General features: G+C 55.9%; 54 protein-coding genes and 4 pseudogenes (1 of these 58 running past the window's edge). 37 read left to right on the forward strand and 21 right to left on the reverse strand.

Annotated elements, in window-relative coordinates:
* Positions 1-693 precede the first annotated feature (693 nt).
* The 11 genes from QNM96_RS19255 to QNM96_RS19305 all read left to right on the forward strand — a co-directional run bounded on the left by QNM96_RS19255 (position 694) and on the right by QNM96_RS19305 (position 12,138).
* On the forward strand, positions 694-1,287 hold the full coding sequence (locus tag QNM96_RS19255; RefSeq protein WP_283838411.1) for an acyltransferase: 594 nt from the start codon (positions 694-696) through the stop codon (positions 1,285-1,287).
* Complete coding sequence (locus QNM96_RS19260; RefSeq protein ID WP_283838413.1) at positions 1,287-2,360, forward strand: DegT/DnrJ/EryC1/StrS family aminotransferase; 1,074 nt, start codon at positions 1,287-1,289, stop codon at positions 2,358-2,360. The genes QNM96_RS19255 and QNM96_RS19260 overlap by 1 nt, the downstream gene beginning before the upstream one ends.
* Complete coding sequence (locus tag QNM96_RS19265) at positions 2,350-3,336, forward strand: Gfo/Idh/MocA family oxidoreductase (RefSeq protein ID WP_283838414.1); 987 nt, start codon at positions 2,350-2,352, stop codon at positions 3,334-3,336. Before QNM96_RS19260 ends, QNM96_RS19265 begins: the two co-directional genes overlap by 11 nt.
* Positions 3,329-4,717, forward strand: coding sequence for a nucleotide sugar dehydrogenase (locus QNM96_RS19270; protein ID WP_283838415.1), 1,389 nt, complete (start codon positions 3,329-3,331; stop codon positions 4,715-4,717). The genes QNM96_RS19265 and QNM96_RS19270 overlap by 8 nt, the downstream gene beginning before the upstream one ends.
* 9 nt (positions 4,718-4,726) lie before the next feature.
* Complete coding sequence (locus QNM96_RS19275) at positions 4,727-5,779, forward strand: glycosyltransferase family 2 protein (protein ID WP_283838416.1); 1,053 nt, start codon at positions 4,727-4,729, stop codon at positions 5,777-5,779.
* A complete protein-coding gene (locus QNM96_RS19280) occupies positions 5,772-6,545 on the forward strand; it encodes a hypothetical protein (protein WP_283838418.1) in 774 nt (257 codons plus the stop codon). Before QNM96_RS19275 ends, QNM96_RS19280 begins: the two co-directional genes overlap by 8 nt.
* A 1-nt stretch (position 6,546) precedes the next feature.
* On the forward strand, positions 6,547-8,112 hold the full coding sequence (locus QNM96_RS19285) for an alkaline phosphatase family protein (RefSeq protein WP_283838420.1): 1,566 nt from the start codon (positions 6,547-6,549) through the stop codon (positions 8,110-8,112).
* On the forward strand, positions 8,112-9,149 hold the full coding sequence (locus QNM96_RS19290) for a DUF354 domain-containing protein (RefSeq protein ID WP_283838422.1): 1,038 nt from the start codon (positions 8,112-8,114) through the stop codon (positions 9,147-9,149). Before QNM96_RS19285 ends, QNM96_RS19290 begins: the two co-directional genes overlap by 1 nt.
* Entirely contained in the window at positions 9,146-10,243 is a 1,098-nt protein-coding gene (wecB, locus tag QNM96_RS19295) for a UDP-N-acetylglucosamine 2-epimerase (non-hydrolyzing) (RefSeq protein ID WP_283838423.1), read from the forward strand. Before QNM96_RS19290 ends, wecB begins: the two co-directional genes overlap by 4 nt.
* Positions 10,236-11,102 (forward strand): polysaccharide deacetylase family protein, encoded by an 867-nt coding sequence (locus tag QNM96_RS19300; RefSeq protein WP_283838424.1) that lies wholly within the window; start codon positions 10,236-10,238, stop codon positions 11,100-11,102. Before wecB ends, QNM96_RS19300 begins: the two co-directional genes overlap by 8 nt.
* A 121-nt stretch (positions 11,103-11,223) precedes the next feature.
* Positions 11,224-12,138 carry a glycosyltransferase family 4 protein gene (locus QNM96_RS19305; protein ID WP_283838425.1) on the forward strand — a complete coding sequence of 305 codons (915 nt, stop codon included), beginning with the start codon at positions 11,224-11,226 and terminating at the stop codon, positions 12,136-12,138.
* A gap of 534 nt (positions 12,139-12,672) precedes the next feature.
* Here QNM96_RS19305 and QNM96_RS19310 read toward each other — a convergent pair.
* Entirely contained in the window at positions 12,673-12,894 is a 222-nt protein-coding gene (locus QNM96_RS19310) for a hypothetical protein (RefSeq protein ID WP_283838426.1), read from the reverse strand.
* A 287-nt stretch (positions 12,895-13,181) separates the two neighbouring features.
* Here QNM96_RS19310 and QNM96_RS19315 point away from each other — a divergent pair, with 287 nt between their 5' ends.
* From QNM96_RS19315 to QNM96_RS19325, 3 genes are all read left to right on the forward strand, one after another.
* Positions 13,182-13,397, forward strand: coding sequence for a hypothetical protein (locus QNM96_RS19315; RefSeq protein ID WP_283838427.1), 216 nt, complete (start codon positions 13,182-13,184; stop codon positions 13,395-13,397).
* A gap of 442 nt (positions 13,398-13,839) precedes the next feature.
* Positions 13,840-14,163: a glycosyltransferase gene (locus QNM96_RS19320; RefSeq protein ID WP_283838429.1), complete on the forward strand. Its 324-nt coding sequence runs from the start codon at positions 13,840-13,842 to the stop codon at positions 14,161-14,163.
* Positions 14,164-14,604: 441 nt separating this feature from the next.
* Complete coding sequence (locus tag QNM96_RS19325; protein ID WP_283838430.1) at positions 14,605-16,185, forward strand: hypothetical protein; 1,581 nt, start codon at positions 14,605-14,607, stop codon at positions 16,183-16,185.
* Positions 16,186-16,188: 3 nt separating this feature from the next.
* Here QNM96_RS19325 and QNM96_RS19330 read toward each other — a convergent pair whose 3' ends face one another.
* Positions 16,189-17,763, reverse strand: a complete 1,575-nt coding sequence (locus QNM96_RS19330; RefSeq protein WP_283838431.1) for an alkaline phosphatase family protein — start codon at positions 17,761-17,763, stop codon at positions 16,189-16,191.
* 77 nt (positions 17,764-17,840) lie between these two features.
* A complete protein-coding gene (locus tag QNM96_RS19335) occupies positions 17,841-19,064 on the reverse strand; it encodes a glycosyltransferase family 4 protein (protein ID WP_283838434.1) in 1,224 nt (407 codons plus the stop codon).
* A gap of 588 nt (positions 19,065-19,652) precedes the next feature.
* Between QNM96_RS19335 and QNM96_RS19340 the strand changes: the two genes are divergently transcribed.
* Complete coding sequence (locus QNM96_RS19340; protein WP_283838435.1) at positions 19,653-20,480, forward strand: transposase; 828 nt, start codon at positions 19,653-19,655, stop codon at positions 20,478-20,480.
* A 43-nt stretch (positions 20,481-20,523) separates the two neighbouring features.
* On the opposite strand, the pseudogene QNM96_RS19345 reads toward QNM96_RS19340, so the two are convergent.
* A pseudogene (locus QNM96_RS19345) lies at positions 20,524-20,817 on the reverse strand (IS66 family transposase); the annotation flags it as partial.
* 482 nt (positions 20,818-21,299) lie between these two features.
* Here QNM96_RS19345 and QNM96_RS19350 point away from each other — a divergent pair.
* Together QNM96_RS19350 and QNM96_RS19355 are read left to right on the forward strand one after the other, a co-directional pair.
* Entirely contained in the window at positions 21,300-21,428 is a 129-nt protein-coding gene (locus QNM96_RS19350; RefSeq protein WP_283838436.1) for a hypothetical protein, read from the forward strand.
* Between the two features lie 34 nt (positions 21,429-21,462).
* Positions 21,463-21,927, forward strand: coding sequence for an IS630 family transposase (locus QNM96_RS19355; protein ID WP_283838437.1), 465 nt, complete (start codon positions 21,463-21,465; stop codon positions 21,925-21,927).
* Positions 21,928-21,936: 9 nt separating this feature from the next.
* On the opposite strand, the pseudogene QNM96_RS19360 reads toward QNM96_RS19355, so the two are convergent.
* Positions 21,937-22,176, reverse strand: a pseudogene (locus tag QNM96_RS19360) (IS66 family transposase); the annotation flags it as partial.
* Positions 22,177-22,377: 201 nt separating this feature from the next.
* On the opposite strand from QNM96_RS19360, the gene QNM96_RS19365 reads away from it, so the two are divergent.
* From QNM96_RS19365 to QNM96_RS19375, 3 genes are read left to right on the forward strand one after another with little or no spacing between them, the layout of a single operon-like run.
* On the forward strand, positions 22,378-23,553 hold the full coding sequence (locus QNM96_RS19365; protein WP_283838438.1) for a polysaccharide pyruvyl transferase family protein: 1,176 nt from the start codon (positions 22,378-22,380) through the stop codon (positions 23,551-23,553).
* Positions 23,537-24,406, forward strand: a complete 870-nt coding sequence (locus tag QNM96_RS19370; RefSeq protein ID WP_283838439.1) for an FAD-binding protein — start codon at positions 23,537-23,539, stop codon at positions 24,404-24,406. Before QNM96_RS19365 ends, QNM96_RS19370 begins: the two co-directional genes overlap by 17 nt.
* Positions 24,407-25,918: a polysaccharide biosynthesis C-terminal domain-containing protein gene (locus QNM96_RS19375; protein ID WP_283838440.1), complete on the forward strand. Its 1,512-nt coding sequence runs from the start codon at positions 24,407-24,409 to the stop codon at positions 25,916-25,918.
* Positions 25,919-28,474: 2,556 nt separating this feature from the next.
* Here the strand turns inward: QNM96_RS19375 and QNM96_RS19380 are convergent.
* Positions 28,475-28,765, reverse strand: a complete 291-nt coding sequence (locus QNM96_RS19380) for a transcriptional regulator (RefSeq protein WP_283838441.1) — start codon at positions 28,763-28,765, stop codon at positions 28,475-28,477.
* Positions 28,766-29,011: 246 nt separating this feature from the next.
* Here QNM96_RS19380 and QNM96_RS19385 point away from each other — a divergent pair, with 246 nt between their 5' ends.
* From QNM96_RS19385 to QNM96_RS19415, 7 genes are all read left to right on the forward strand, one after another.
* A complete protein-coding gene (locus QNM96_RS19385; protein WP_283838442.1) occupies positions 29,012-29,449 on the forward strand; it encodes a hypothetical protein in 438 nt (145 codons plus the stop codon).
* The gene (locus tag QNM96_RS19390; RefSeq protein ID WP_283838443.1) at positions 29,446-29,904 is read left to right on the forward strand and encodes a hypothetical protein; all 459 of its coding nucleotides are present in this window, start codon (positions 29,446-29,448) and stop codon (positions 29,902-29,904) included. The genes QNM96_RS19385 and QNM96_RS19390 overlap by 4 nt, the downstream gene beginning before the upstream one ends.
* A 3-nt stretch (positions 29,905-29,907) precedes the next feature.
* On the forward strand, positions 29,908-30,120 hold the full coding sequence (locus tag QNM96_RS19395) for a hypothetical protein (RefSeq protein ID WP_283838444.1): 213 nt from the start codon (positions 29,908-29,910) through the stop codon (positions 30,118-30,120).
* Positions 30,113-31,165, forward strand: a complete 1,053-nt coding sequence (locus QNM96_RS19400) for a hypothetical protein (protein ID WP_283838445.1) — start codon at positions 30,113-30,115, stop codon at positions 31,163-31,165. The genes QNM96_RS19395 and QNM96_RS19400 overlap by 8 nt, the downstream gene beginning before the upstream one ends.
* Positions 31,166-31,210: 45 nt before the next feature.
* Positions 31,211-31,924, forward strand: a complete 714-nt coding sequence (locus QNM96_RS19405; RefSeq protein WP_283838447.1) for a hypothetical protein — start codon at positions 31,211-31,213, stop codon at positions 31,922-31,924.
* Positions 31,925-31,990: 66 nt separating this feature from the next.
* Entirely contained in the window at positions 31,991-33,040 is a 1,050-nt protein-coding gene (locus QNM96_RS19410) for a restriction endonuclease (protein WP_283838448.1), read from the forward strand.
* Between the two features lie 120 nt (positions 33,041-33,160).
* Positions 33,161-34,039 carry a hypothetical protein gene (locus tag QNM96_RS19415; protein WP_283838449.1) on the forward strand — a complete coding sequence of 293 codons (879 nt, stop codon included), beginning with the start codon at positions 33,161-33,163 and terminating at the stop codon, positions 34,037-34,039.
* Positions 34,040-34,337: 298 nt separating this feature from the next.
* Here QNM96_RS19415 and QNM96_RS19420 read toward each other — a convergent pair whose 3' ends face one another.
* Positions 34,338-34,874, reverse strand: coding sequence for a hypothetical protein (locus QNM96_RS19420; RefSeq protein WP_283838451.1), 537 nt, complete (start codon positions 34,872-34,874; stop codon positions 34,338-34,340).
* 14 nt (positions 34,875-34,888) lie between these two features.
* Positions 34,889-35,515 (reverse strand): helix-turn-helix domain-containing protein, encoded by a 627-nt coding sequence (locus tag QNM96_RS19425; RefSeq protein WP_283838452.1) that lies wholly within the window; start codon positions 35,513-35,515, stop codon positions 34,889-34,891.
* 102 nt (positions 35,516-35,617) lie between these two features.
* Here QNM96_RS19425 and QNM96_RS19430 point away from each other — a divergent pair.
* The 3 genes and pseudogenes from QNM96_RS19430 to QNM96_RS19440 form a co-directional block, all read left to right on the forward strand.
* Positions 35,618-36,229, forward strand: a pseudogene (locus QNM96_RS19430) (hypothetical protein); the annotation flags it as partial.
* 344 nt (positions 36,230-36,573) lie between these two features.
* Positions 36,574-37,152 (forward strand): helix-turn-helix domain-containing protein, encoded by a 579-nt coding sequence (locus QNM96_RS19435; RefSeq protein ID WP_283838454.1) that lies wholly within the window; start codon positions 36,574-36,576, stop codon positions 37,150-37,152.
* Between the two features lie 65 nt (positions 37,153-37,217).
* The gene (locus QNM96_RS19440) at positions 37,218-38,366 is read left to right on the forward strand and encodes an ABC transporter ATP-binding protein (protein ID WP_283838456.1); all 1,149 of its coding nucleotides are present in this window, start codon (positions 37,218-37,220) and stop codon (positions 38,364-38,366) included.
* Positions 38,367-38,463: 97 nt separating this feature from the next.
* Here the strand turns inward: QNM96_RS19440 and QNM96_RS19445 are convergent, their stop codons facing one another.
* On the reverse strand, positions 38,464-39,624 hold the full coding sequence (locus tag QNM96_RS19445) for a pyridoxal phosphate-dependent aminotransferase (protein ID WP_283838457.1): 1,161 nt from the start codon (positions 39,622-39,624) through the stop codon (positions 38,464-38,466).
* A gap of 134 nt (positions 39,625-39,758) precedes the next feature.
* Entirely contained in the window at positions 39,759-40,757 is a 999-nt protein-coding gene (locus QNM96_RS19450) for a C-terminal binding protein (RefSeq protein ID WP_283838458.1), read from the reverse strand.
* A gap of 304 nt (positions 40,758-41,061) precedes the next feature.
* On the opposite strand from QNM96_RS19450, the gene hutU reads away from it, so the two are divergent.
* From hutU to hutH, 3 genes are read left to right on the forward strand one after another with little or no spacing between them, the layout of a single operon-like run.
* The gene (gene hutU, locus QNM96_RS19455) at positions 41,062-42,792 is read left to right on the forward strand and encodes a urocanate hydratase (protein WP_283838459.1); all 1,731 of its coding nucleotides are present in this window, start codon (positions 41,062-41,064) and stop codon (positions 42,790-42,792) included.
* Positions 42,793-42,829: 37 nt separating this feature from the next.
* Entirely contained in the window at positions 42,830-44,038 is a 1,209-nt protein-coding gene (gene hutI, locus QNM96_RS19460) for an imidazolonepropionase (protein ID WP_283838460.1), read from the forward strand.
* On the forward strand, positions 44,031-45,602 hold the full coding sequence (gene hutH / locus QNM96_RS19465; protein ID WP_283838462.1) for a histidine ammonia-lyase: 1,572 nt from the start codon (positions 44,031-44,033) through the stop codon (positions 45,600-45,602). Before hutI ends, hutH begins: the two co-directional genes overlap by 8 nt.
* A gap of 42 nt (positions 45,603-45,644) precedes the next feature.
* Here hutH and QNM96_RS19470 read toward each other — a convergent pair whose 3' ends face one another.
* Both QNM96_RS19470 and QNM96_RS19475 read right to left on the reverse strand, forming a co-directional pair.
* A complete protein-coding gene (locus QNM96_RS19470) occupies positions 45,645-46,088 on the reverse strand; it encodes a Rid family hydrolase (RefSeq protein ID WP_283838463.1) in 444 nt (147 codons plus the stop codon).
* A gap of 77 nt (positions 46,089-46,165) precedes the next feature.
* Positions 46,166-47,413 carry a Zn-dependent hydrolase gene (locus QNM96_RS19475; RefSeq protein ID WP_283838464.1) on the reverse strand — a complete coding sequence of 416 codons (1,248 nt, stop codon included), beginning with the start codon at positions 47,411-47,413 and terminating at the stop codon, positions 46,166-46,168.
* Positions 47,414-47,729: 316 nt separating this feature from the next.
* Between QNM96_RS19475 and QNM96_RS19480 the strand changes: the two genes are divergently transcribed.
* Positions 47,730-48,071 carry a hypothetical protein gene (locus tag QNM96_RS19480; protein ID WP_283838465.1) on the forward strand — a complete coding sequence of 114 codons (342 nt, stop codon included), beginning with the start codon at positions 47,730-47,732 and terminating at the stop codon, positions 48,069-48,071.
* An 81-nt stretch (positions 48,072-48,152) separates the two neighbouring features.
* Here the strand turns inward: QNM96_RS19480 and QNM96_RS19485 are convergent, their stop codons facing one another.
* The 4 genes from QNM96_RS19485 to QNM96_RS19500 all read right to left on the reverse strand — a co-directional run bounded on the left by QNM96_RS19485 (position 48,153) and on the right by QNM96_RS19500 (position 51,675).
* Positions 48,153-48,998, reverse strand: coding sequence for an ABC transporter permease (locus tag QNM96_RS19485; RefSeq protein ID WP_283838466.1), 846 nt, complete (start codon positions 48,996-48,998; stop codon positions 48,153-48,155).
* Positions 48,991-49,953, reverse strand: coding sequence for an ABC transporter permease (locus QNM96_RS19490; RefSeq protein ID WP_283838467.1), 963 nt, complete (start codon positions 49,951-49,953; stop codon positions 48,991-48,993). Before QNM96_RS19490 ends, QNM96_RS19485 begins: the two co-directional genes overlap by 8 nt.
* A 60-nt stretch (positions 49,954-50,013) precedes the next feature.
* Positions 50,014-51,195, reverse strand: a complete 1,182-nt coding sequence (locus QNM96_RS19495) for an extracellular solute-binding protein (RefSeq protein WP_283838468.1) — start codon at positions 51,193-51,195, stop codon at positions 50,014-50,016.
* A 252-nt stretch (positions 51,196-51,447) separates the two neighbouring features.
* Entirely contained in the window at positions 51,448-51,675 is a 228-nt protein-coding gene (locus QNM96_RS19500) for a hypothetical protein (RefSeq protein WP_283838469.1), read from the reverse strand.
* Positions 51,676-51,943: 268 nt separating this feature from the next.
* On the opposite strand from QNM96_RS19500, the gene QNM96_RS19505 reads away from it, so the two are divergent.
* The 3 genes from QNM96_RS19505 (at position 51,944) to QNM96_RS19515 (ending at position 54,401) form a co-directional block, all read left to right on the forward strand.
* Entirely contained in the window at positions 51,944-52,549 is a 606-nt protein-coding gene (locus tag QNM96_RS19505; RefSeq protein WP_283838470.1) for a restriction endonuclease, read from the forward strand.
* Positions 52,550-52,757: 208 nt separating this feature from the next.
* The gene (locus QNM96_RS19510) at positions 52,758-53,573 is read left to right on the forward strand and encodes a hypothetical protein (protein WP_283838472.1); all 816 of its coding nucleotides are present in this window, start codon (positions 52,758-52,760) and stop codon (positions 53,571-53,573) included.
* Positions 53,574-53,984: 411 nt separating this feature from the next.
* Positions 53,985-54,401, forward strand: a complete 417-nt coding sequence (locus tag QNM96_RS19515; protein ID WP_283838473.1) for a hypothetical protein — start codon at positions 53,985-53,987, stop codon at positions 54,399-54,401.
* 193 nt (positions 54,402-54,594) lie between these two features.
* On the opposite strand, the gene QNM96_RS19520 is transcribed toward QNM96_RS19515, so the two are convergent.
* The 5 genes and pseudogenes from QNM96_RS19520 to QNM96_RS19540 form a co-directional block, all read right to left on the reverse strand.
* Positions 54,595-55,083 (reverse strand): hypothetical protein, encoded by a 489-nt coding sequence (locus tag QNM96_RS19520; protein WP_283838474.1) that lies wholly within the window; start codon positions 55,081-55,083, stop codon positions 54,595-54,597.
* Positions 55,083-55,376, reverse strand: coding sequence for a UPF0175 family protein (locus tag QNM96_RS19525; protein WP_283838475.1), 294 nt, complete (start codon positions 55,374-55,376; stop codon positions 55,083-55,085). Before QNM96_RS19525 ends, QNM96_RS19520 begins: the two co-directional genes overlap by 1 nt.
* Before the next feature lie 127 nt (positions 55,377-55,503).
* Positions 55,504-55,772, reverse strand: a pseudogene (locus tag QNM96_RS19530) (zinc ribbon domain-containing protein); the annotation flags it as partial.
* Between the two features lie 172 nt (positions 55,773-55,944).
* The gene (locus QNM96_RS19535) at positions 55,945-56,817 is read right to left on the reverse strand and encodes a hypothetical protein (protein ID WP_283838477.1); all 873 of its coding nucleotides are present in this window, start codon (positions 56,815-56,817) and stop codon (positions 55,945-55,947) included.
* A gap of 2 nt (positions 56,818-56,819) precedes the next feature.
* On the reverse strand, positions 56,820-57,671 hold the 3' portion of the coding sequence (locus tag QNM96_RS19540; protein WP_283838478.1) for a helix-turn-helix domain-containing protein. The gene runs 90 nt beyond the window's last position; only the last 852 of its 942 coding nucleotides appear in the window; the start codon falls outside the window, past its right edge; it ends in the stop codon at positions 56,820-56,822.

A 57,671-nucleotide genomic window follows, 5' to 3' on the forward strand; every position in this document is an offset into this window, starting at 1 on the left:
CGTGTAGTGTACAGTAGATTCACGTGAATAGGTCTCTAAAGAAGAGGATTTCAACAGAGCCGAGATACCCAACCGCAGCGTGTCCAAGTGGCCACATACTGTCGGAGATGAGGTGTTACGGCTGGATAAGCTTCCTGATGTTGACCGCTGTGATTGCTGTTGGTTCAGACTTCGAGCAGATGGAATTTTCTCACTCTGAGTTATTCTATAAGTTAAGTAGCGCGAGTACTCCCGACCCACCATAGTCGGGGGTGAAGCGCGTTCAGCCCCTTGCTTTTATTAAACCACATGGCTTATCAAGAGATAACGACCAGAACACAACCCTCAAAGTATGGAATTGAAGACCACAATTCCTTCGCTGGTTGTTCGGTAAGTTTGGAAATGCGGCTCCTCTCAAAACCCGCCACGGCGGTGAGACGGGAGTTGTCGGGGGCTGGTGGAGGCCCCGGCCCTCACGGACCTCTTGTGGGTTCGGGTGTTAATTCCAGCCGATCCCTATACGGGGAAGGTCGAGGGGAATTAAAGTCCGTTGCGTTGGCAGTGCGGGACAAAACACGGACGCTCCGCGCCACCGTTCGCGGGGTACTTCACGGATCGTCATTAGGGTTGGTGGATGTTCCAACCAATACCTATTTGTATATCCTCTTAACAGTAGTTAATAACTGAAGTATGCCGTAGTTGGTGTATCCAATAATGGGTAATTCGACACGGAAGACGAAATCTGCAACTGAGTGGAAGGGGGATGCGAGGACTACTGTCGGCTACGAGTACGACGGCGATTCGAGTCCACCAGTGATTGGGGATGATGCAACAATCCGACCGGGGACGATTATCTATGATGATGTCGTAATCGGCGATGGATTCTCCACGGGCCATGATGCGCTGGTTCGTGAACTGACCGAGATTGGTGATGACGTTTTAGTTGGGACAAAGACGGTAATCGATGGACGGTCGACGATCGGCTCACACGTTAGTCTCCAGACGGGCGTCTATATTCCATCACATACCCAAATCGGCGACAGCGTATTCTGTGGGCCACATACGGTATTGACAAATGATCCCTACCCAGTTCGGCAAGATGTCGATTTGAAGGGCCCCACACTCGAGGATCACGTTTCCGTCGGTGCGAACGCGACTGTACTGCCTGATGTGACCATTGGTCGTGGATCGTTCATTGCAGCTGGTGCTGTCGTCACCGAAGACGTACCCGAAGAAACATTGGCCATCGGTGCACCCGCACAATGTAGTCAATTACCTGACCGACTTCAGGGAGAGAACGAGATTTAATGGTATCAATTGCAGATCCAGCGCTTGGCAGTGAGGAAAAAGCCCGTGTCGAGAGCATCCTCGACAGTGGAATGCTTGCGGATGGTCCTGAAGTCCGTGAGTTCGAAGCCGAATTTGCTGAGTATTGTGAGACAGCACATGGAGTTGCAACATCCAATGGAACGACGGCGTTGCATGCAACGTTAGAGGCACTCCGAATCGGTGCTGGAGATCGTGTCTTGACGACGCCGTTTTCGTTTATCGCGACGGCGAACGCGATTCGACTTGCCGGTGCGGAGCCAGTGTTTGCGGATATTGATCCTGTAACCTATAACTTGGATCCGGATTCGGCTTGGGATGTTGCTCGGGAGATGGATATTGATGCGATCATTGTCGTTCACCTGTACGGATTGCCGGCCGAAATGGATGTCTTTCGTGACTTAGCAGACGATCTCGAGGTGCCACTGATCGAAGACGCTGCACAAGCACATGGTGCTTCGTACGATGGTGATCGTGTTGGCTCAATTGGTGACGTCGGGTGTTTCTCGTTTTATCCAACGAAGAACATGACCACTGGCGAAGGTGGAATGGTTACGACAGATGATGAGGACCTAGCTGAACAGGTTTCCCAGTTTATCAACCATGGTCGAACAGGTTCGTACGCGCATTCAGCCGTCGGTCACAACTTTCGAATGACCTCGATTGCGGGAGCAATTGGACGAGTACAACTCGAGCGTTTACCGTCGTTTATTGAACAACGGCGGGCGAACGCAGCGCGGTTGACTGAAGGGATTTCGAACGACGTGGTGACGTGTCCAGTCGAACCAGCAGAGACGAACCACGTGTATCACCAGTACACGGTTCGGACTGACGATCGCAATGAACTCATTGCGTCTCTCGATGACCACGATATCGGTTCTGGAATCTACTACCCGACCTGTATCCATAATCAGCCAGCGTACTCGGGTGTGACGTGTTCGGCACCGAAGGCAGAGGCTGCTGCCGCCGAGGTGCTTTCGATTCCTGTGCATCCGAATGTATCCGCGGCCGATCTCGAACGGATCATCGAGGTGATCAACGACTATGAATCCTGAACACCACCAGATCGACGTTGGCGTTCTTGGTGTTGGCTCAATGGGTCAACATCACGCGCGTGTGTATAGTGAGCTTCCGCAGGCGAACCTCGTGGGAGTTACTGACGTCGACGACGAGCAAGCACGGACAGTTGCGAACAAACACGGTACTGCTGTACTGGATCGTGCGGAGTTACTGGACGCTGTCGATGCCGTCTCTGTCGTCGTTCCGACGGAGTACCATTTTGAGACGGTGACGACTTGTCTCGACGCCAACGTTGGGACGTTCGTCGAGAAACCAGTCCTTGGTGGGCTCGAGCGAGCTTCGGAGTTACAGGAGCGTGTCGAACGTGCCGATGTTCCCGTTCAAGTCGGCCATATCGAGCGGTTCAATCCTGCTGTGAGTGCCCTCGAGGAGATTATCGCTGATCTGTCTGTTGTAAGTGTTCGAGCACAGCGACTTGGGCCGCCGCCTGGGCGGGAAATCAAGGATAGTGCGGTTCTGGACCTAATGATTCACGATATCGATATCGTGTTATCGTTGCTTGAGGAGGATCTCGTCGCAGTCAATGGCGTCGGCGTCGACGAGAATAAACATGCGACTGCACTGCTCGAGTTCGACGGTGGGACGATGGCATCACTGACTGCCAGCCGGAAGACCCAGCGAAAAGTGAGGATGCTCGAGATTACGGCTGAAGAGTGTTTCATCGAGTTAGATTATCTCGATCAATCGATTGAGATTCACCGGAACTCAGTGCCAGAGTATATCGAGGAAAACGGCGATGTTCGCTTCAAACACGAGAGTATTGTCGAGCGCCCCCAGATTTCGAACGGGGAGCCATTGCAGAAGGAACTCGAGTCGTTCGTGACTACCGTCGATGAACATCGTGTGCCTGCGGTAACCGTTGCGGACGGACTTGATGCCCTTTCTGTTGCACTCGAGATTGAGGAGGCAGGACTAGCGGAAACGACACCAGAGGTGGTCGCCGATGACTGAATCAATTGGCGAGACGGTTCCATCGCTGTATAACGTGTCGGCCGGAACGGTTGCGCAACGTGATGCCTTCGTGAATGGTGATATTCCTGTTGCAGTGTACGGACTCGGAAAGATGGGGTTGCCGTTGGCGTCGGTGTTTGCTGATGTCGCTGGGAACGTTATTGGCGCGGATATTGATCCTGACGTGGTGGAAACAGTGAATGATGGTGGCTGTCACGTCAAGCGTGAACCTGGGCTCGAGGAGTTAGTTGCTGACGTGGTCGACGATGGAGCGCTTGGGGCCACGACGGATCCACGTGAGGCGGCTTCGCAGGCGTCTGTGCATGTGGTGATTGTCCCGACACCGATCACTGATGCAAAAGAGCCCGATCTGGCGATTCTGGATGCTGTGGTCGAAGATGTTGGGCACGGGCTCGAGAAAGGTGATCTGGTGCTTATCGAGTGTACGGTCCCACCGCAGACGACCGAACAGCGTGTGTTGCCGCGGTTAGAAGAAGTCTCTGGGCTGGAGATTGGTGAGTTTGGGGTGGCGTTTTGCCCCGAGCGGACATCAAGTGGGCGCGCCCTCGAGGATATCCGTGGAGCCTATCCGAAGGTCGTCGGTGGCGTGGATGAGGAAAGTACGCGGGCGGCAAAGCTCGTGTATGAAGAGATCAATTCAGAGGGCGTGTTGACGGTGTCGGATACAACGACGGCAGAGTCCGTGAAAGTGTTCGAGGGGCTGTATCGGGACGTGAATATCGCGTTGGCAAACGAGTTGGCGCGGTTTACCGACGAGTTAGGGATCGATGTAAACGAGGCGATCGATACGGCGAACACACAGCCGTTCTGTGATATTCATGATCCCGGACCGGGTGTTGGTGGTCACTGTATTCCGTACTATCCGTATTTCCTGATCGACCCCTTCGAGACGGAGTCGCCGTTGCTCGAGACAGCTCGGCGAGTGAACGATTCGATGCCGTACTTTACCGTCGAGAAAGTTCGAGAAGGGTTGAAACGTGAAGGGAAGTCGATTGAGGGAGCGACGGTGGTTATTCTCGGATTGACCTACCGGCCGGGTGTCGAAGAGATTCGGGCGTCGCCATCGATCCGGATCGCTTCGGAACTGTCGGAGGCAGGGACAGACGTGTACGGTGTCGATCCCATGTTGGACTCGGTCGAGGAGTTTGACCTTCGGCAGATCGATCTCGAGGGCATCACGGAGGTCGGAGCCGATGCCGTCGTCCTTGTGACGCCACACGAGGAGTTCGATGGGTTCAATTGGGATGACATTCAGAGTTTGGATAACGACCTGTCTGTTGTGATCGATGGGCGAGGAACACTCGAGGATAGTGACCTCGAGTCAGTGCGGTACACGATTGGAAGTGGCTATGATAGGTGAGTTGGTCTGATGTATCGAGAACATACGATCGGTGTCGTCGTGCCGGCGTACAATGAAGAAGGCTTCATTGGCGAGGTAATCGATACAATGCCCGAGTACGTCGACCGCGTCTACGTCGTCGACGATTGTTCGATTGATGGAACGTGGGACGAGGTGCAACGGTACGCCGAGCGGGCTAACGAAGAGTCAACGACGGTCCACTATGACGAGGATCACGTGACGAGTGATCGAAAACAGCCGATTGCGACTGACGGTGGTGTCGCGTTTGATCGTCGTGTTGTTCCTATTCAACACGATGAGAACCGTGGTGTTGGTGGGGCGATTAAAACGGGATACAAGCGCTCCCTCGAGGACAAGATCGATATTACCGCTGTGATGGGTGGTGATGGCCAGATGGATCCAGACATTCTGTACAAGTTCCTGGATCCAATCGTCGAGGACAAGGCAGATTACACGAAGGGGAATCGGTTGTTGTACAAAGAGTACCGTACGGGGATGTCGAAGTGGCGCTTCTTCGGGAACTCGATTTTGACATTCTTGACGAAGATTTCCTCGGGCTACTGGAAGACGATGGATCCCCAGAACGGCTATGCCGCGATCTCGTACTATGCGCTGGACAATGTCGGTATTGATAACATGTACGAGTACTACGGGTACTGTAACGATCTGCTGGTGAAGTTAAACGCCAAGGGAATGCGCGTGGCTGATGTCGCAATGCCTGCTGTGTACGGTGACGAGGAGTCCTCGATCAAGTACTCGACGTACATTCGGAGGGTCTCGGGGATGTTGTTGCGGAATTTCCTCTGGCGACTGAAGACGAAGTACCTCGTGTTGGACTTCCATCCGCTGGCGTTGTTTTACTATATCGGCGCAGTAACGGCGCTGTTTGGCGTGTTCGGTGGTATTTGGTCGCTGTACGCAAAGTTCGTACTCGGGGACGCATTGTTCGTGCGAGCCTCCTCGAGTATGATGTTGTTCACGATGGGGAGTATGTTCCTCATGTTTGCAATGTTGTTCGACATGCAGGTCAACGAGAGCAAAGAGGTGCAGATTCGTGACTAGAGACTTTACGTTCGAAATTTACGAGGAGTTGTTACAGGCGGGACTGGATGCCGGATATGAGCATCTGACGGTTCGAGAGTATCTCTTGGCAAACGAGTTACCGGATCAGTTCATTATCCACCGCCACGACGTGGATCGTAAGCCTGAGAACTCGTTGGCAATGGCACGACTCGAAGCCAAGTATGATGTTCCGAGCACGTACTACTTCCGGACGATAGATAAGACATTCAAACCTGAAATGATCCGAGAAATCGAGGAGTTGGGCCACGAGATCGGTTACCACTACGAAGACATGGACCGAGGCGACGGGAACGTGGCCAAGGCCCACGAGTCGTTCCGTGACCATCTGGAACAACTTCGCGAGCACGCGACGATTGACACCGTGTGCATGCACGGCAACCCGCTAACGCCCCACGACAATCGCGACATGTGGGACGGAATTCGTGGCTTTGAGGAGTATGACCTGCTCGGCGAGGCGTACCTCTCAATGGACTTCGTCGACGTGACTTACTTCTCGGATACTGGTCGGACGTGGGAAGACGGCGCGTTGAAAATCAAGGACCACACGGTTGGAGAAAGCGAGAAGAGATTCCATGCGGATACAACACGGGAACTGATTAATCTTGTCGAGTCCAAGAGGTTTCAGCGTGGATGCCTTCTCAGTCACCCAAACCGCTGGGCAGACAATTTCCCAGAGTATCTCGCGGAGCGGTTCAAAGATATGTCGATCAACCTTGGAAAAAGCGGAATCAATCTGGTAAGTTAACATGACAACGATAGTAATCGGCCTTGATGGGGCTAACTGGACGTTGCTAGACGAGTGGATTGAGGACGGAGAGCTTCCGAACCTGGGGCAGTTAATCGAATCGGGCGTCGGCGGAAGGTCTCGGAGTTGTCTCCCGCCGCTGACCGTTCCCAACTGGAAATGTTACTCCACGGGAAAGAACCCAGGTAAGCTCGATGTCTTCCGGTTCGACAAGATCGACACCGAAGCACGTGAGCACGTCTTCCACGATGCGACCGACTTCAAGAGTGCGGAGCTGTGGGACTACCTGAATCAGGAGGGATACACGGCCGGCGTCATCAACAAGCCGTCCACCTATCCACCGAAATCGATCGACGGGTTCGTCGTCGCGGGCGGTCCGGACGCGTCGGAATCCGAATACCGATCGCTTGGATCGGGATTTGCGAGTCCTGACGACGCGGAGGACTATCTCAGAGAAGAGCTGGATTATCAGGTCCATCCCAAACCAATGATCTCTCCGAGCGAGAAGGGAGAGGAGGAGGTGGAAGCAGTCCTCGATCTGATCTCGCTCAGATTCGAGGCCGCAGACCGCTTGCTCGACCGGGAAGACCCGGACTTCCTCCACCTCACCGTCTTCTACAGCATGGCCCTCCAGCACTACTTTTGGAGGGACGAGCCAGTGTATCGTGCGTGGCAGCAAATCGACGAGGAAATCGGACGATTCCTCGACAAAGGTCACGACATCATAGTCATGTCGGACCACGGAACGTGTTACGTCGATGCGGTCTTCTACATCAATGTCTGGCTCGTCGAAAATGGCTACCTGAGCGTCGACCGCAGTATCGACGAGACACTCCGAACACTGGGATTCACTCGTGAACGAGCCCTCTCGGTCGCGAAGCGACTTGGGATCGTCGAACTGCTTAGTACTGTGGTTCCCGAGCGGGTCCAGAGGATCGTCCCGTGGGAAGAGGGTGTCAAGCGGGACCGGATCCTGTCGGTCATCGACTGGGAAGAGACGAAAGCCGTCGCGAGCAACCAGGGGCCGATTTATCTCTCTGCAGACGACAAAGAGGAATACGAACTACTCCGCGACGAATTGATCGAGGAACTCGAATCGGTAGCTCATCCGGAGACGAAGGATCCTCTGGTCCGAGGGGTCTACCGGGGGGAAGAGTACTACTCAGGGGAATACGCCGAGAACGCACCCGACCTTCTCCTGGATCAGGCCAACGGCGTTCACACTAGCGATGCCATCGGTCCAGAAAGCTGGTACAGTTCGAGTGGTGTCTGGAAGGGAGGAAATATGCCCGAGGGTGTGTTCCTGATGAGCGGCCCTAGCTTCGAGGACCGCGGGCTGACCGAAGAAGCACGGATCGTAGACCTCGCACCGACGATTTTGCATTCGATGGGAGTTTCGGTTCCTGGCGATATGGACGGGGAGGTCCTCGACGTTTTCGACGAAGGCTCTATCGGATCGGAGCGTTCAGTTGAAACTCAGCCGCCACTCGGGGCGGATCGAACGGCTGAGGATCGGAGTACCGACGATGTCGAACAACGACTCGAAGATCTTGGTTATCTAGAGTAATGCGGGTACTATTCGACGTATCGCATCCAGCACACGTGCACCTGTTTAAACACACAATAGAACGGCTCCAATCAGAAGGCCACGCGGTCACTGTAACTTCCCGTAAAAAAGACCTGACTACCGACCTTCTTGATGCGTACGGAATTGATCATACACCGATCTCAGCGAAAGGTGAGAGCAAAGTCACACTCGTAACGGAATGGGTCATTCGAGAAGCGAGGATGATGTCGGCCGTATTTTCGTTCGATCCCGACGTTATCGTTAGTCGGCTCAATCCACCGGCCGCTCACGCGTCGGTGATCGCCCGGTGTCCGAGCATCGTCTTCGACGACAGCGAGATCGTCAGATTTGCAGGCAGGATCACCCATCCGTTCGCCGATGTCGTATGTACGCCTTCGAACTTCGACCATAATCTCGGAGACAAGCAAGAACGATACGATGGATTCCACGAACTCGCGTACCTTCATCCAAACCAATTCGAACCCGATGCAAGTCTTCTCGAAGAGTATGGGATTGACGTCGACGAAACCTACTCCGTCCTCCGATTCGTCTCGTGGGATGCTCATCATGACGTCAATCAGAGAGGGTTCTCGAAAGTTGGAAAGGAAGAACTCGTGTCGAGGCTTTCCGAGCACGGGGAAGTGTACATTACGTCCGAATCAGAACTCCCGCCAGAATTCGAATCGTACCGACTTCCGGTCCCACCAGAGGCGGTCCATCACCTGCTGTACTATGCGGACTTGTACGTGGGTGATTCACAGACAATGGCAACGGAAGCCGCCGTGCTTGGCACACCTGCCGTCCGATCGAACACGTTTGCAAAAGAAGGAGATATGAGTAATTTCGTCAATCTAGAGGAAGAGTATGGACTGCTGCGGTCGACCTCCGACGAGAACGAGGCAATCGAGATTGCAACGGAGTGGATCGAGGAGCCAGCGCTTCAGGCGAAGTGGCAAAAGCGCCGGCAAAATCTCGTCAAGGATCGAATCGACGTGACAGAGTATATAATGGATCGGATTCTGGAGGCGGTTCGATGAAGGTCGTGTCAATCGTTGGGGCCCGTCCACAGTTTATCAAAGCCTTCGCAGTCTCCAAGGAACTCCGTCCCAATCATAACGAAATTCTCGTCCACACTGGACAGCACTACGACGAGGAGCTTTCTGATGTTTTCTTCGACGAGCTCGGGATCCCCGAACCGGACTACAACCTAGGCGTAGGGTCTGACAGCCACGGCCGGCAGACAGCCGCGATGCTCGAGGGAATCGAAGAGATCATCGAAACTGAAGAACCCGACGTCGTGTTACTCTATGGTGACACGAACTCGACGCTCGCCGGTGCAATTGCGGCGTCGAAGATCGATCCACTCGTCGCGCACATCGAAGCCGGATTGCGGAGTTACAACGGGGAAATGCCCGAGGAGACTAACCGAGTGTTGACCGACCACGCGTCAGATTTGTTGTTTCCGCCCAGTGAGTCGGCCGCCGAGACACTCGTTGAGGAGGGGATCAACGATGGCGTTCACGTCGTCGGTGACGTGATGTACGATGCGATTCTTTGGGGTCGAGACGTTGCCGAAGACGAATCGGATGTGCTCGAGCGCGTTGGCATCGGGGAGGGTGAGTTTATCCTTTCGACGGTCCACCGTGCCGGCAATACCAACGATCCTGATCGACTCGAATCCATCGTCGACGCTCTGTCGAACGCACCGCTTCCCGTCGTCTTGCCAGTTCATCCACGCACCGAGAATCGGCTTCGAAAGTACGAGATGTGGGGGCGAGCAACGTCGGAATTCGAGGCAATCGATCCAGTTGGCTATCTGGACTTCGTCCGACTAATCGATGCGTCAGAGCGGGTTGCAACTGATTCAGGAGGTGTCCAGAAGGAGGCGTTCTATCTCGACACTCCGTGTGTTACGATGCGCGATGAGACGGAATGGATCGAAACCGTCGAGAGCGGATGGAACGTGTTGGTTGGAGCGAATCAAGAACAGATCGAGAAGGAACTTCGCGTGAATCGCTATCTCGAAGAGAAGCCCACTCCGTATGGTGATGGAACAGCTGCGGAAGCGATCGTATCGGTGCTTACGGAGTACATCGGCGAGAAACATATGGAGGCTGTCGAAGATGTTTGAGGATTATGAGTTTACACTCTGTCTTACACACGACGTCGATCGGCCTTATAAAACATTTCAAGCACCGTACTATGCTCTGAAAGAGCATGATCTGTCACATTTGAAGTCGCTCGTGAGTTCCGATCGTCCGTACTGGCAGTTTGAGGAAATCATGGAACTCGAGGAGGAGCTAGGAGTACGGTCGTCGTTTTACTTCCTAAATGAGAAGAACCTGTTTCGAGACAAGGGCCCACGTGAGTGGATAAAACCGAATAATTGGAAGCTCTTTACTGGCCGGTACAACATTACTGACGACGAAATCGTCGACGTAATCCAGACGTTAGACCGAGGTGGTTGGGAAGTTGGTCTTCACGGCTCCTATGAGTCTTATAACAACCTCAAGCGGCTACGTTACGAAAAAGAGACACTCGAGGACATTCTCGGCCACGACGTAATCGGTGGGAGACAGCACTATCTGAACCTCAACCGCCCCAAGACGTGGGAGTATCACCAACAAATCGGATTAAAGTACGATGCGAGCCTCGGCTCGAGTAGTAAATACGGCTTCCAGAACGGATACAACACCATTCGACCGTTCGATGATGAGTTCACAGTGTTTCCACTGACGTTGATGGAAGTTGCACTCTTCGGTGGAGATCTGGATGTGGACTCGGTGAAACACGAGATCGATCGGTTACTCCATCGTGCCTCGGAATGCGAAGCAATTGTGGCTGCACTGTGGCACCCACGTGTATTCAACGAACGAGACTTCCCCGGATATAAGGAATTGTATAGGTATCTGATCACTAGTGCACTTGAGATGGGGGCGTGGGTTGGCCCAATTGCAGAAGCATACGACTGTACTCAGATAGAACGATGATAATAAAATCACAAACATACGCGAATACGTCAGGATGTTTTGACCACGTACAGTATCCACAGCCAGGCCTGAAACTTCCTTTCGTCGGTTCGTACTCCGGCGTCTATAGATCGTCCGTACAATGAAAAGCCTACAGGTAGTCACGACGCGACGGCCATTTTTCGAGGAGCAAGTACGAGCACTGGAACGTCACGGCGTCACGAACGAAATCGTCGCGTTACCTGGTAATCCCGGAGAACGGTCTCCCCTTGAATATCTGCAGGCCTATCCACGTGTCTTGAAGAGAGGGTTTGGGGAGTTTGACGTCGTTCACGCAAGCTATGGCGTCATCACACCCCTCGCTCTCCTCCAACCCAGTAGGCCTGTTGTATTGACTCTCTGGGGATCGGATCTGATGGGAAAGTATGGTGATATGTCACAACGCTTCGCTTGCTATTGTGACGAGGTCATTGTGATGAGCGAGGAGATGGAGCGCCTCCTCTCCTGTGATGCACATGTTGTCCCCCACGGCGTCGACTTGAAACGGTTCAGTCCAGCCTCGAAGACTGATGCGTGCCGCCAAATCGGCTGGAAAACTGATGAGAAACACATCCTGTTTCCCTATGATCCCGAGAGGCAAGTGAAAAACTTCCCGCTAGCAGAGAAGACCGTCGATCGCGTTCGTGATGTTATTGAGGAACCCGTGAATCTGCAGGTACTGTACGGTATCGATCACGAAGAGGTGCCACTGTATATGAATGCTGCCGACGTGATGCTTCTCACGTCTAACCGCGAAGGGTCACCCAATACGGTTAAAGAGGCGATGGCTTGTAACCTTCCGGTAATTGCGACCGACGTAGGGGACATTTGGGATTTGCTCGAAAACGTCTCACCGTCGGCAGCCTGTGAGACGAACGATGAACTCGCACAAAATCTCGTAGAAACTCTACGAGCAGAAGAACGGTCGGATGGAAGAAATACTATCCGTGAGATGGGGCTGACCCTCACACAGATGGGCAAGGAAATAAAACGCGTCTACGAATACGCGCTTGAATAGCTTGACTGGCGATTCGACTATTGTTACATTTTGTAACCCAAGTCTTTGAGGTGCTGCTCAGTGTAGCTTCAACAGTGAACGTCTAACCGATCTTCTCTGAGCGCGTCTCTTACCAAATGGGAGCGAAGAAGTACATTGTTGAGCTCAGCGACGAAGACCGTAAGACGCTCGAATGGTTCACCTCCACCGGTGAACGGAGGTCGCAAGCTAACACATGTGCACGTATCCTTCTGAAAGCCGACGACGGACTCACTGATGCAGCAATCAGTGAGCACGTCGGCTGTCATCCCCAAACCGTCCACAACACGCGCAAAGAATACACCGAACGAGGACTCACGGCGATTCATCGCCACCAGCCTGACCGTGAGTACGAACGCAAGCCTGACGGCAACGCTGAAGCCACCTCATCAAACTCGCCTGTAGCGAACGGCCAGAGTGCCATTCACGCTAGACACTCCACCTCCTTGCTGACGAACTCGTTACCCTCGACGAGATCGACTCAAGTCGATCTCTCACGAGGCCGTCCGACAGCATCTAAAAAACGCCCTGAAACCGCATCTCTCCAGCTACTGGGAGATACCACCAGAACAGGTCGCTGACTTCGTCTACCACATGGAAGATGTTCTCAACCTCTACCACGAACCGTACGACGATAACCGCCCAGTCATCTGTTTTGACGAATCTAGCAAGGCTCTCCGAGGACACGAACGCGAGCCGCTCCCGGCCCGGCCGGGAGCGGTCGCTCGTTCCGATCACCGCTACAAACGCAACGGGAAACAGCGAATACACCTCTCGACAGAACCGCTGACTGGCTGGGTGAACGTCGAAATTACCGAGAAAAGGCGGACAACAGAATGGATTGACCGAATGGTCGAACTCGCAGATGTTCACAACCCGGATGCAGCCGCATCCGGGTTGTGATGGATCAACTCAATACCCACAAGCCTGCTGCCTTCTGCCGGTTCTTTCCACCAGATTATGCTCAAGCGTATCTTGATCGATTCTAGTTTCACTACACACCCAAGAGAGGAAGCTGGCTGAATATGGCCAAAATTGAGATCGGCGTCCTCAAACGACAGTGCCTTGATCGCCGGATCTATCACGCAGCGACCCTCCGAGCGGAGGTCGCTGCGTGGCAAAGGCGTCGAAACACGACCAATCGCCCAATCGACTGGCAGTTTACTACTGACGACGCCCGGATCAAGCAACGCCAACTCTACCCAATCGAGGTTGAAGAGGATATACAGATTCTGACTTGAAGCTACACTCAGCTGTTTTGCTTAGCTCTTTGCTAGATTCCAAAGTCGGCTCGTACTCCCCGCTGTCGCTGGCTGTTGCTGTGACCAATGGCACGTGCTTGAGTTTTGGGTGTGAGACGCCGGCGAGATGCCAATAAACCCCCCATTCACCGAATACTTCTCCGTGGTCGGCACTAATCACGACCGTACCGGCATCAATATTGTCTAGTACCGTTCCAAGCGTCGACTGATGAGTGAAATCGGGAACACGCCCTCGATTTCACCCGTCAGTTCAGGCTTGGACCGCCACTTAGCGACGAGGTTATTGTGATGAGCGAGGAAATGCAGGCGGATCTTGGCACCGAGGCACATGTCATCCCACATGGTATCGATATGGAGAAATTCGAACCCATGGACTAGGAAACGGCCCAAGCCGCCGTTGGATGGGGTTCGACGAAGAAGCATGTGCTGTTTCCCTTACGATCCGTCGCGGACCGTCAAAAACCATCCTCTCGCTGAGGAGGTCGTCGACCAGGTGAAAGAGGAGACGTCAAAATCGGCCGAACTGCAGGTCGTATACGGAGTCGATCACGAGGATGTCCCACTGTACATCAACGCCGCCGACGCGTTGTTGCTTACCTCTCACCGAGAAGGCTTTCTCAACTCGGTCAAGGAAGCGATGGCCTGTAACCTTCCAGTAGTCTCAACAGCCCCGTTGGCGGAATCCGCGATCGCCTCGAGGGGGTCAATAACAGCTTCGTATGCGATTCCGAAGACGAGCTCGTGAGACGCATTGGTGACGTGTTGGCCAGCGACCGTCGCTCAAGCGGTAGAGAGCACGCCACGGACCTTAGCCTCGACACTATGGGCGAAGAGCTTCTCGGCGTGTATCAGAGCGCACTTGGATAATCGACAGCTGGGGCACCAAGCTCAGAGCCGTTGAACAGGAACCATTATGTCTGCCCCGTAGATAACAGACAAGCACGTGGTATCTCGGATTGCATTCGATCTGCGTCTGTGGCTGATTCTGGGGTTTGGAGCACTCGGTTCCGGGACGATCGTCGCTTACTCCCAACCAGCGACGGGATACGAACTATCGATCTATTCTGGCACACCAACGGTTTTCTGGATTAGCTGTATCACCGCTTTCACTGTCTCTGTCGTAATCGCCTTCACGTCCAGAGCGGGAGTGGTCCGGAAACTCGGACTCCTACTCGGAGGGGTCTCAATGACGGCCGTGGTGGCACTCCCGCTCGTACGCAGCTACTACTATCTCGGCGAGGCGGACGCACTTTCTCACCTCGGCGCAACTCGGGACATCGTTTGGGGGAATATTTCGATGCTTGAGATCAGATATCCCGTCATACATACACTCAGTGCGATTAGTAGCGATATCACTGGAATGGGAGTAACTGAATCATTGCTCCTGTTCGTCGTCGTCTTCGTCGTCACGTTCTTCGTTTTCATTCCACTGACGCTCAAGGAACTGACGTCGAACGAACGAATCGTACTCGTGGGAGCGTTTTCGGGACTTCTACTTCTACAACTCAATTTTCTTGGTACTAATATGCAACCCCATCCGGCGAGCCAGGCGGTAATGTTCGCAGCCGCGATTGTCTATCTCTTCGTCGGGTATTACCGGCGGTCGGACAGGCGATTTGTTATCATGATCCTTCTCGCGGCGGCGATGTTCGTGTTACTCCACCCTCAGCAGGCTGCAAACTTCGTCATCTTCTTTGGCACGATAGCGACCATACAACTACTACACACAATCGGCTGGCGTTACGTCGGGCTTCAACTAGGACCATTCGTCCTCCCGGTGGCGGTCATCTTCGGCCTACTGTTCTGGTTGTGGGCTATTAGACTTCCTGCGTTCGAGTCTTCGCTCGGTGCATTCATCACTTCGTTACTGGTTGACACAGGAACTGCGACCCAGGTCACCAGTCGGGGCGTTTCGCTGGGAGCGATCGGTGGAAGTCTGGAAGAGGTGTTTCTGAAGCTTTTCCTCGTTGCACTCCTCTATTGCATTCTCACTGGGGCGGTAGCGCTCGCCGTCACTGCCGATGTCGTCAGACTCCCGGGAACCGGTCGCTTTCGTGGAATTGTTACGTCAATTCCCCAGGATAGTCGAACCCTGTTACTATACTTCATCCCAGGCTTCGTTGCGGTTACCGGTCTCTTCATCGGTTACATCGTTGGCGATCTCACGTCTCAGTACTTCAGACACTTCGGGTTCATGATGGTGATCGTGACCATCATGGGTGCAACCGTCCTCGGGCGCGGGTCAATGATACTTGAACAACGATTCGGGCGAGCTCGAGGTCGGTCTTTCTCGGTCGTCGTCGTCCTCTCGTTGCTCTTGCTCTCTATGCTCGTCGTCTTCCCCTCACCGTACATCTACCAGACCACGGGCCACGTTCCAGAGTCACAGATGGATGGGTACGAACGCGCATTCGAATACGGGCACGCCGAAATCTCGTACGATCACGTCCGGTCATCTGCGAGCAGGTACGGAACCGCAATCAACGGGGGTGCCGAGCAGGACCGGCGTGACTATTACCGCGAGGGGGAGCGGCGAGGGGGCGTTCCAGACCACTTCAACGACCATCAATTACCCGAGTATTTCGACGAACCGGTCTATCTCGGAGTGACGGGTGCGGACCGGGAGCGCGATCCGGGTATCTACCGAGGACTGCGTTTCACTCACGATGACTTCGCGTACCTCGAAAACGAACCCCAGATCAACAAGGTACAGTCGAACGGTGGGTTCGACCTGTACCTGGTCCAGCCCGCTGACACGGCTGGATAAGCACTACTCGATGTATCCGAGTCCCTTCAGACGGTCTTCGACATCGTCGAACTCCTCCGAATAACTCACCACTTCGTTATCGGGTCGGTAGCTCTCCTCCTCGGGATCTTCAGTTGCTGGTTGCGACGTCTGCTCGAAGATATCGAGTACTTCGCCGTCGCGTTCCGCCGGGAGCGGGTCGAGGCGGCTCTGGAGTAGCGTCGGGACGACGTCAAACACGGTCGCGCCCTCGATGCGTTTCCCCCGTTCGACGTTTGGACCCGTGGCGAGGAAGACGCCTTCGCTGTGATGGCTCCCCGCCTTCTCACCCGAATCGGTGACGGGAGATTCCGAGAGACTCGTTTTCACCTCATATTCATCGTTGCCGACGACCACAAGGTCCGGCGCGTCGGGGTCAGTGGGATACACGTCCGCTCCGTCGTACACGGAAATGGGGGATGGTGAGCGGGAGTTAGCAAACTCGTTCAGCGAGACCTTCACCTCTTCCTTGACTGCGGTACGCTCGGACGAATCGACGAAGCCATTCTCGAATCGTTCGGAGTCGTTGACGTACACGCCGCCGTAGCCGTACGAGAAGGCCTTCGTATCGGCGAAATCGACGTCGAACAGCTTGTGTTCACCGGGGATCCTACTGGCGACGTTGTTGACGATCGGATCAGGGAGTGCTGCCAGCAGGCTTTTTTCCAACCGGGCTTTCTGGAGCATTCCACGCACCCGATCTTTCCTCAGACCGACGCGTTCGAGTGCGCTTCTGGATCCACTTGAGTCTTTTCGCGACATCAAGCCTGCCTCCTCCAGGATCGTGTTCACGTAAACGTACTTTGAAATCGGTCCGAAACCGTGGTCGGAAACGACGAACAGGTTCGCATGGTGCTCGTTCACGTACTCCAGAACCTCGCCGAGGATGGCGTCGAGTTCCCTGTAGTGGTTGAGGATGACTTCTTCGTCCCAGATGAGGTGTTGCAGGCGATCTGGTTCTGTGTACACGAAAAAGAACAGTTCCCACTCATCAGTTTCCATCAGGTGCCGCATCAACGACCGACGGGCGGCCAGGAGATCGGATAGATCCTCGAGGAACTCGTCCTCTCTGTCGTGGTAGTCCAGCCAGCTTAGACCGATCTCGTAATCCGGAATATCTTCTTCGATCTCGCCCGCCAGTTCGGTGGGGTGAGTGAACCCTTCGTCCCTCCCTGGAGTCATCATCCCCGTCACCATCTGTCCGTCGATTGATCGGGCTGGATACGTCATCGGAACGTTTGCGACGATGGAGGGTGAACAGAGATCCCATAGCGGCGGCTGCTCGACGTCGTTGCTCGTGTTGATCGTATTCTCGTGGTCTTTGGTTAGCTTTCGAAAGGAGTAAATTCCGTGTTTGTCGGGTCTGACTCCCGTAGCAATCGACGGCCACGCGAGCGCCGTCGTCGGCGGGACTGTACTCTCAAGCGGGCCAGCAGTTCCCGATTCGAAGAGGCGTTGAAAGTTCTCCAGCTCTCCGCTTTGAGCCCACCGAGAGAGTAAATCCCAGGGTACGCCATCGATGCCCAATACGAACGACCGATCTACTACCGAGTGCTCCATCAGGAGGTATACTCTATTCAGCGACCAAATTTATTATGGAATCCGGTATAGGAATGCTAACCGGCCAACACTCACGATTATTCCGGAAGAATGCGTTCGTAGAGTGTATTAAATTCATCTAATACGTTTTCCCGTTCGAAGTTGTTTAATTGTTCGTCGATGGTGGAGGCTCGTTCGTCGTAACTATTCACGAGGTCACGAATTGCGGTGGCGAGTGAGGATGGATTTCCAGCTTCGAAGGTAATCCCGGCATCACCGATGATGTAGTCGACGCTTCCGACGTCAGAACCGACGATGGGAGTTTTCGACGCCAATGCTTCTAGGAGGACTCGACCGAACGGCTCGTCCCACAACCCTGGGTACACGAAGATGTCGGCATTTTCGTAAACTTCCGGCAAATTCGGGTGTTCAATGTGTCCTTCCCAAACGATGTGTTGGTCGACACCCAGTTCTCTTGCCCGATGCTGTACTGTATCCAGATACGGACCGTTTCCGACGACGCGCAAACGTATGTTGGGAATTGAATTCACGATCTGGGACATCGCCTCGACAAGAATCTGAACTCCTTTTTGCTTTTTCACAGATCCGACGTACAACAATTCTATGCCCTTCTCTAATTCATTATTATTGAGTGGTGTGGCGAATCTTTCGTCGTAAAAATGTGGGATAACAGTTATCTTCTCGCTGTCGACTCCATGTGTTGAGAAATCGGTCTTAATGTGAGGGGACAGTGCATGATACTGATTGATTCGATCGAGGTTTCGTTTCATTCTCTTTACAACGTTGATTCTGTATATCCGTTTATAGGTGTCCTTGAGAAGTCGCATCGAGAATCCTCTCTCGGAAACCGTACTAGTCAAAGCACACTCCGTACACTTCACCGTAGAGGATCCAGCGCACTTCTTCTTCCCGTGCCACATAAGGTCGTTCTTTGGGCAAACGGGTCCGTATGCGTTGAGTGTCACTATCGAGGGGGTGGATAGTTCAGACAAACCTACTACTCCGTTCGTCCCGTATGAATGAACGAGATCGTGCTCTTCGAGATTAGGGATTTCAGATCGAATTGCTTGAATTACAGTTGACTTGGGTTCGGGATACTTCGGTATTCCGCACTCAATTTTGTAGTCCACTCTTTCCGTAGCTGGAAACTTCGAGTAGTCTACTTCGCTGGTCGAGAACACGTAAACGCTCAGATCGTGAAATTTTGACAGATGTTCGATCAGGAGTGAGGATGTCCGAACTGAGCCAGATCCTTCGTGACCAGGACGGTCAACTGGGATGAAGGCTACGTCAGCACACATTGATAGTCCGTTAGTCTAAATTGAAAAAAGGCTATCGGGTTCGAGTGTGTGCGGTTGATTACCCGAGAACCCATTGGAAGATCAAAGTGAGCCTCCTTGGCTTAACAGTCTAACAAGTGACCGCTTCAGTAACTGGCTGGCTATGTAGAATAGTGCTACGTCATCGGAGAAATCCAACCCTTCGATTGACTACCGCCTACGGTGGATATGAGCCATCAAAAACAAAAGATATCTATCTTGTCAGTAGAAGGTGCTCTATTGAATATGGACGACATCGTCGGAGCCTAGGCTGTGCTTGGTACCGAGGTGACATCGAAAAGAGGGCGTTATGGCAACCAATCTCCTTGACTTCGCTTGAAACTGTCGACGGCTGGCAAAACAAGCATTGGGATCGTTTACGGGGAACCCGTCTTGAGTGATTGGCGTAACCTTTGAACGCCCCAAGTCTGCAAACTGCGTTTCCTCATCCCGTCGATCCCGGTCTCGACGACGATGTATTCAAACGTTGCGCTGACTGCCGTGTTGAATTGGGGGACGGCGACAGGATAGCTCGCAAGACTTGTTGAGTTGAAGCTGAGAAAAATCGATATGGTAGAGGTCGATTTTCTCGACTTCATGAAGAACTGTAAGCGGCTAGCTAAACAAGCGTTGGGGCAGGCCGCGGGCGAGTCCGCCGAAGGAGGACTCGCCCGCTGGAAACACGTCGTCATTCACTGTTATCGCCTCGTCGACGACCACAGCTACCGGGAAACAGAGAATCGGTTGCGGTGTTTCGGCGACCTTCGTGAAATCCTCGAACTTCCGCTCAATGATGTTCCTGACTACAGCACCATCTACAAGTCGTTCGATCGGCTCGATATGACTGTCTGGCGAGCGTTACTCCGCGTTTCCGCGGAGAAACACCCGCAATCCGGCCATGTTGCCCTCGATAGTACGTTCTTCGAACGCGGATACGCCTCAAAGAACTACCTCCAACGATCGGATCGGGACATACAGAAGCTGAAGGTAACGACACTTACCGATACGGAATCGCTTGCTGTCTTGGATGTTCAGTGTTCGATTCACTGGAAGCACGATGTGAAGGCTGGCCCGCAGGTCGTCCGCGTTCCGGCGGACGACCTGCTGTCGGTCGCCGCCGACAAAGCGTTCCACAGCTGGATCAACAGGCTCGAATTCTACACGCTTGATGTCGATCCGCTCGTTCTCAGCCAGGGATCGACGCCGGAGATAGTCGGTCACAACGCTCTGGTCCGGGACGCCGGGTACTCGCAGCGCTGGATGGCTGAGACATCGTACTCGTCAGTCAAGCGCTCGCTCGGCTCCGCCGTGCGAGCGCACTTCTGGTATCGAGAGTTCCGCGAGATCGTTATAAAGTTCGCCGTCTCGAACATCGAACAACTCTGTGAACCACTCTGATCACCGCGCCCTATGGCAATTCAACACAGCACTCTGAGGTACTATTGGGGCAGTCGGGTTGTGAAGCAACAGTCTCAGACTCACAAGAAGTACACTCGTAGCAGTGGCGGTTGTACTGGGTTGTCTCGGGGGGTTGTAGATCAGGGATCTCTTCGACGAGTCGTGGGCTGACGCCCACTGACTCGTCAAGATCCTCACCACACTGCGGACAGCAATCGCAGGTAACCTCAACTTCCTCGTCTGGATCAGGTGCAGAGCGCCATTCGGCGTCATGTCCGGGCTTTCGACCAGGTGTACCACCGTCAGTACGAGCGTTCTCGTCATCGTCCTCGTCGGAGTGATTAGCACAACGGATGAATACGTAGCTAGCGTATTCACCGTGATGGCGGGAGCACGTCGGTTTGAGGTCGTTGAGCATCTCTCGAACGCGGAATTGAACGAGGCAATCGAAGAGGCCCAGAAGGTGGGCGAGACCCGTCTCGTCCGGCGACTCTGTTTCGTCAAGGATCTCTACGACGGAAAGACGCAACAGCAAGCGGGTGAGGCTGTTGGCGTCTCTCAACCAACGAGTAGCCGCTGGGCGCGCGCATGGAATGATGGCGGCGTAGAGGGGCTTCTCCCACGCTTCGACGGCGGTCGGCCGCCGAAGCTTACCCCTTCCAGTGGGCTCATATCTGTACCACTCTCAAGGACGGCCAGCCGTGGACACCACGCGAAATTCACCCGCTCATCGAGGATCGCTACGACGTCACCTACCATCCGACGCATCTCGCTCGGAAGCTTCGCGAGTCTGGAATGCACTACGCGAAGCCACGACCGATGGATCCTCGAAGTCCCACCGACGCTGAAGAGATTCTCGCCGAGCGCCTGATCGAGGCGCTCGGCAAGGAGAACCGAGACAGTTCGAAAGAGGGGGATGATCCAATCGTCTTTGGGTTCTTTCGATGAGGCGTGGCCACAACCATTCGAGAACTCTCAACGGATGTGGTCGTACGACTGCACCGTTCAGATAGAGAAAACGCTGGTGACAGTGCTGTGGCGGTCGATTGGCTTCTACGCGCTGACTGGGAACAGCGTGATCACGTACAAAGAGCGGCTGGTCAAGGAGACGATCGTCAAGGCACTCGAAGAGATCCGCGAGCAGAATCCGCGGGGCCGGATTCTTTTCGTAGCCGACAACTACGGCTCTCATCACGCCAAACTCACTCAACAACGGGCCGACGAACTCGGTATCGAGTTCGTCTTCATTCCGCCGTACTCGCCAACGTTGAACGCGATCGAACCGCTGTGGAAAGATCTCAAACGCGAAATTTCACCGACTATCTTCGAGGGCAAAGACCAGTTCCGTGAGTTCCTCACCGAGAGGTTTCTCCGGTTGAGTCAACGACTCAGCTTCGCTGTTGACTGGATTGAGACCTTCCTTCCCGATATTCAGGTGTTACAGTGATCACTCGCCCGAGGACGACGACTCATCAGTACTTGATTGTTCCTTGCTGGGGGGTGTGTGCGGTCCTTCGTGCCAGCGAAGCTTGGCCCTGAGCCGTTTGTTCTCCTTGCGTAGCTCCTGATTCTCCTGAGACAGCTCTTGCTGGTCTTCGCGTATTTCCAGTTTCTCTCGTTCGTGTTCTTCAACTCGATTCTCAAGTGCAGTAATACGTTCAAGCAACGTTTCTTCAGGCTTGTCAGAGGAAGTCATCGGACACGACCTCCGCCGAAATCAGACGACACGGGATGGTCTCCCAGGTGGATACCATCCTTCAGAGAGTCTCGTGTCGCCTGTTGCATTGATCTAGGAACCCAAACAGGTGCCGACTACGAGAGAATGTCGAAATCAGCTCGGGGTAAACACGTACTATGAATCAAAAGTATTAATTCGATTAGACTGCAGGTAGCAACCATGCCGAAGATCGGGATTCTCACTTATCACAATAATGAAAATAGAGGGGCTATTTTACAGGCGTATTGCCTGCAGCAAGCACTTTCTAGCGTCTATCCGGGGACAGTCGAAGTGATTGAGTATCGGACAAAGTCGAAGGAAAGAGGGCGAAGAATTTCGATTGTCCTAAAAAATCAGCTATCGAAGGTTCACAAACAATTTAGAGATCGGCGGATCGTAGAGGAGTACATCGAATCAGAACTCTCCACGAGTGACAATTCGATCGTTACCGACGATCACAACGCCGCAGTCGAGTGGCTAGAAGCCCAAGACTACGACGCTCTAGTCACTGGAAGTGACGAGATCTGGAAAGTGATACCCGAAAAACGGGGTCGGATCCTGTCCAAATTCTCAGGAAAACGTCCCTTCCCGAACGCCTACTTCCTTGATCCGCGACTCTCAGGGGTGAAAGCAGCGTACGCCGCGTCGGCAAATCGAACCGACATTGATCAGCTCTCGCCGAACGAGCGAGAGCAAATGAGCGAACTACTATCGAATTACGACCTGATCAGCGTCCGGGATTCACACACTGAGCAGGTTTTAGCCGAACTCGGGATACACGACGTAGTGCGCGTTCCGGATCCCACGCTCCTGTGCGCGGTTCCATCAACTGACCCGAAGCCAATCCTCGAAGCGAACGGCATCGATACGGACTCCCCCATCCTGGGGATTCACAGTCCGAACTACAAAGTCTTCGAGGACATCTGCGATCACTACCGTGATCGTGGCTTCCAGATTGTGACTCCCAAGACGTCACCGTTTGCCGACACGGAACTCAAGGGGGAGCTCCACCCATACGAGTACTATGCCCTGTACGACGAGTTCGACATGGTAGCCACGAATAGTCTCCACTCCACGATTTTCAGTATCAAGAGTGGGATACCCTTCACCACGATCGATGTCGGAACCCGTTACGTAAAGTTAGAGAGTAAGACATACTCCTTGCTCGAAGAGTTCGGTCTGCTAAATCGTCACATCGACGCGACGGACGGGCAGACGATGATCAGCCGCGAACAACTTGAGGAGCTCGAACGAAAACCCGACGAGACACATATCCAAACACGTATAACGGAACTGCAAGAACAAGGAATCGGATTCCTCGAACGGATCGGAGCTTCGCATGAAACGAATCACTGAATCGCTGGCCGACCACACCTGGCTCAAGATTGGCGGCAAAGCTGAGCTCGCGGTACCAGAGACGAAAGCGGAACTCGTCGACCTCCTCCAGGAGTGCCACGCGCACGATCGGCCGTATCGGATCCTCGGAAACGGATCGAATCTGCTCGTTTCCGACGAGGGTGTCGACCAGCTCGTTATCAAGACCACGGAGGCGTGTACAGACGTCGAGTTCGACGGGAACCGAGCTAATGTCGGTGCGTCGGTGATGGCTCCGCAGTTCGTCAACGCGTGTATCGAACAGGATCTAGGCGGATACGAATATCTATACTCCGTGCCGGGAACGATCGGCGGCGCGATCTACATGAACGCCGGCCGTGGGAAAAGCTACGGACTGACGATTGCTGACCACCTCGAGTCGGTCGAGATATTCGACGATGGGGAGGTCCGAGAACTTGACGTCGACGAGATCGAGTTCCGGCACAGGTACTCGAGTTTTCAGGACTACGACGACTGGGTCATATTGTCGGCAACGTTCGACCTCCCTTCCCAGCAAGCGGAAGAGGGCCGTGCAAAGGCACGAGAGCGGATGCAGAAAGTGAAAAGCCGAGAACGATCGAAACCCAACGCTGGGTCGGTGTTCAAATCCGGTGCGAAACTCCCGCTGCAGAAGGTGCCACCGGGTGGCCTGTCGGTTGGTGACGCACACTTCGTCTCGAAAAATCGGATCTGTCATACAGGGGGGGGAAACAAGCAAGGATATCGAACAGCTGATCTCGCGGGCAAAGTGGCTCAATCGACTCTACCCACCGTTCGAAACACCCGAAGTCGAGTGGGATATCTGGAAGTGACTTCACTTCTCTATTATGAATAGATGAGCAATCGTACGTTCTCGGGATTTCTCTCCGTGGTAACAGGGTCGTTTGGGGGGACACTACTAGGGCTGATAATTACCCCGCTTCTCGTGCGGATTCTTGGAAGCGGCAACTACGGTGATTACGCGTTTCTCCTCTCGATATTCGCTATTATCACGACCTTCGCTCACGCGGGAATCTCTGCCGGGATTCGAAAATACATCGCAGAAGACCGCGTAGAAACTAGTTGGAAGGACAATGTTTTCGGGTTTTATGCGCGTCTGGCTGTCGCATTAGCTCTGATTTTCGGTATTATGCTCGTTCTCTTTGCCCAATTTGGACGGGTCGAAGAGTGGCTGGGAGAAAGTTTCGAACTATACTTAATTCTACTTGCCGTACTCCTATTAGCAAATCAACTATTCTACGTCTCTCGATATACGTTGATAGGGCTGCATCTCGAACGGTACTCGGAGCCGCTCGTCGTGCTGAAAAAGCTACTGTACGGAATCTTCGGTCTCAGCCTCGCGTACATCGGGTTTGACGTCGCCGGTGTCCTCGTCGGTCAGGCGATCGCCTTTCTCTTTTGTGCAGTTATAGCAACGTGGTACCTCGGAAACCATATTGACCTCAAAGCGGCGTTCAGGGCCGCTCCATCGGACTTCTCCCGGCGGAATCTAGTGAGTTTTAATGTTTTCAACACCATATTCATTTTTCTGACTATATCGCTCTACAACGTCGACATCCTGTTACTGCAGCCGATGGTCGGGAGTCACGAGACGGGGATATACAAAGCCGCGTTGGTCATCGCGGAGTTTATCTGGGTCGTCCCCCTCGCGATCCAGACCGTCTTCATTCACTCGTCCTCGGAGCTCTGGTCGAACCAGAAGCACGAAGCGATCACCAGAATGGCGAGCAAATCGACTCGATACACGCTCCTGTTTACGCTACTCTTGGTCATTGGTGTCGCAGCTCTCTCCTCGGATTTTGTCCCGCTGTATTTCGGGTCGGAATTCGATGTCGCAGTGACACCACTTCTGTTACTGTTACCAGGCGTACTGGGCTTCGCTATTGCCAGGCCCATCTTCGCGATCGGACAGGGGAAAGGCGAACTCCGATTGCTAATCGTGGCTACGGGATCTGCAGCAGTCCTCAATCTGCTCTTGAACTTGCTTCTAATACCTAGATATGGCATGGCAGGGGCGGCAGTCGCGACGAGTATCGGATACGGATCGATGGTGGTGTTTCACGGACTCACCGCCCGTCAAATCGGCTACTACCCGTTCGCTGACCTTCGTCTCGGCCGGATTGTCGTGACGGCAGGGATCGCAGCACCAGTGATATTTAGTCTTTCATACTTCCTGACGAATTCGCTACTCTCGTTGTTGATCGTTCCTCCCGTCGGGTTCGCTGTCTACTCCGTACTCGCGTTACGAACTCGAGCAGTGGACCAAGACGAGATCCTACCGCTGCTAGAATTCGTCCCTTCACCATTCGAGGAGTGGTCGGTCGAACTCCTCCACCGGATCGGGTGACGAAGTCGTCGGAACAATACCTACACTTTCGTTGTCGAAAACGTGTCACAAACAGGCCAGTCCAGTCAGTAAACGATAATCCGAATTTTACAGTTGGAGGCCGCTTCAGTCGATTCGGGGCCCTCGCCTGTCTGTAACCGCCGCTCCGCCTCAACCCGATCCTCGAGATATCCCACGTATATCTGCCAGCTGTCCGTCGGTATCGTATCGGTCCTTGAGGTCAATCCAACCACCAACATCGGCGAACAGGTAAAACCCTCGAGGATCGCCGCTAACATCGCGCCGGTTTTCCTCGCAGTCGAACACGCCGAGGACACGGCTGAGTACGTCCTCACAATGTACCCGACGCCGAGGTCGCCAGGAGATCCGTCTCCTCGAAACGATCGGACCCGACACGTCTGGAAGCGCGGACGCACACCTTAAGGTACAAGACGCAATCGTCCGCAACGCCTGGGATGCGACGTACATGTATGCGGTCTCGATTGTCGCGATGCTCAGGTAATCATCGGGTGGTCTCTCCTTCACGTACTTGAGCGTACATCCTCATGACGGCGCTCTCATGGCACTACAAGTAGCCCTCTACGTTACCGCCGCGATTGAGGTCATGGCTGACTTCAGCCGGTTTGGCTTCCTCGTCCCGACAGAAACCATCGAGCTACGTTCACTGTTGACTAAGGTGCGTTCCACATTCTCGGCGGGACGACCCTCGTGGTAGCGATCGGCGCGTTGCTCACCTGAGGTATCGACGAAAAGTCGCCGTGATGCTCTCGCGCTCGGAGCGCTCTCCACCACGCACTCGATCTCTTGTTGATCAACTCCTGGCTGCTCCTACAGCGTTTTCTGGCCGTTCACGCAATACCAGCCACCGAAACCGGACCTCTATCGCAACAGCAATCGCTGGCCTGTGCTGGTCTCCGGTCTGGTCACCGCGATTGTATGGTCTGCTGACCTCGGGTATTCGAGGATCCCATGAAAGAGCGATCACCAAGCCTTGAGCGACTCTCACCCCTCGATTGGCATCGCTACGACTGGGACACCGTGGCCGAACAGGCGGGGCAGGGTTGCTTCAGCTCTCGGAGAGCGTTGGTAAGAACGGTCTATATGAAACCTTGTAAGGTTGCGACAGAGGATGGCCTAGCGTCCCAGCGCAGGAGTCCCCTCTTGGCGCACGTAACTTGTTTGTAGTACTCTATATCAATCTTTATACGATCGCTCTGGTGGAAGGGAACAGGTCACCTCCTACAGAACCATACTCTGCTATATTTGATTTATTCGACCTACTGATTTAGCCCACTTATGCGTCGCACCTATAGGTTCTTAGATCTACCTGGCAACACAGTCACGCAGGGCAAATCCTATATTTGATTCTATTTGAGATTGATGGCGACATAATCTCTTACACGTGTACTAACGTAAAGGAATCAAATGTGCTATTTGGGGGAGAGTACAGAGAGTGGTTGAATTTTGTACCGGATCGCACAACTGATAGAACTTCGTTCTCTCAAATCCATCAGAATATGAACTATTCTATCTTTGGTGGAGGTGATGATTTTATGCTGACTAAATATCTGTCAAAATTCTCGGGAGGTAGAAATGAGTATAAATTACAATACTATGTTCCAAAGAGCTAATCCCCGGCTCAGAGTATTCGGATAGCGAGGTATTGATCTAGTACCATATTACTGCCTCTATTAACCGATAAACGCTATTTCGAAGAGTTCGCCGATGGCTATAGATATCTAACTGACCTCTTTATTAGGAGTAAGCGGTCACTCGACCACGTGGACAGAACCGTATCAAAATATAGGTCTACATGCTCCAAATACGCGTTAATTACTTTATAGCTTGTGGGGTGGTAGCCCGATGAACGTCAAGAGAGTATTGTATAGATTCGCCATTTTTATGACATATGATCATTAGGTAATTCGCCCAATAGACATTCTGACAAAAGTGTGTATTTTTCGAGTATTTGTCCAAACAATCCAGAGCAGAAGATTGGTCACCAGACAGTAACTGAGTTTGTGACACCCCTTGCACCCGAGTGATTTTGTCGATATCACCCTAGCCACCGAATGAAAATTGGATCTCCAGTCCATACTATGGGAACTATCCATTGGAGATTTTAGTCACACTTGAGAACCCACACTCCTCGCAACGAGTGAAATTGGATCATGTCTATCCCTAAAATTCCCAGTAGATCATAGCTATCCTATCCTCACAACAAAGAGTGGTAGTTACTATCATCTCGGAAAATTCATTTACTGACATACAGTCATCTATACGAGTAATATATACAACTGAAATCGCCATTAAACGTTCAAATACAGACGATCTGTCTACCATCTCGTCTTTTTATATGTAACGCTCTCCTGTAGGAAATTGTTGATACAGTTCTACACGGTAGCGTTAGAACAGAGACTATTGGTCTAACGACTAAGCGACCGGATTCTATTCCCGGTTAGTCTAGCATAGAATCGCCAGATAGCTCCACATCAACAATGTGCTACGCAAGAGCACTGGCTCTTCTCTCCGGTGATTAAATATCGGAGCGACAAATTATTTCTCCTTAGTCTCATCAAGGTCACTTGCATTAAGATCTTCATTCAGATATGCAAGTCCATTATTGGTGATTCTATAGTAACCACGTTTTTCATCGGTCTTTTTGAGGAGCCCAGCATCTGCGAGTATGTTCATTCGCCGAGAGATCGTATTTTGGCTCCGATCTAAGACACCAAGTTCTTCAACGAGATTGTACCAAACTGTTGTCGGCGGCAATGCGATTCGATGATCCCTTTCGGTAGTTAATTCTTGAAAATACTCTAATATTGCGTCATCAGCTTCGTTCATCCACGACACACGGGCGCGCATACCCTGTACGTTGGTCGTTTACTCATTAACTGCACCGAATTGGATACTGAATGGGTCATATGGTCCATTAGTGGACTATACACATAAATACTTAAGTTGGTGGAGCATATACCTCATGGTACGGAAGCTACACGCGGATTTGCATCTTACAGGTTTCGAAAACAGCGGACCGGTGCTAGGATCACCGAGTCCGCGAGTAGCTACCGTAACTCGGCTACGGAAGCCATGTACGAAAACAACACACGAGACCTTGAAGGTCTCGATCGATCAGACGCATCACTCGAGAACAAACCACAGTGGACAACCTGCTCCGCGTTCGAACGCGACCTCCTAATCGCGATCGCGGCCCTCGAGAACACCAACAACCCTCCAGCCACAGACGCCATCACCGACTTCCTCACGGACTGGTACACCACCATCAACCACGCCGACCTCTACCAAGCCCTCGAGGAACTCAAAACCAAGTCCCTGCTCACCCAGAACGGCCGCCGCCCAGCAACATACAGGCTCACCACCGATGGCCACCACCTGCTGGAAGCGTACATAGCCGACCTCACAACGATCTGTAACCCCAATCAGATCACCATCACCCTCGAGCGCCCAATCACCCCCGGCGACCTCGAACAGGCCTACTGCAAACTCCAACAGGAGGCCTACCGATGACCGACCCCATCACCCTCCAGTGGACACCAACCACAAACCTCCCACGAAAAGTCACCTTCGAACCGACCGACAACGGCTACCGCCGAACAGAACACGAGTGGAACGGCACTACCTGGCGCCATTGCGGAAACGAACACGTCACCACCTGCACTCTCACTCCAACAGACCCGCCAACCCTCGAGGAACTCCTCTCCACCATCTACGACACCTGGACTGGGCCGGATCCCCAGGTCCTCGTCTTCGACTCGCCCCCATCCACCACCGACCATAACGTCATCGCGGCCGTCGACGGCGAGTTCCGCCATCGAAACACCACAACCGACGAGTACCACGCCGTCACGAGCGACGCAATCACCCACCACGCGCAACACCACGGCCTTCCCACGGTCCGCCCACTCTCGACAACCCCCTACGACCGAACCCACTTCACCACGAGCTCACTGCTCGATTCCTAACCAATGACCAACGACGAACCCGACTACGAGACCTACGAACGTACACTCGAGGGGATCGATACGCTCGCGTACAACCTCCTCGAGGAAGCCAAAACCGACGACAGCCTCGAACCCGCCCATCAACAGCGCATGATTCACCAGCTTCGACAAAGCCGCACAGCAATCGACCCACTCCTGCTCTGGGTAGACAGGATGACCGAAGAGACCAATGAGTGACTACCAAGCCCGCCAACTCGCCCTCAATCTCCAGACGATCCCACCGGAGGCCCGCCTCGAGATTACCTGGACCGACGACAACACCGAGACAACCCAGACCGGCGTCGTCACCGATCACGATCCCGAAACCGCCTATCGGAAACTCGAGACCGACGACCGAACACTTGAGCTCGTCCCGGCAGGCGACCAAAGCCAAATCACCGTCACGGAACCAACCGCGACGACGACCCACACCCTCGGCGAACTCACAGCTGTCGATATCGAAGCGGTGCCTCTCTTTGAGGCCCCACTGACCGACGAAGGCTTCGAGGTCCCCGAGCCACTACTCGACCTCACCGGCTACGTCACGGTTGACCTCCCCACGCGGAACCACGTCATCAACCTCGCAGATCACGGCCTCCAACAAACAGATTACCGCCTGATCGGCAACATCGGCACGGATCCCGATCCTGACCTACTTCCGGACGAACCAACAGCCATCCGCCCGGACACCGGGCCCCACTACCATATCAAGGTTATCGACGAACGCACCAATCCGGGGAACCACGAGTACGAACCCAAGGCCGACGACCAGGAACTGTTGACCCTCCGCCGAACTGTCCGCTCGCTCAAACGGGCCACGCCTACCACCCTCCCAGATGCCATCGAAGGCAACGTCCACGCCCGGTTCGAACGGACCGCCCTTGGGCTGCGGGCGGCCCACCGGGCGCTTTGTACGACGGGAACGCCGCCGAGCCCAGATACTGACCCTGCCGAGGACCCCAACTACTCCAAGGCTGTCGTCGACCTCGAGACAGAACTCGAAGCCTGCATGCAAACCCTTCGAGCGACCCTCGACCCCGACGACTGGCAGCCAGTCGAAGACCCCCTCACCGAGGCCAGATTCGAACTCAGGAACCTCCAGCAGCTACTGGTCGATGTCGACACCGACGACAGGAACACAGCCACCACAACTACCAACAGCAATCTCCCCGACATGCCCCAGTGGATTATCGAGCCAAATGCACCCGCGCCCGTCCAGCGAGGTAACCACGATGAGGAGTGACGCCTCCACAGTCGCCTCCACGCCCAGCCCCACGGAGGGACGCCGATGAGCGACGACTTCCAGCACTACCTCACGGCCCTCGAGAAGATCGACACCAGGATCCACCACCTGCTCGAGGAACTTGCCGATGACGACGACCTCGACACCACCCTTCAGGCGGACACGACCGAACACCTTCGACAGGCCCGATCACAAATCGATCCGGCCCTGCTTGCCTTCCGCCACCACGAAGACGCCACACCCTCCACTGACGCGATCACCCTCCAGTGGACCCCCTCCGGCAAGCCGCCACGACGACTCCGCCTCGAACCCAACCGTGACAACGAGGGCTACGAGCGTCGCCTCCTCGAGTGGGACGGCCTGGGCTGGCGGCCACGCACCCGCGAGGACGTCGACGATGTTGCACTCTGTGCCCCGGCCGAAACAGACCAGCCAACCGACCCACCGCGACTCGAGACACTCCGCGACCACCTCCGAGAGACGTGGCACCAGCAGGACCCACAGACACTCGTCTTCGAACCCACGACCAGAACCGAACTGGGCGTCGTCGTCGATGTCGAGGACGACCTCCGATACAGCGAACGCGACGATGACCAGTGGTACCCGATCACTGACGAGGGTCTCAGGAACTACCTCGAGCAGCGAGGCCAGCCCACACTCACACCCCTCTCGGAGACCCCGCTCAGCCGAGCACATTTCACGGGGAACCCACCCCACGACTGCGGGCCACATTCAGACCCAGATGAAGAGTCACCATGATCTCCACGTCATTCACGCTCGTACAGACCACCGACCACCGACCACCTATCCACCCACAACAAAACCATGCCAACTGACAACACCCCAATCCCGAACGAATACTACGAACAGCTGCTGCCACTCCTCGAAACAATCGACGCGGTACGTAGATCGATCACTGACGATCTCCCGGCCAACACCGAAGCGAATGGGAAAGCCCGTCGCCTCTTGCATGAGAGTCACCAATCCCTTCGGGAAGCCAAACAGATCCTTCCGGAGCCGGATCCGGGAGCCGAAATCGTCCACAATACTACACCCGACGAGTTCGATGACTACGAGGACGCCTTGACACAGATCGAACATCGCCTCGAGCGCCTCCTCCAGTACACACACCAAGAACACCCCGATGAGTACCGCTACAGCGAGTCGCCAAAACTCAAGTTCGATATCGCCCGCATGTGTCTCGCCGCATTGCGGGACCTGCTGCCAGCGGTCGGGGACGAAAGCAAACACCTCCCAGACAGGACCAACGCACGCACCACGACCGGCTACAACCACGTCGACGGGCGCAAACAGGGCGATGGCCGCTGGCTCGAATATCAGCTGTCCCGGTCGCTCAAACGCTGGGGATATGATGTCGAGACCCGCCAGACGGTCTTCAGCCTCGAAGTCGACGTCGTCGCGAAACGCGAGGACAAACAACACGAGCCCGACGACTGGATCGTCGCCCAGTGTAAAGACTGGCAGAGCCGAACCATTACCCCTGGGACGATCTTCCGGCTTTGTCTCGTGGCCTTTGCCTGCCGGGCGATGCCAGTGCTGTGTCATACGACCGAACTCACGAGGCGGGCCGAAGAACTCGCTCGCCAGTTCGAGGTGCGAGTGATCGAACTCGAAGCCCTCGAACGAGCCGAGATGCCCGCACTGAAGGTGACGAAACCGACCGGCGACCTCCATGATTGGGACGTCGAGCACCGAGTGCGTGAGAACCGTGGCAGCCTACCGGACCACTTTGAGCATGAGCCAGGCAAACGCTTCAGCTACGTCCCCGGCTTCGAGCCCGTCGGAACCCAAAGCGAGTACGAACCAATCGACGACTCGCTTCCAGACGATTCACATCCCGCCTTCGGACACTGATCCCACGGCTTCCGGTAGCTTCTCGGGCCCACAGTAGCCGGTAGCCGTCTTCAGACGGCTCGTTTGTCCGTCTCAGCAGCGATTGCTCACCAACCACGATATCGCCGAGTACACTCCACGATGTCTTCACCCAGAGAGCCGACGCCAACAGCCGAACAGCTCAAAGACCAGTTCAACGACCGCTTCGACGCCCTTGAAGCCCGGATCGACGACCTCGAGCGGACACTCGAGGCGAAAGACGACCGTATCGATGCCCTCGAGAGCCACCTCGAGCACAAGGGAGACCGTATCGACGACCTCGAGGGTCAACTCGAAGGGCAAGCCGAATGCCTCGAGGAAACCGAGCAAGCGTGTGATCGCCTCGAGAAGTTAGCCGACGCCGCGATGAACAAAGCCACCATGAACAAAGAGCGGGTGACCGAACTCCAGTCCCGCGAACTCGAGAAGGGTGCACACCTGCGTGAGGACGCCGTCGATAAGCATGCCGTCGACGTACCTGATGGCCGGCTCGAGCGTCTGACCAAGGACGACGGCCGGCAGTACTTCCGGCTGCCCGAGAGTTCGGATCCACTTGGTCGTAGCGAGGTCTCGCTTGCCTACGGTGACCTGCTTCCGATTCAGCAACTGGCCCGGATGGACGAGGAGATGCGTCGCTCGGCAACGAGTGCATTGCCGACGCGGCTGGCAGCGAAGCTCTGGCAGGCCCGCAGCGACGACAGCGTCGGCGACAACCCCTGGGAGAACGGCTGTCGGGAGATCGATGAGTACGTCAAGGCGAGCGATCTTAAACATTGGATCCGACGCCAAGAACAGGGTATCAGCGAGAGTTATGCAAAGAAATTGGTCTCGCGGGTGATCGACGCGCTGTTGGATCTTGCGAAGAACCGGGTTGCAGTGAGGAAGCGCACAGAACGAAAGAACGGCCTCGAGTACACTGAACGGCGGTTAGTACTGCCTACTGACGCAGCAATTCCTGGTGAGACGGGAGGGGAAGCGTAACGGCCGGTGACAGCTGGTGTCCTCGGATGACCGGGGACAGTGGGTGAGAGAACGCCTCGAGAGGGGTTCAGTAATTCTCTAGGAAGCCTCACTCACGGGACGAATGCGGGTATACGAGGGTTGGGTACCGGTTGGTGTGTCCCTCGAGTGGTCGTCGGTGGTCATACTGACGGACAAGGATCGAAGGTGGTTCTGAAGACAACATCTGTCCCCGGATACTGTGCTTTGCAAGTAACGAAGACGAAGGCTGGACTGAGGCCCTCGATCCTAAAGACTAGAAGCTTCTCACCCCAACCTGCTAGATAATCGTGAAATCATTATCTTCAAAATCAATAATATCCCAGAGGCTAATAATAGAGACCTGGTCGTCGTAGCCTAACGAGGACACAGCAATTTCGATTGACTTTTGGGCAATTCGATCAGCGGTGATAATTGTCACGTTGTCTGGTCTCTTCTTGTCAAGAAGATATTCGATAGCGAGTCCAGCAAATACTGGATCCGCCTTTTCGACATCGTGTTCATCCTTTTCAGCTGATTTGGAAGCAATTGCCCGCCGCATGATGTCTTGCGCTGTTGTGGCTCTCCCCTGAGACACAATCGGAGCGTCGACGATTTTTGCCCATCCTTCTTCTCGAGCTTGGTTCAAGGCCGGTGTAACACCACCTTGTTCAATTTCTTCTTCGACGCGAGCAGGAACCAGTAGTGTGACGCCAGCACGACGAACAACTCGGCGGAACCGACGATATTTGGGTTTTCCAGGATTTCCAGTGCTAATGAAGACATTCGTATCGACTAGTGTAACGTGTTCAGGGGAGAGAGGAGATGATTCGTTCATTGAGATTGCCCAATTTACGATTCAGAATCGGGAAGCGGAGCAGTGACATCAATATCAGCATCAAACTCGATATCGCCAGCGATTTCAGGGAATATATCGCTGAAGTGTGGATCGTATTCCTGCCCGACCGCTAACGCGGGTTTGAGTGCAAGTATGATACGGATTGCCTCGCCAGTTGGAATCTCAAGAGGATCAGCAGCCATCCGCTGCGTGATCTGGTCTGCATAATGTAGCCCAGCCTGTCGGATTGCAGCGGCCAGTTTTCCAACTCCATGTCGCTCCACAAAGTACGAAATATCTTCGTCGACCTCTTGAAGCGCAATCGCATGAAGGATCGTCGGCGTCACCATAATGCCGTCGGTGGTGATTCTCACTGGCTCTGCTGTGATTTCAACAGGCCGACCACTGCCGAGAGTAATGACTCCGTGCCTTTCAAGCGTCTCAACGTGGTCATAGACCGTGGTCTTCGGGATATTTAGTGCATTTTTGATCTGTGGTCGGGTGACCGGGCCATAATAGCAAACGTAGACGTAGACACGTGCAAGCTCTGGGTGATCCAGCAGACGACCGATAGTTGCGAGCTGGTTGATTCCAGTCTCAAAATCTTGCGGAGGGGTTTCCGCAGCAGGACGTGGGGTCATATACGTCACTACGAAATCCTTGAACTTCAAACTTCGTATCGGAGTTTAAACAATAATTTTGATATATTGCTTGGGGATGTAAAACAACTGGTTGCCAACCGGAAGAAAGCCACCGCCAACAAAGATCGCATCACCAAACTCCAGTCCCGCGAACTCGAAAAAGGCGCCCACCTCCGCAAAGAGGCTGTCGACGAACACGCCGTCGACGTCGCCGACGGCCGGCTCGAGCGAATCACGAAAGACGACGGCAAGCAGTACTTCCAACTGCCCGAGAGCGCGGATCCACTCAATCGAGGTGAAACCTCCCTCGCCTACGGGGACTTGCTTCCGGTCCAGCAATTGGCCCGGATGGATGAGGAGATGCGTCGCTCGGCCGCCAATACAGTGCCGATGCGGCTGGCAGCGAAGCTGTGGCAAGCCCGTACAGACAATAGTGTCGGCGACAATCCCTGGGAAGCCGGCTGTCGGGAAATCGGTGAGTACGTCAAAGCCAGCGATCTCAAGCATTGGATTCGGCGCCAAGAAGCCGGTATCAGCGAGAGCTACGCGAAGAAACTCGTCTCGCGGGTGATCGATGCCATGCTGGATCTCTCGAAGAACCGTGTCGCAGTTCGGAAGCGAACAGAACGGAAGAACGGTCTCGAGTACACAGAACGCCAGCTCGTGCTTCCCGCTGACGGCAAGATTCCGGGTGAAACGGGAGATGGTGAATAGCAACGGTGACAACTGGAGTCCTCGGGTAATAGGGGACACCGGGGAAGAACTGACTGTTCTCTCTGGCGCTGCCGCGTCGGCGGTAGACGGCCAGACGAATACTGGGTGACGGCATCGAGGGAAGCCGGTGATGGAGTGCGACGTTGGGGCGTCGCCGTCCTGGGCTGATTTGACCGAAACATTTGAACAGTTCTCCCTCGTATTTGTCTCGAAGTTCACAGCTACCGATATGCTTATCCGGACTTCCTCTCACTATCCAATGAGTGATGTACGAAGCCACATTTAAAATTAAGCATAGTAGTTTATACGCAACCATATCGAAGGAAAACAACTGCTATGTCGAAATGTGGTGTAACGAACACTGTGATCTTCTCCACATCAAAGAAATGGCCGACTCCGATGTCTCCCTCGTCGCACTCCGCGATTCGGCCGGAATCGACGACATCATCCGAACGGACAACGAGATGATCCTCATCACCGAGGAGTGTCTGTTAGGTCACGAAGAGAACCTTCTTGAGGGTTATCTGGAACGCCACAACTGTCTGTCGTTTCCGCCCCGGGAGTACCGGAACGGGACGATCACGATACGAATCATCTCGCTGAACGAGGAGAACCTCACGACGTTCTTTCACGATATCAACGAGGATTACTCGGTAACCGTCGAATCGAAGCAGGAGATTGCGAACCTTCGATCGAACGATCCGCTATTGATGATCGACGCCGATGTCCCGAACCTCTCGGAGCGACAGCAGGAAGCGTTGCTGACGGCGTTCGATATGGGGTACTACGAGATCCCGAGACGACACACGACCGCGGATATCGCCGACGAGATGGGAATTCAGCGACGAACGTTCGAAGAACACCTGCGACGGAGCGAAGAGAAGTTGCTCAACAGTCTGGTCGATCACATTCGTCGCGCATGATACCAAATAGGTCCTCCGTTTGGAGTGGAACTTTTAACGTGACTCACAGGACTCAACAAAGATAGATGCCACAACAGCGCCCACACGAACAACCAACGGAACAGACAACGACCGACCGTACGCCCGTCGTCCACATCGATTCCGTTTCGAAATACTACGGCGACGACGTCGCAGCGGAGGATGTGTCGATTTCCGTTTCGAACGGCGAGTTTCTAACGATGCTCGGGCCAAGCGGGGCCGGAAAAACGACGCTCTTGCATATGATCGCCGGCTTCGAGACGCCCACTGACGGCGAGATCTATACCAACGGTGAGCCGGTCTCACACAAGGCGCCGTACGAACGGAACATCGGCCTCGTCTTTCAGGATCTCGCGCTCTTTCCGAACATGACCGTCGAGGAGAACATCGCGTACCCTCTGAAGATGCGACGACTCCCCGGGGACGAGATCGACGAGAAGGTGAGCGACGTCCTCGAGCTCGTCCGCTTGCCCGCCGAGTACGCGCCGAAACCCGTCGACGAACTCTCGGGTGGACAGCAACAGCGGGTCGCGATCGCTCGGGCAATCGTCTTCGAACCGGCGCTGTTGCTCCTTGACGAACCGCTCTCGTCACTCGACAAGAAACTCCGCGAGGAGATGCGGGCCGAACTCAGTCGCATTCACAACGAAACGGATCTGACGATAATTCACGTCACGCACAACCAGACGCAGGCACTGTCGATGGCCGATCGCATCGCGGTGCTCAACGGCGGCGAACTGGAACAGCTCGCACCGGCGAAGGAACTGTACTCCGATCCGGCCTCGACGTTCGTCGCCGATTTCATCGGCGATACGACGCTGTTTGAGGGCACGGTCACTGAATTGAACGAAACCGGTACCGTCGTCGATCAGGGCGGGATCGAGGTCGCGTTCGATCCGCCGGACGGGATCGAACTCGGCTCCGAGGTCACCGTCGGCGTACGCGCCGAACACGTCAGTATCGACGCTCAGGAGGGAGCGACGATCGACAACGGGTCACGGAACGTCTACAATGCAACGGTCGAATCCGTCTCGTTCGAGGGTGATCGAACGAAATACCAGGTTTCGCTGGACGGGTCCGAAATCACGATGCAGATCACCGCACCGAACAGTACCGAGACGGAGATCCACGCGGTCGAATCAGACGTCAGTATCAGCTGGGTGGTAGCCGATATGCTGGTCTACCCAGAGTCGTGACCGGCTCGGAGTCGGCTCCTTCGACGCTTTTCTCGTCGATCCGGTGCCCATAATACTGCTGACGTCGCCCGCGAACCGGTCGTCTCGTCACTGTGCGCTATTTCCGTTCGAAGGCGGCCGAGATTCGATTGACTGCCGTTTCGATCGTTTCCGCATCCGTTGCGTACGAGAAGCGAACATACCCCTCGCCTCCGGGGCCGAAGACCGAGCCGGGGACTGCCGCCACGTGGGCATCGGTCAATAGCTGTTCGACGATATCACGGCTCGTTCCCGAGCGCTCGCTGACATCGGCAAACACGTAAAACGCGCCGTCAGGTGCCGTCGCCGACACACCCGGAACGGCGTCGAGACGGGAGACCATTACCTCCCGTCGTTCGGCGAAGCGGTCATGAATCCGCTCGGCGGCGGCCGGCTGATCGAGGGCCGCTTCAGCGGCGGCCTGTGCGGGTTCGGCCGCACAGGAGACGATGTGCTCCTGGAGAACGCGCATCGCATCGATAATATCCGACGGGCCAGTCGCGTATCCGACTCGCCATCCCGTCATCGCGTACGATTTTGAGAAGCTAAAGATCGAGACCGTTCTGTCGAACAGCGCTGGAGTGCTGGCCAGAGAGTGATGGGTTGCGCCGTCGTAGACGAGTTTCTCATAGGTCTCGTCCATGATGCAGAACAGATCGTTCTCGACAATGCGGTCCCCGAGCTTCGCCATTGTCTCCGAATCGATCACGCTCCCCGTCGGATTCGCTGGCGAATTCAACAGTACGACGGCGGTGTCCGACGAGATCGCCGCCTCGAGTTCCTTCGGTTGCGGGACGAAGTCGTTCTCGGCTGTCGTTTCGATCGGTTTCAGCGCCGCACCGGTGCTTCGGATCTGCCCCTCGTAATTCGGCCAGTACGGTGCTGGAACGAGGACCTCGTCGCCCGGATCACAGATGACCGTCAGCGCAGTGAACAGGGCTTCCATCGCTCCGGCGGTAACGATAACTTCCTCAAGAGGATTGGCACGGATGCCGTTGTCCTCGGCGAGTTTGTCGGCGATGCGTTCCCGAAGGGATAGTCGGCCGAGCGTTTCAGTGTAGTGGGTCGCACCCTCGTCGAGTTCGTCGGTGACCGACTCGAGAATGGGTGTTGGCGTCGCGAAATCCGGTTCGCCGATACTGAGATCCCAGATCTGGTCCAGTTCCTGAGCCTGATCGAAGATTTCTCGGATTCCTGATTGCGGGATTCGATCGATGCGGTCTGCTGTTCGGGTGTGCATACCGGGAGATGACGATAAACGAGCAAAGCGACTCCCGCACCGTTCGGAGGGGATTAATTACGGTCAGGACGATACTCGCTTCACGGTACCGGTTCCCGTCGTGGTGTCACCCGATGGAGGACCATGGGTCGCGGTCACTCGCTCCGCATCTGTTCAGCCGGGTCGAGCACCTCGTCGTTGACGATTCCTGAACACTCCTCGTGGTGGTACGCTTTTGCGGCGATTTCGCTGCCGCGTCGCCGCAGCGTTTCGGCTGATGTCTCCGAGTACCAGGCGGCGTGTGGTGTCACAAACACGTCGTCGCGGTGTAACAGCGGGTCGTCCTCAGCTGGCGGTTCGATCGCTAGCACGTCGAGGCCGGCTCCGAAGAGGTTGCCCGTTTCCAGCGCCTCGAGGAGCGCGCTCTCGTCGACCACTTTCCCTCGCGACGTATTGACGAGAATCGCATCGTCTTTCATCTGACCGAACGCGGCGGCGTCGAACAGGTTACGCGTCTCGTCGGTAAGCGGCGTGTTGATCGAGACGATATCCGCACTGTCCAACAGTCTATCGAACGATGTCGGGGTGGCACCATCCGCGACGATTTCTTCGTTCGACCGGTAGGGATCGTACGCACAGACATCGAAGCCGAGGTCGGTTGCCAACTGGGCGGCAGCCTGGGCCTTTCGTCCGTACGCGATGAAGCCGAACGTGAGGTCGCTGAACCGTCTGAGCGGCGTTGCGACCTGCCACTCCCACGCGCCACGTTCGGTCGAGGCAGTGTATTGGGGAAGTCCTCGGAGCACGGACAGCGCGAGGGTGATGATGTGTTCGCCGACTTCTTGGTCGCAGTAGGTGGGGACCCTCGTCACGCGGACACCGCGGTCGGATGCGGCCGCGACGTCGATCCCATCAATCCCGGTCGCGTACCGCGAGACGACAGCACAGCCGGTTTCGTCCATCGCTGTCGCCGGTACGTCGGTATAATGCGTGAGGAGTATATCCGCCTCCCCGACCGACTCGCCGATACCCTCGCTACAATCGATACCCTCGACTACGACGTTCTCGAACGATTGCTCGAACCGATCGCGTTCGACAGCAACGTCACCGAACCAATCCGGGTCGAGCATCACGATTCGCACTTCGTTGGTCATCAATTCGTCGTCGCGCTAGCGCCCCGTTATCCTATTACCTCCATTCGGTGGATCAATACAAGTCGTCGCGGCATCGACTCTCGACCCTCGTCCACGATTGTCGCCACCAACTGTCGTGGATCTCCGGTCGAACGGTGGCCGTGCCGGATGTCCACATGAACGAGACGGCGCTCGTAACTGGCTTCGTTGGTCGGTCACAAGCGAGTCTCGACGGGAACCCGATTCGCTGTCAGTACCTCGCTTAAACCCCCCACCATACGTCGTTACCTAAGCCATTAGCAGCGTTTCCATAGAATGGGTAGACATGGCAAACCAATCCGAGGAGGCAGACGGTGTGGGGTCGCCAAGCGACCTGTGGCAGGAGTACCGCGGTGCCGCGACCGGGAGGGAGATCGAATGCGAGGGCTGGCGCCAGGAAGCCGCCCTACGCATGCTGAACAACAATCTCGATCCCGAGGTTGCGGAGCGACCAGAGGATCTCGTCGTCTACGGCGGGACCGGACGTGCGGCGCGGTCGTGGGACGCCTACGATACGATCGTCGACGAACTCCGGACGCTGGCCGACGACCAAACGCTGCTGGTACAGAGCGGGAAGCCGGTCGGCACCTTCACTACGCACGAACGCGCCCCGCGCGTCCTGATCGCCAACTCGAACCTCGTCGGTAACTGGGACGGCTGGGAGCACTTCCACGAACTCGAGGCCGAGGGCAAGATCATGTACGGACAGATGACAGCGGGCTCTTGGGCGTACATCGGAACCCAGGGGATCATCCAGGGAACCTACGAGACCCTCACAGAACTCGCTAGACAGCAGTACGATCGACCGTCGCTGCGCAGCAAGATCGTCGTCACGGGCGGGCTAGGCGGCATGGGCGGCGCACAGCCGCTCGCCGTGACGATGAACGAGGGGATCTGTATCGCCGCGGAGGTTGACGAGGAGCGAATCGACCGGCGCGTCGAGATCGGCTACTGCATGGAAAAGGTGTCGTCGCTCGAGACGGCCATCGAGAAGGCTGAGACCGCCGCCAGCAACGGCGAACGCTACAGCGTCGGTGTCCACATGAACGCCGCCGATATGCTCGAGGAACTGCTCGAGCGCGACTTTGTTCCCGACATCGTGACGGATCAGACCAGCGCCCACGACGAACGCGAGGGCTACTATCCCAGCGGCTACACGGTTGCCGAGGCCGACGAGCTCCGAACGCAGAATCCGAGCGAGTACGTCGAGGCCAGTCTCGAGACGATGGAGCGTCATGTTGATGCCATACTCGAGTTACAGGAGCGCGGTGCGACCGCGTTCGAGTACGGTAACAACATCCGCGGACAGGTCGCAGACCACCGGGACCACAAGACGGCGTTCGACTTCCCGGGATTCGTTCCGGCGTACATTCGTCCGCTGTTCTGCAGGGGGAAAGGACCTTTCCGATGGGTGGCCCTGTCGGGCAATACTGACGATATCCACCGGACTGACGAGGCGATCCGCGATCTCTTCCCGGAGAAAGATGCCCTGCTACGGTGGATCGATCTCGCGCAGGAACTGGTCCCATTCCAGGGACTGCCCGCCCGGGTCTGTTGGCTCGGGTACGAAACCGACGACGACGGGCTGACGGAACGCGCCACGTTCGCGCTCCGGATCAACGAACTCGTTCGGGAGGGGGAGATTGAGGCCCCAATCGTGGTCACCCGCGACCACCTTGACGCTGGCAGCGTCGCGAGCCCGTACCGGGAGACCGAGGCGATGAAAGACGGGACCGACGCCGTCGCCGACTGGCCAATCCTGAACGCGCTGCTCAACTGCGCTGCGGGCGCGGATATCGTTTCCGTCCACGACGGCGGCGGCGTCGGAATCGGGAACTCGCTGCACGCGAACAACCACGTCGTCCTCGATGGCACCGATCTGGCCGCTGAGAAGGCCGAACGTGTGTTCACGACGGACCCCGGGATGGGAGTGATCCGTCACGTTGACGCGACCTACGAGGACGCCGTCGACGAAGCCGACCGCTCGGACGTTCACGTGCCAATGCGGGACAGCTAATCGCCACCGTTTGGCACTATATCCCACTCACTCAGCTATGAAACTCATTCATAACGCGGCGGAGGTCGTTACCGTCGCGACCCACGACCGAATTGAGACACACGAACAGGCAGCGGTACTCGTCGAGGACGGAACCGTCGAGGCGGTCGGCCCGTCGGACGAACTGACGCGGTCGTACCCGCCAGAAACCGTCGACGTCGCAATCGATGCTGGCGGAAAAACCGTCGTTCCCGGCTTCGTCGACCCCCATACGCACGCCGTCTTCGCTGGCGACCGAAGCAACGAGTTCGAGGCCAAACTCGCCGGGAAGACGTATCAAGAGATTCGAGACGACGGTGGCGGGATTCTGCGGACAGTCCGCTCGACACGAGAGGCGTCCACCGACCAGTTAGTCGACCTTCTCCTCGAGCAACTCGACGTCATGCTGGCCCACGGGACTACGACGGCGGAGGTCAAATCGGGGTACGGGCTGGAGACGGAGACCGAACTCCGGATGCTGAAGGCGATCGAGATCGCCGACGACGAGCATCCGATCGATCTCGTCGCGACGTTTCTCGGCGCCCACGACGTGCCGCCGGAGTCGAATACCGAGTCCTACGTCGACGACGTCGTCGAGAGCCAGATTCCGGCGGTCGCCGACCAGGGGATCGCGGAGTTTTGCGATGTCTTCTGTGAGACCGGCGTCTTCGACATCGAGCAGAGCCGTCGCGTGCTCGAGGCGGGTCGTGATCACGGCCTCATGCCCAAGGTCCACGCGGACGAACTGAGTCATCTCGGCGGCACGCAGCTGGCCGCAGATGTCGGTGCCGCAAGCGCCGACCACCTCCTCTACAGCACCGAGGATGACGCCGAAGCGCTCTCTGAGGCCGATGTCTCGCCCGTTTTGCTTCCGGGAACAGCCTTCAGCCTCGGCGTGGAGTACGCCGACGCACAGCAGTTCCTTGACGCCGGAGCTCCTGTTGCCGTGGCGACGGATCTCAATCCGAACTGCTACTCACAGAGCATGGGCTTTGCCGTTTCACTGGCGTGTATCGGAATGGGAATGACGCCGGCTCGGGCGCTCGGGGCAGCGACGTCAAACGCAGCGAGAGCGATTGGCCGTGACGACGGTCCTGGCGAGATCACGCCGGGATCGCCAGCCGATATCGCGATCCTCGACGCCCCGTCACACGCACACGTGCCATACAATTTCGGCGTCAACAACGTCGAGACCGTTCTCAAGGACGGCGTGATCGTCCATGACTGAGGTAACGGTCGACGGTGAGACGCTGACTCCAACGGATGTCGTCGCCGTCGCGCGTGACGACGCGACGGTCAGTATCGACCCGAACGGCCGGAAGGCCGTCCGCGTCAGCCGCGATCGCGTCGAATCGCTCATCGACAGCGGCCAGGCGGTGTACGGCTTCAACACCGGGTTCGGCGAACTGGTCGACACGCGCATCGACGACGCGGACCTCGAGCAGTTACAGTCGAACCTCATTCGGAGTCACGCCTCGGGCGCGGGCCGGGAACTTGAGCGCGAGGAGGTTCGAGCGCTGCTGGTGACCCGGCTCAACGCGCTCGTGAAGGGATATTCGGGCGTCCGAGAGGTGGTTGTCGATCACTTGCAGACGATGCTCAACGAGGGGATACATCCCGCGGTCAGGTCGCGAGGGAGTCTCGGGGCCTCGGGAGATCTCGCCCCGCTCGCCCATCTAAGCCTGGTTCTCATCGGCGAAGGGGAAGCCGATGTCGACGGCGAACCCGAACGGCTGTCGGGGACCGCTGCACTGGAGACGGCCGGTCTCGAGCCGCTGACCCTCGCCGCGAAGGAGGGTCTCGCCCTGATCAACGGAACGCAGCTGTCGGCCGGGCTTGCCGCAATCCGCCTCGTCGACGCGCGCCGGGTTCTCGAGGCCGCCAACGCCGCGGGTGCGCTGACGACGGAGGTGACGATGGGGACGACCGCAAACTGCGAACCGGAGATCAACGCGGTCCGACCCCACCGGGGACAGCGAACGGTCGCGTCCCGGATCCGACGGCTCACCGAGGAATCTGAGATCATCGCCTCTCACGCCAACTGTGACCGCGTGCAGGACGCCTACTCGATCCGGTGTCTGCCGCAGGTACACGGCGCCGTCAGCGACGCGCTGGACCACCTCGAGGAGGCGGTCGAGATTGAACTCAACAGCGCGACCGACAACCCACTGGTATTCGCGGCGGACGCGGTCGATCCCCGGGCGACCGGCACGAGCGACGCGGCGGCCATCTCCGGTGGTAACTTCCACGGTGAACCGCTCGCCCTCCGCCTCGATTACGTCACGAGCGCGCTCGTCGAACTCGCCGCGATCAGCGAGCGCCGGGTCGATCGGATCGTTAATCCGAACATCCAGGAGGAGCATCTACCGCCGTTCCTCACGACGAACAGTGGCCTTCGGTCCGGGTTCATGATTCCGCAGTACACCGCGGCCGCGCTGCTGAACGAGTTGCGCTCGCTGGGTCGTCCGTCCACGGATTCGACGCCGGTGAGTGGCGGCCAGGAGGATCACGTCAGCATGAGCGCAACCAGTGCACACCAGTTCGCGAGGGCCGTCGAACTCGCTCGCACCGTCGTCGCCATCGAGCTTCTGACGGCCGCACAGGGTGCGGAGTTCGTCGACGCCTCCATCTCCCATGGGGCCGGCACGGATGCCGCCTACGGGCTCGTCAGGGACGTTTCGCCCGCCGTCGTCGAGGACCGTTCGCTCGCGCCGGATATCGACGCCGTCGACGAACTGATTCGGTCGGGCTGTCTCGAGCAGACGCTTCGGGACCACATCGACGCCGCGTAGACTCCCCCGGGTCGAACGACCCGAAAAATTTGCGCTTCCGTCTTAGAGCTTTCGAACGACCGTGCCGTCCGGTTCGATGGCGTTGATCTCGGCATCCGTCAGCGGCACCTCGATTTCGATCTCGACCAAGTATCCCTCGTCTGCCAGCTGATCGGTGCCCAACACGGTATGACACGGGTAGGGCTCGTCGAAGGTCTCCCAGTAGACTTCCTTGTAGCCGTCGTAGTAGTGTTCCTGGGCGTCGACGATATGGGTCGTCACCTTCGCGATGTCGTCGAACGATTTGTCGATCGCCTCAAGCAGATAGCCGACGTTCTCGTAGGCTTTCTCGGCCTGCGTTCGGATATCGTCTCCGACGATCTCCGAATCGGCGTCCATCGCGACTTGGCCCGCCATATAGAACGTTCCCCCGGCGATAATCCCGTGGTTGTAGCCGATCTGCCGTGCATCCTTCAGCTCCGGTGGGTTGATCGCGAGTCGAACCATACCGACTCCATCCGCGCTAGGGAGTAAAACGCACGCCCTCCAGATGGCGGTTCTCTCTTGGCGTAACCGCTCGTCGGTCACTCCGTCGCGAGCGCCGCCGCCGACTCCGCGAGGACCGTCACCGCCGCCGCACAGTCCTCCCACGATGTCCACTCCCGTGGGTTGTGGGAGATCCCGTCTTTCGACGGCGCGAACAGTAGGCCGGAATCAGTGACATCGGCGACGGTCGCCGTGTCGTGCATAGCTGCGGAGTGGAGCTCCAGGAACTGCGCTCCGGTCGTCGTCGCCGCCGTTCGAGACGCCGCGAGACAGCGCTGACTCAGGTGCGTCGGTTCGGTATCCCGATACCGCTCGAACGACGTTTCGACCGCTCGGTCCTGGGCCACGCGGAAGAGGCAGTCACGACACTGGGCCACGAGGTCGTCCATCCGATCGCAGTCGACGTCCCGAATATCGAGCTGCAGGGTGACCGCTCCGGGAACGATATTGCGCGCGTTCGGCTCGATCGATCCCTCGCCGACAGTAACGACGGCAGTGGAGTGCTCGGCGGCGACGGACCGACCGACAGCTTCGACCTCGAGGACGAACTCTGACGCTGCGGCGAGGGCGTCGGTTCGATCGGCCATCGCCGTCGTGCCCGCGTGATTGGCTTCGCCGGTGATCGTGACCTCACAGTTCGTCAGCCCCGTGACCGAATCGACGATGCCGACCGCTGCGCCGGCGTCCGTCAGCCTGGTTCCCTGTTCGATGTGGAGTTCGAGCCACGCAGACCACTCCGCAGCATCGATCTCATCCGTCCCGCTGAAGCCGATGTTCGTCAATCGCTGTTCGAGGGTGACGCCGGCGTCGTCAGTCAGTGACAGCGCCTCGACTGCCGATCGTTTGCCGGCAGCGACCGACGAACCGAGCGTTCCAACGCCGAAGCGGGCGCCCTCCTCCTCGGTAAAACAGCCGACGCCGAGTGGGCGCGTCGGCTCGTACTCCGAGGACTGAATCGCACGGATGGCCTCGAACGCGCCGTAAACGCCGAGCGGCCCGTCAAAAATCCCACCGCGGGGGACGGAGTCGAGGTGGCTCCCCAGGACGACCGGTGCGGTATCTTCGTCGGCGCTGTCCGGAACCCAGTAGCCGGCAATGTTCCCAACCCGATCGATACGCACTGTGAGCCCGGCGTCGGTCAGTCGGTCAACGAGACGCTCTCGAGCGAGCCGGTCGGCTTCGCTGCCGGTCAGTACGGTTCGCCCGCGCCCACACTCGACGTCGAGTGCGCCGAACGTCGCGTTTCGTTCGATATCCGCTCGAAGTCGCTCCGCATCCACGTTCATACTTCCGTATCGTCGATCCGACGGATAAGCGTCCACGCGCCATATGGGGGCGCACCTGTCTAGCAGTGATCGACCATCGCGTCGATGAATTTCTTCTCGACCCGGAGAAGATGATGTTGCACAATTCAACGTTCGATACCGGTTACGACCGCTGAGGAATCACACAGGATGTTGTAGTACCCGTAGGTGTGAACGGTCCGAATCACCTCATGCTGCCGCTCGGAGAGAGACGGTATCACCGACTCACCAAACTAAGCGCACCCGACGGAACGGTCCGACTCGACCGAGTTGAAACTGCGAGCGACTCGAGATCACCATGGCGACCGGTTCGATCTCGTCGGACGCTGTCGCACTCGAGGCGCTCGCCCGGCAGCGCACCGAGGAACTGGCCGCTCTTTCGGACGCCTCGTTTCCCCGCGACCGTCCTCGAGAGGGCGAGCTGACCGACGGGACCGACAGCACGCACCTAACGACCATACCCAACGAGTTCGGGTTCGTCTCCGTCCACGAACGGTGCGGCACTGCCGGTACGACCATCGATGTCGTGGCGGAGAAACAACACGATTTGGTTCGGTTCGGGCCAGCAACACTCGCGGCTATCGCGGAACACGACCACGAGCTATTCACGGAGTGGATCGCCGCGAGACTGGAGGAGTAGCGTCGAATCGACCGCACCGCGGTGACTGCGTCTTCGGCCCGCCGGGACCGCTCGTCCGGCGAACCATTCCCGCCTCGAGGCCTACGAACTCAGCAGTTCCTCGAGTCCGACGAGTCGGTCCGAGACGAGGACGGCGATAAAGGCGACGAGGACGTAGATACTCGCGACCGCCGCGATGAGCGGGCTGATGTTCGACCGGATCGCCGTGTAGATCACGACGGGGAGCGTCACGTTGTTCGTCGTCGTGATAATGAGGCTCACGAGGAACTCGTTCAGCCCGAGGACGAACATGATTAGGGAGCCGGTCACGACGCCCGGCATGATCGCTGGCAGCGTCACATTGACGAACGTCTGCAACTCGTCGGAGCCGAGGTTTTTCGCCGCGTTCTCGAGGTTCGGATCCAACGCGTTCACGCGGGACGTGACGCTCCAGATCATGAACGGAATGTTGATGATCGTCAGAGCGAGGCCGACCGTCCAGAGCTGGCCGATGTAGCCGAGTTCACCGAAGATGATCATCAAAATCACGCCCGAGACGACGAGCGGGACGGTAAACGGGAGCAGGAAGTAGATCTGGAAGAGGTTTGAGAACCGCAGGTCGTAGCGCATCAACCCGATCGCCGTCAGTATCCCGATCGGAATCGAGAATAGCGTACAGAACAACGCGGCGACAACGCTGCGGTAGAGTGCCGAAATATACTGGTCCTGTTCCGGAATTTCGGCGTACCAGCTCAGTGAGAAGCCGTCCGGCGGGAACCTGACGATGTCGCCGGGCTGGAACGAGACGATGAAGACGATGATCGTCGGGAGCATGAGAAAGACGATCTGGAGGAGGATGACGCCCGAAATGATCGGTCGGTTCCCCGGCAGTTTTCGGCTGAGACGCGACAGCGAGTGGCTCAGTCCGGTACCAGGCTCTCTACTCATGGGTACCACCTTCGGTGACGCCAAGCGTTCCCGTTCCGATTGACCTGAAGATGCCGAGAACGATGATTGACGATACGACCACCAGCGAGATACTGAACGTCGCTGCGAGCGGATAGTTCGCCATGTTGAACAGCGCTCGATAGATCACGTTCGAGATGAAATCGACCCGTCCACCGCCGACGAGGGCCGGGATTGCGTACGTCGCAGACGTCAGCGTGAAGACGACGATAGTCGCGCCCGCGATTCCCGGCGCAGCGAGTGGCAAGACGACGTACCAGAACGTCTCAAGTCTGTTGGAGCCAAGGCTACTTGCCGCCAGCTCCAGCGATCGATCGATGTTCTGAATCGCCGGTGCGATCATAATGATTGCAAACGGTATCATGATCTGTAAGAGTCCAATGATGACACCGTGTTCTGTCCCAATGAGTCGTATCGGTCCAATACCGAATACTCCTAGCCCGGTGTTGACGAGGCCGTTCTGGCCGAGAATGATCATCCAGCCGTACGCGCGAACGATCACGCCCGTGAAGAACGGAACGAAGAGGCAAACGAGCAGTAGCTTCCGCAGCACCGCGTTTTCCGTCCGAACCGTCAGATACGCGTAGGGGAGCGCCATCGCGACTGCTAGCACGGTAATCAGTGTTGCCATGCCGACCGTCCGGGCGAATATCCTGTAATACGCCTCTGTCGTGAGGAAGTTACGCCAGTTCTCGAGCGTGAACTCGTAGACGATGAATTCGATCGGATCGAACGTGAGGACGCTGTAGCCAGCCAACAACAGCAGGCCGACGAAGAGAAAGCTCACGAGCAGTACTCCGGGAACGATCAGGACGTATCCCAACCAGTTCGGCTGTGACTGATACCACTCTCTGGGCAGCGTTTCTTTGGCTGCGATCAGCCGGTCCATCACGCGCCATTTGAGGTTCTGTAAACGTTGGTTATTGTCAATAGACATTATGTCCTCGGATGGAATTCTGTGTGAATGAAGCGTTCTCAGTTACGGAGACTTACGTACTTATGAACCAACGGTATTGTTGAACGTCTCGAACCACTCGGAGCTGTTCTCCGCGTAGACATCCAGATCGACGGTGAGAAGCCCGTCGTAATCCTCCTCGCTCGTCGGGTACGCCGGGTCCTCCTCCATGTAGTCGAGCGGGTCCGTGTTACTGTTCGTCATCGGTAGTCCGAGCAGCTCCGTCCACTCCGTCTGGACGTCTGCGTCGGCCGCGTAGTTGATGAACTCCTGTGACCAGTAGAGTTCGGATTCCGACTGATTGCGGGGCGTGTACATACTGTCGCTTCGAACTGTCGCGCCCTCCTCCGGAATCGTCCATCCGATCGGTTCGCCCTCCTCGTACGCTTCGTACACGTTGTTCATCAGCATGGCGGCGACCGAAACCTCTCCGGTTCTGATTCCTTCTGTAAGCGTCGGGTCGTCACCCAGAAGCCCGATACTGGGCTCGAACGCTTCGAGCTCGTCCCAGATCGGATCGAGATCGTCGCTGTCGAGTGGCGTGTCCGCAAATTCCGATAGGACCGGGAAGAATCCGTTCCCGTTGGCGTCGATAGCGAACTCGTTTTCCCACTGGTCGTCTTTTAACGCGGCCCAGCTGTCCATCGGTTCCTCGCTTCCGTGTACCTCTTCCAGCGACTCTTCGTTGTAACAGAGCGCGTACGTGTACGAGTATAGGGAGATGTATGGGAGGGAGTCGTCGACGTTCGGGATCGCGGAGTCGAACAACTCCTCGTGGTTCGTAACGATATCTGGCTCGAGTGGATACCCCAGATCCATCCGGTACTCCTCGTGGGCAGCGGGTTCGACCGTCCACATGACGTTTACGGCCGGTTCGCGATCCTGTTCGATCGCCGTTCGAATGTCTCCTTGCATGACCGTCCGCTCTGTGTTGTCGAATTCGACGTCGATACCCGTATCTTCGGTGAACGGTTCCGCGATGGCTTCTTCGACGGAGTCCTGCCAGACACCACCCCAGGCACGAACGGTGATGGAGTCAGGTTCTTCGGGTGGATTGTCCGGATCGAGCGTTACGTCCCCATCGCCCGAGGATCCGATACATCCGGCGAGAGCGCTGAGAACGATAGCCGAGTTCGCACCAATGAACCCTCGTCGAGAGAAGTCGGTCGTTCGATTCTGTCTGCGGCTTTCTGCCACCGCCTCACGCGTCGGTTCTTCGCTCATTGTCTGGGTATATAGAGTTACTATGATACAGTTATTGCTTCCACTCCATACGGAGCCCTGTTAAGCCCTGTAAATTGCTATCACGGACCGTCCGATGAAAGCAACCACCGAACTGGTCAGTTGTCTACGACTGGCATTGAGAAATACAGTTCGGAGCGTATACTCAAGGATATGTGTCCAAATAGGCAGATATGTGATGAATTAGTTTACAGTGGGTTTCGGCGGCAGAACTATAGTGACCGTTAGAACTTTTCACTCGAGATCTGGTACACTGACATTGCCCATAGTGTCCTCTACAGCGCCCTCGAGACCCTCACAACCGAACGTCTCCTCGAGGAAATCACACCGAACCACCAGAGTGAATACCTCCTCACCGCCGACGACATCGATCTCTTCAACACCTACACGAATGACGTTCAGACAGCGTTGTACCGGGTCCGACGGGCGATCCTCGAGACACCACCGCCAGCGCACGACCATTGGGCGTATGACTCCGGACTGACCACTGATTGGACTCACTATGATGAGCCAGTATCGAAGCTACAACTCCGATGTAGTGGGATCGCTCGCGCGGTGAATGTCGACGATGACCTCTCAGACATCCAGGCCAGACGTGCTCGGTCCCATCTCGGTGACGCTAGCCACCAACTCGAGACCCTTCGGTTGGGGCTTCGAACCATCCTCGAAATCGATTCTAAAACCACGGCCACCCAGAACGAGCCAAGTACACGAACCGCCGGTGAGACAGATGAGTAATCGCGATCCACCTTCTCGAGAGGCCATGGACGGTCGTGGCCAAGGAAGAGGACAATGGCTTGAGTACCAACTCGAGCGGGCACTCCGCCGGTGGGGGTATAGAGTAGACCGGAACGTCCACGTCTTCAGTCAGGAAGTCGACGTCGTCGCCGTCCGACACGAAAAGGAAGGCACCCCCACCGACTGGATCCTCGCCCAGTGCAAAGACTGGGAATCGACCCGGATTACCACTGAGACGATCTATCGGCTCTGTCTGATGGCATTTACCTCCCGAGCAATGCCTGTACTGTGTCACACGACAGCACTCACAGAGGACGCCCGCCGCATTGCACGCCATTGGGAGGTCCGTGTCCTGACCCTCGAGGACCTTCATCGCGGATCGTTGCCAGCACCGAACGTCGCCGAACCGACGGCCGAGTATGGGACCTACGAGACTCAGTATACAGCTCGCGAAGAGCGTGGATCGCTACCAGTGTTGTTCATGGGCGAACCGCGAAAGCAGTTTAGCTACGTCCCGGGGTTCACGCCAGTTGGACGATCTCACGAGTACCGACCACTCAACGATACCGAGCACTCGGACGGTTCGGGGGGTGGCTAGCGCCGAGAGGTCGTTCTAATACGAACAGGAGCGAGTGCTGGCTCACTAAGGGAGTCGTGGGTGCGTTCGAAGTCCTCTCTGTACACGCTTGTCCGAGACACAGCGCCCGTCCAGCCACGCCGCTGTGCTCTCGGTAGCCAGCTGTCTCCTGTTCTGTTTGCGTCGCTGTAGCGCTTGCTGACTGCCCGCCCGAACCTACCAACAATCCATGACGAAGACAGACACGACGATAGCACAGTTTACGGAAACACTCGAGCGCTTCTCTAATCGTATTGATGAACTCGAGGCCGAACTTGAACAGAAAGACGACCGCATCGACCAACTCGAACAGGACCGAGATCGACTCGAAGAGCGAGTCGGTAATGTCGAAGCAGAGTCCATTCGCCGCGAAAAGGTAGCTGAGGCCGCGATGAACAAAGCCACCATGAACAAAGACCGCGTCACCGAACTGCAGTCCCGCGAACTCGAGAAAGGTGCACACCTGCGCGAGGACGCCGTCGACGAACACGCAGTCGACGTTCCTAATGGCCGGATCGAGCGTCTGACCAAGGACGATGGGGAAACCTACTACCGACTCCCCGAGAGCGCAGACCCGCTTGACCGTGGTGAAGTCTCGCTCGCCTACGGGGACTTGCTGCCAGTCCAGCAGTTAGCACGGATGGACGACGAGATGCGTCGCTCGGCAACGAGTGCATTGCCGACACGGCTGGCGGCGAAACTCTGGCAGGCCCGCAGCGACGACAGTGTCGGCGACAACCCCTGGGAAGCTGGCTGTAAGGATATCGCGGAGTACGTCAAAGCCAGCGATCTCAAACACTGGATTCGGCGGCAGGAAGCCGGCATCAGCGAGAGCTACGCGAAGAAGCTGGTTTCGCGGGTGATCGACGCGCTGTTGGATCTTGCGAAGAACCGGGTTGCCGTTCGGAAGCGCCAAGAAAGGAAGAACGGCCTCGAGTACACTGAACGGCGGTTAGTACTGCCTACTGACGCAGCAATTCCTGGTGAGACGGGAGGGGAAGCGTAACGGCCGGTGACAGCTGGTGTCCTCGGATGACCGGGGACAGTGGGTGAGAGAACGCCTCGAGAGAGGCCTAGTGACTCTCTGGGACGCCAATCTCACAACAGGACATCGGGTGTACGAGGGTTAGTTAGCATTGGGTGTATCGCTCGAGTGGTCGTCGGTGGTCACAACGAAGGACGGGGGTTGGAGGATATCCTGAAGACAACAGCTGTCACTGGTGTCTCAAATTCATCGGCCGCCGCTCCCAAACACAATCAAGGCACTCGAGTCGGCTTCAAACCCACAAGGGTTCGGCTGAATCCACCTCATGTGAGGTATTTCTCGAGATGCCAGTGCTCTCTTCAAACTCACAAGGGTTCGTCTGAATCGCGACCATTCCTCATACTTTTCATTCAGGACAATTTATAGTAAACCATGAAACGGCGTGCGTTCATCGGGACGGCGGCTGTGGTGGCAGTGGCGGGATGTATCAGTAGTGCAGACAGCGGTGACGAAGATGATGATAGTGGTAGTGAAGAAGAATTGGAGAATGCCATTACAGATGCAGAATACGACGGGACACATGACGATCACGACGGCACCGAGTTCGAACTCCTCGACTACGGGCAAGGACAGACGTGTCAAAAATTGATGCACATCTCCGTAGAAGATGATGTCAATCTTGACGACAAATACCTGGAGCTATTCTTCCATGCTAACGATGAGCAAGTGGGCTCTAAACGTGCATTTTTCACCAGCAATGAAGATGACGATTTCGAACGTGTTAGCTTTAGTTACTGCGAAGTAAGTGAATACAATCGGTTTGAGATTGCGGTCCTCGACAGTAGTTGATTGGGCTCTGGTGAATCACCATATTGCGTCGGGTTGTAGCGTCTCACTGCCTTCCTGAGCCCAGCCAACTGGTCCGACACCGCCAGATTCCTTGAGATTACAGTCACGATTGTCCCAGCATGACGCCTCGAGCGACATGATCTCCTACGGCAAGTCGCCGCAGTCTAGTGATTCACCAAAGCCAATGAATGTGTTAATCCCCTAACTCCCGAAGTTTCTGTTGTACTTGTGAGTACACTTTCGGATGAAGATTCATCCCTGAATCCACGAGGTCATACAAAACCCCGTTCGCTTCTGTGGAAGTCAATACCTCTTCTTTCGTACACTTAAGCAACAACGTTGTCACCCACCAACACTCAACACCATGACTCCGGGCAACCTCTATGAGACCTTTGTCGTTAGCGAGAAGAACTTTCTCTCCATCATCCGCCAGCAAAATCACTGACGCATCGGCTACCGCTACCCCCTCCAACGATGCTACTTCCTCAGCTTCGGGGGGTGTCTCACAAATCGGAACGTCATCAAGAAATGCCTTAAGCGTTGCAGTTCCTCGCTTCCCCTCGGTGAGAACTTCGTCTCTCACTCTCTCAGTGGTCCGTATCTCATCACAGATGGCCGAAATGAGGTCAAGACGGCCAACCCATGAAAGTGGGATTAACGCAGACGAATCAACAACAACCATCAAATTCGCCCGAGGTCACGTTCGAGTTCGTCAGTTGTGTATCCAGTGTCGATGCCTTCCTCGGCGGCGAGTGAAAGCATCTCAACATACGTTACATCGGCAATTTCAGCCGCACGACGGAGCGTGATTTTGTGTTCTCGGAGTTGGTCGAGCGCCTTCTCCTTCCGCCAGTCTGTGAGTCCTTTCCGAATGAGGCGGCGAAGAACCTCTGACCTGTCTGCGGTCATCTCTTGTTCAAGCTCGGACAACGACTCTTCGTCGTCTTCGGGTATTCGGGTTGTGACGGTTTTCATCGTTACGATAGGCTACGTTACGTTACGCAATAGATGTAACGGAATACTTCCCGTGAAAAACTGATTGACATCCACCTCCGCGTTCACGCGGAGGAATCCCACGGTACCACACCGCTGGATTGGGATATTAGGGTTTGCAGTCTACCACTTGTTCCCTCGGTGAGAATCCGTGGGGCAAGTCATGAAGGTAGACTCCGGGCTGTGCCAACAGCCGGTACTCCTATCTCCACCCAAATCGGGTGTAGACTCAGAGTTACTTTCGTTGATGTCAAGACGGATGTTCTCCGCCCCATTCACATCTGCGTTGAATGCGGCGTCACACTCCTCGCACACGTACAGACCGCGTTTAACACGTTGATTGTCGTCTGTCCTACCGCAGACGAGAACTGACCTCGAGAGAGGTCTAACAACTCTTTCAGAAAACTAATTCACAACAGGACAGCGGGTGTACGAGAGTTCGTTATCGGTTGGTGTGTCCCTCGAGTGGTCGTCGATGGTCACAAAGATGGACAGGAGGTGAAGGATACCCTGAAAACAACAGCTGTCACTGGAGTCTCCAACTCATCGTTCACTCCGCTAGATGCAAACTCCCCTCACAGCTTTGGAGAACGTCTTTCTCTACCAATCGTTCGATCGCGTCCGTCACTCGCTCTGATTCGTCCTCGTCGAGTATGGCAACACTCGAGGTCACACCCTCTCTGATCGTCTTGGGTTCCGTGGTGGCATCGTCGATCGTCTGAAGAACAGTCCGCTCAACCTGTGCATCCGTCCCAAGCTGGGTTACCTTCTTGGTGAAGTTGTCGGGAAGCCCGTTAAGATGACTTACCGAAATATCGATTGCGAGTAACGGATGAGATCCATCGCGTAGAAGCCTCGCTTCGTGACGACCCGTATTGAACGGCCGCTGTTGTACGATTTCCTCAATCAAGACATTCCAGTCAATGCCAGCCTGAGCAGTCCTCAGTAGGTCGTCGATATCAGTTCGCCGGCCAACCCCAAGGTCACCACCTGAAACTGCCTTGAGCAGGAAAATATCCGCCTCACTCAGCAGATGTGCCTCAATCCGCTCTCCCGTCCAGAACGCATCTGCCCGTTCTCGCATACGGTCCGTGATCCACACCTTCCCCACGACCTGTCGTTCGAAGATATCCACCTCAACGCCCGCATCGTCGTTGTACATCTTGACAGTCCGTCCAACTCCCTTAATCGACTCAGTCGGTTCTTCTGTAATCACAAAGCCATTGTCCAAAAAGCAATTGAGGACGTGTTGGAAGTGCTCTTCCGTGCTGAATCCAAAGTCAATATCGTCTGTTCGAGGCTTGATCTGACGGGCAGTCATCGCTGCCCCACCCATCAAGTAGAGCGATACGTCCTCGGACAACCAGCCATCGACCGTTGAGAGAAACGATTTGATTTGGTCTGAATTTCTGAATTCGTCCATAATCACACTCCGTACTGGGCCTTCAACTGGTCGAACTCACGACGACTGGGTAGTCTTCGAGATTCCCCCCATTCACCACTCTCCTCAAGGGCCATGCTAATATCTCTGATAACGTCTTTAACCCCATACCATTTTGCCAACTCAGTGATAACAGTCAGATCGAGTTCGAGGTCGACAATTAAGAGCATCGCGTAACTAACGCGCCGAGGCTCTAGATCGCTCTGAATCACGTGACAGACAATCTGTTCGGGTGAGAGCTCATCTTCCGGCCCATGCCAGAAGAGGGGCTCACTGGGCAGGTGGAACCTATGACCGTATTCCTCGAGCGCCATTACGCCGGTCTTTTGCCAGCCATTTGCACTCTCGAATCTTGCTGTCTCTTCTGGGGTATGAGATCGAACCAGAACTCGCAACGGTTCGTACCATTCGATAATCCCTCTACTGTCAATGTCGCGAAGTCGCCATCGATGAGACTGATAAGCGAACGCATCTGCAAATCCTTGGAGCTGAGAAACATTCTCCGCGAGCGCGTATTTCGGACCAGACGGAGAGAGCATGGCTCGATCTGTTATTGGTTGAAGTGCCGAGTAGACCGCTCTCTCCGTCTTCCCCAAACGACCCGCAATCGTGGCTATCTTTTGGGGTTCATCTAGATACCAACAGACCCGAAGAAGAGACGGTTTCAAAATATCCCTCCAGTCGACGTGGCCTGCACTCAACGAGAGTCGCTGGAACGCTGTCATCATATTCCCGGTGCCAGGATGGAAAATTCTCCGCTGCTTAGATCCTCGTCGTTCTGAAATTTCATCAAGCTCAACCAATATATCAACTGCACGGTAAACCTGTTTCCTAGA

Origin of the sequence: Halostagnicola sp. A-GB9-2 (genome assembly GCF_030068615.1) — an archaeon.
In the GTDB taxonomy this organism is placed as follows: Archaea; Halobacteriota; Halobacteria; order Halobacteriales; family Natrialbaceae; genus Halostagnicola.

Bases quoted from the DNA above. Each gene is read 5' to 3' on its own strand.
- QNM96_RS19255 (WP_283838411.1), top strand. From the start codon at position 694: ATGGGTAATTCGACACGGAAGACGAAATCTGCAACTGAGTGGAAGGGG.
- QNM96_RS19260 (WP_283838413.1), top strand. From the start codon at position 1,287: ATGGTATCAATTGCAGATCCAGCGCTTGGCAGTGAGGAAAAAGCCCGT.
- QNM96_RS19265 (WP_283838414.1), top strand. From the start codon at position 2,350: ATGAATCCTGAACACCACCAGATCGACGTTGGCGTTCTTGGTGTTGGC.
- QNM96_RS19270 (WP_283838415.1), top strand. From the start codon at position 3,329: ATGACTGAATCAATTGGCGAGACGGTTCCATCGCTGTATAACGTGTCG.
- QNM96_RS19275 (WP_283838416.1), top strand. From the start codon at position 4,727: ATGTATCGAGAACATACGATCGGTGTCGTCGTGCCGGCGTACAATGAA.
- QNM96_RS19285 (WP_283838420.1), top strand. From the start codon at position 6,547: ATGACAACGATAGTAATCGGCCTTGATGGGGCTAACTGGACGTTGCTA.
- QNM96_RS19290 (WP_283838422.1), top strand. From the start codon at position 8,112: ATGCGGGTACTATTCGACGTATCGCATCCAGCACACGTGCACCTGTTT.
- wecB (WP_283838423.1), top strand. From the start codon at position 9,146: ATGAAGGTCGTGTCAATCGTTGGGGCCCGTCCACAGTTTATCAAAGCC.
- QNM96_RS19300 (WP_283838424.1), top strand. From the start codon at position 10,236: ATGTTTGAGGATTATGAGTTTACACTCTGTCTTACACACGACGTCGAT.
- QNM96_RS19305 (WP_283838425.1), top strand. From the start codon at position 11,224: ATGAAAAGCCTACAGGTAGTCACGACGCGACGGCCATTTTTCGAGGAG.
- QNM96_RS19315 (WP_283838427.1), top strand. From the start codon at position 13,182: ATGGCCAAAATTGAGATCGGCGTCCTCAAACGACAGTGCCTTGATCGC.
- QNM96_RS19320 (WP_283838429.1), top strand. From the start codon at position 13,840: ATGTGCTGTTTCCCTTACGATCCGTCGCGGACCGTCAAAAACCATCCT.
- QNM96_RS19325 (WP_283838430.1), top strand. From the start codon at position 14,605: ATGACGGCCGTGGTGGCACTCCCGCTCGTACGCAGCTACTACTATCTC.
- QNM96_RS19330 (WP_283838431.1), bottom strand. From the start codon at position 17,763: ATGGAGCACTCGGTAGTAGATCGGTCGTTCGTATTGGGCATCGATGGC.
- QNM96_RS19335 (WP_283838434.1), bottom strand. From the start codon at position 19,064: ATGTGTGCTGACGTAGCCTTCATCCCAGTTGACCGTCCTGGTCACGAA.
- QNM96_RS19340 (WP_283838435.1), top strand. From the start codon at position 19,653: ATGGTAGAGGTCGATTTTCTCGACTTCATGAAGAACTGTAAGCGGCTA.
- QNM96_RS19350 (WP_283838436.1), top strand. From the start codon at position 21,300: ATGGATCCTCGAAGTCCCACCGACGCTGAAGAGATTCTCGCCGAGCGC.
- QNM96_RS19355 (WP_283838437.1), top strand. From the start codon at position 21,463: ATGTGGTCGTACGACTGCACCGTTCAGATAGAGAAAACGCTGGTGACA.
- QNM96_RS19365 (WP_283838438.1), top strand. From the start codon at position 22,378: ATGCCGAAGATCGGGATTCTCACTTATCACAATAATGAAAATAGAGGG.
- QNM96_RS19370 (WP_283838439.1), top strand. From the start codon at position 23,537: ATGAAACGAATCACTGAATCGCTGGCCGACCACACCTGGCTCAAGATT.
- QNM96_RS19375 (WP_283838440.1), top strand. From the start codon at position 24,407: ATGAGCAATCGTACGTTCTCGGGATTTCTCTCCGTGGTAACAGGGTCG.
- QNM96_RS19380 (WP_283838441.1), bottom strand. From the start codon at position 28,765: ATGAACGAAGCTGATGACGCAATATTAGAGTATTTTCAAGAATTAACT.
- QNM96_RS19385 (WP_283838442.1), top strand. From the start codon at position 29,012: ATGTACGAAAACAACACACGAGACCTTGAAGGTCTCGATCGATCAGAC.
- QNM96_RS19390 (WP_283838443.1), top strand. From the start codon at position 29,446: ATGACCGACCCCATCACCCTCCAGTGGACACCAACCACAAACCTCCCA.
- QNM96_RS19395 (WP_283838444.1), top strand. From the start codon at position 29,908: ATGACCAACGACGAACCCGACTACGAGACCTACGAACGTACACTCGAG.
- QNM96_RS19400 (WP_283838445.1), top strand. From the start codon at position 30,113: ATGAGTGACTACCAAGCCCGCCAACTCGCCCTCAATCTCCAGACGATC.
- QNM96_RS19405 (WP_283838447.1), top strand. From the start codon at position 31,211: ATGAGCGACGACTTCCAGCACTACCTCACGGCCCTCGAGAAGATCGAC.
- QNM96_RS19410 (WP_283838448.1), top strand. From the start codon at position 31,991: ATGCCAACTGACAACACCCCAATCCCGAACGAATACTACGAACAGCTG.
- QNM96_RS19415 (WP_283838449.1), top strand. From the start codon at position 33,161: ATGTCTTCACCCAGAGAGCCGACGCCAACAGCCGAACAGCTCAAAGAC.
- QNM96_RS19420 (WP_283838451.1), bottom strand. From the start codon at position 34,874: ATGAACGAATCATCTCCTCTCTCCCCTGAACACGTTACACTAGTCGAT.
- QNM96_RS19425 (WP_283838452.1), bottom strand. From the start codon at position 35,515: ATGACCCCACGTCCTGCTGCGGAAACCCCTCCGCAAGATTTTGAGACT.
- QNM96_RS19435 (WP_283838454.1), top strand. From the start codon at position 36,574: ATGTGGTGTAACGAACACTGTGATCTTCTCCACATCAAAGAAATGGCC.
- QNM96_RS19440 (WP_283838456.1), top strand. From the start codon at position 37,218: ATGCCACAACAGCGCCCACACGAACAACCAACGGAACAGACAACGACC.
- QNM96_RS19445 (WP_283838457.1), bottom strand. From the start codon at position 39,624: ATGCACACCCGAACAGCAGACCGCATCGATCGAATCCCGCAATCAGGA.
- QNM96_RS19450 (WP_283838458.1), bottom strand. From the start codon at position 40,757: ATGACCAACGAAGTGCGAATCGTGATGCTCGACCCGGATTGGTTCGGT.
- hutU (WP_283838459.1), top strand. From the start codon at position 41,062: ATGGCAAACCAATCCGAGGAGGCAGACGGTGTGGGGTCGCCAAGCGAC.
- hutI (WP_283838460.1), top strand. From the start codon at position 42,830: ATGAAACTCATTCATAACGCGGCGGAGGTCGTTACCGTCGCGACCCAC.
- hutH (WP_283838462.1), top strand. From the start codon at position 44,031: ATGACTGAGGTAACGGTCGACGGTGAGACGCTGACTCCAACGGATGTC.
- QNM96_RS19470 (WP_283838463.1), bottom strand. From the start codon at position 46,088: ATGGTTCGACTCGCGATCAACCCACCGGAGCTGAAGGATGCACGGCAG.
- QNM96_RS19475 (WP_283838464.1), bottom strand. From the start codon at position 47,413: ATGAACGTGGATGCGGAGCGACTTCGAGCGGATATCGAACGAAACGCG.
- QNM96_RS19480 (WP_283838465.1), top strand. From the start codon at position 47,730: ATGGCGACCGGTTCGATCTCGTCGGACGCTGTCGCACTCGAGGCGCTC.
- QNM96_RS19485 (WP_283838466.1), bottom strand. From the start codon at position 48,998: ATGAGTAGAGAGCCTGGTACCGGACTGAGCCACTCGCTGTCGCGTCTC.
- QNM96_RS19490 (WP_283838467.1), bottom strand. From the start codon at position 49,953: ATGTCTATTGACAATAACCAACGTTTACAGAACCTCAAATGGCGCGTG.
- QNM96_RS19495 (WP_283838468.1), bottom strand. From the start codon at position 51,195: ATGAGCGAAGAACCGACGCGTGAGGCGGTGGCAGAAAGCCGCAGACAG.
- QNM96_RS19500 (WP_283838469.1), bottom strand. From the start codon at position 51,675: ATGGTCGTGCGCTGGCGGTGGTGTCTCGAGGATCGCCCGTCGGACCCG.
- QNM96_RS19505 (WP_283838470.1), top strand. From the start codon at position 51,944: ATGAGTAATCGCGATCCACCTTCTCGAGAGGCCATGGACGGTCGTGGC.
- QNM96_RS19510 (WP_283838472.1), top strand. From the start codon at position 52,758: ATGACGAAGACAGACACGACGATAGCACAGTTTACGGAAACACTCGAG.
- QNM96_RS19515 (WP_283838473.1), top strand. From the start codon at position 53,985: ATGAAACGGCGTGCGTTCATCGGGACGGCGGCTGTGGTGGCAGTGGCG.
- QNM96_RS19520 (WP_283838474.1), bottom strand. From the start codon at position 55,083: ATGGTTGTTGTTGATTCGTCTGCGTTAATCCCACTTTCATGGGTTGGC.
- QNM96_RS19525 (WP_283838475.1), bottom strand. From the start codon at position 55,376: ATGAAAACCGTCACAACCCGAATACCCGAAGACGACGAAGAGTCGTTG.
- QNM96_RS19535 (WP_283838477.1), bottom strand. From the start codon at position 56,817: ATGGACGAATTCAGAAATTCAGACCAAATCAAATCGTTTCTCTCAACG.